The sequence below is a fragment of the Desertimonas flava genome, from assembly GCF_003426815.1.
GTDB classification, from domain to species: Bacteria; Actinomycetota; Acidimicrobiia; order Acidimicrobiales; family Ilumatobacteraceae; genus Desertimonas; species Desertimonas flava.
Genome location: NZ_QKYK01000001.1, coordinates 226,223 through 283,893, shown reverse-complemented (window position 1 = coordinate 283,893; position 57,671 = coordinate 226,223). Strand labels below are relative to the sequence as shown.

At 67.6% G+C, this 57,671-nt stretch carries 50 protein-coding genes, 1 tRNA gene and 3 pseudogenes (2 of these 54 running past the window's edge); 18 read left to right on the top strand and 36 right to left on the bottom strand.

The features are described from left to right. On the bottom strand, positions 1 to 1,122 hold the 5' portion of the coding sequence (locus DN771_RS01390) for a sulfate adenylyltransferase subunit 1 (RefSeq protein WP_116995524.1). It extends 192 nt beyond the left edge of the window; only the first 1,122 of its 1,314 coding nucleotides appear in the window; its start codon is at positions 1,120 to 1,122; its stop codon lies beyond the left edge, outside the window. Next, on the bottom strand, positions 1,122 to 2,060 hold the full coding sequence (gene cysD, locus DN771_RS01385) for a sulfate adenylyltransferase subunit CysD (protein WP_116995523.1): 939 nt from the start codon (positions 2,058 to 2,060) through the stop codon (positions 1,122 to 1,124). The genes DN771_RS01390 and cysD overlap by 1 nt, the downstream gene beginning before the upstream one ends. 206 nt (positions 2,061 to 2,266) lie before the next feature. Here cysD and DN771_RS01380 point away from each other — a divergent pair, with 206 nt between their 5' ends. Genes DN771_RS01380 through DN771_RS01360 form a run of 5 tightly spaced genes read left to right on the top strand, consistent with a single transcriptional unit; the run spans position 2,267 to position 7,534 of the window. After that, a complete protein-coding gene (locus DN771_RS01380; protein WP_116995522.1) occupies positions 2,267 to 3,463 on the top strand; it encodes an extracellular solute-binding protein in 1,197 nt (398 codons plus the stop codon). A gap of 3 nt (positions 3,464 to 3,466) precedes the next feature. Next, entirely contained in the window at positions 3,467 to 4,732 is a 1,266-nt protein-coding gene (locus DN771_RS01375) for an ABC transporter ATP-binding protein (protein WP_116995521.1), read from the top strand. Further along, entirely contained in the window at positions 4,729 to 5,655 is a 927-nt protein-coding gene (locus DN771_RS01370) for an ABC transporter permease (RefSeq protein WP_162941418.1), read from the top strand. Before DN771_RS01375 ends, DN771_RS01370 begins: the two co-directional genes overlap by 4 nt. Beyond that, positions 5,652 to 6,488, top strand: coding sequence for an ABC transporter permease (locus tag DN771_RS01365; protein ID WP_116995519.1), 837 nt, complete (start codon positions 5,652 to 5,654; stop codon positions 6,486 to 6,488). The genes DN771_RS01370 and DN771_RS01365 overlap by 4 nt, the downstream gene beginning before the upstream one ends. After that, positions 6,485 to 7,534: a pyridoxal-phosphate dependent enzyme gene (locus DN771_RS01360; protein ID WP_116995518.1), complete on the top strand. Its 1,050-nt coding sequence runs from the start codon at positions 6,485 to 6,487 to the stop codon at positions 7,532 to 7,534. The genes DN771_RS01365 and DN771_RS01360 overlap by 4 nt, the downstream gene beginning before the upstream one ends. On the opposite strand, the gene DN771_RS01355 is transcribed toward DN771_RS01360, so the two are convergent. Beyond that, entirely contained in the window at positions 7,507 to 8,241 is a 735-nt protein-coding gene (locus tag DN771_RS01355) for a GntR family transcriptional regulator (RefSeq protein ID WP_162941417.1), read from the bottom strand. The genes DN771_RS01360 and DN771_RS01355 overlap by 28 nt on opposite strands. Positions 8,242 to 8,470: 229 nt before the next feature. Between DN771_RS01355 and DN771_RS01350 the strand changes: the two genes are divergently transcribed. Next, positions 8,471 to 9,433 (top strand): LLM class flavin-dependent oxidoreductase, encoded by a 963-nt coding sequence (locus DN771_RS01350; RefSeq protein ID WP_162941416.1) that lies wholly within the window; start codon positions 8,471 to 8,473, stop codon positions 9,431 to 9,433. A 35-nt stretch (positions 9,434 to 9,468) separates the two neighbouring features. On the opposite strand, the gene DN771_RS01345 is transcribed toward DN771_RS01350, so the two are convergent. Then, on the bottom strand, positions 9,469 to 10,521 hold the full coding sequence (locus DN771_RS01345; protein WP_162941415.1) for a sialidase family protein: 1,053 nt from the start codon (positions 10,519 to 10,521) through the stop codon (positions 9,469 to 9,471). Positions 10,522 to 10,617: 96 nt separating this feature from the next. On the opposite strand from DN771_RS01345, the gene DN771_RS01340 reads away from it, so the two are divergent. After that, positions 10,618 to 11,724, top strand: coding sequence for an alpha-hydroxy acid oxidase (locus tag DN771_RS01340; protein ID WP_162941414.1), 1,107 nt, complete (start codon positions 10,618 to 10,620; stop codon positions 11,722 to 11,724). A gap of 50 nt (positions 11,725 to 11,774) precedes the next feature. Here DN771_RS01340 and DN771_RS29115 read toward each other — a convergent pair whose 3' ends face one another. Next, positions 11,775 to 11,918, bottom strand: coding sequence for a hypothetical protein (locus DN771_RS29115; RefSeq protein ID WP_162941413.1), 144 nt, complete (start codon positions 11,916 to 11,918; stop codon positions 11,775 to 11,777). Between the two features lie 76 nt (positions 11,919 to 11,994). On the opposite strand from DN771_RS29115, the gene gpmA reads away from it, so the two are divergent. The 3 genes from gpmA (at position 11,995) to DN771_RS01325 (ending at position 15,687) form a co-directional block, all read left to right on the top strand. Continuing rightward, positions 11,995 to 12,744, top strand: coding sequence for a 2,3-diphosphoglycerate-dependent phosphoglycerate mutase (gpmA, locus tag DN771_RS01335; protein ID WP_116995762.1), 750 nt, complete (start codon positions 11,995 to 11,997; stop codon positions 12,742 to 12,744). Between the two features lie 118 nt (positions 12,745 to 12,862). Further along, the gene (locus tag DN771_RS01330; protein WP_116995513.1) at positions 12,863 to 13,288 is read left to right on the top strand and encodes a Crp/Fnr family transcriptional regulator; all 426 of its coding nucleotides are present in this window, start codon (positions 12,863 to 12,865) and stop codon (positions 13,286 to 13,288) included. A 95-nt stretch (positions 13,289 to 13,383) separates the two neighbouring features. Beyond that, positions 13,384 to 15,687 (top strand): heterodisulfide reductase-related iron-sulfur binding cluster, encoded by a 2,304-nt coding sequence (locus tag DN771_RS01325; protein ID WP_116995512.1) that lies wholly within the window; start codon positions 13,384 to 13,386, stop codon positions 15,685 to 15,687. Between the two features lie 137 nt (positions 15,688 to 15,824). On the opposite strand, the gene DN771_RS01320 is transcribed toward DN771_RS01325, so the two are convergent. Then, positions 15,825 to 17,102: a TetR/AcrR family transcriptional regulator gene (locus DN771_RS01320; RefSeq protein WP_116995511.1), complete on the bottom strand. Its 1,278-nt coding sequence runs from the start codon at positions 17,100 to 17,102 to the stop codon at positions 15,825 to 15,827. Between the two features lie 165 nt (positions 17,103 to 17,267). On the opposite strand from DN771_RS01320, the pseudogene dcd reads away from it, so the two are divergent. Both dcd and DN771_RS30275 read left to right on the top strand, forming a co-directional pair. Continuing rightward, positions 17,268 to 17,594 (top strand): annotated as a pseudogene (gene dcd / locus DN771_RS30795) (dCTP deaminase); the annotation flags it as partial. A gap of 63 nt (positions 17,595 to 17,657) precedes the next feature. After that, the gene (locus DN771_RS30275; protein WP_116995761.1) at positions 17,658 to 19,334 is read left to right on the top strand and encodes a dCTP deaminase domain-containing protein; all 1,677 of its coding nucleotides are present in this window, start codon (positions 17,658 to 17,660) and stop codon (positions 19,332 to 19,334) included. Positions 19,335 to 19,337: 3 nt separating this feature from the next. On the opposite strand, the gene DN771_RS01305 is transcribed toward DN771_RS30275, so the two are convergent. Beyond that, positions 19,338 to 20,393 carry a VOC family protein gene (locus tag DN771_RS01305; protein WP_116995510.1) on the bottom strand — a complete coding sequence of 352 codons (1,056 nt, stop codon included), beginning with the start codon at positions 20,391 to 20,393 and terminating at the stop codon, positions 19,338 to 19,340. After that, positions 20,390 to 20,932, bottom strand: a complete 543-nt coding sequence (locus DN771_RS01300) for an RNA polymerase sigma factor (RefSeq protein WP_420810915.1) — start codon at positions 20,930 to 20,932, stop codon at positions 20,390 to 20,392. Before DN771_RS01300 ends, DN771_RS01305 begins: the two co-directional genes overlap by 4 nt. Before the next feature lie 90 nt (positions 20,933 to 21,022). On the opposite strand from DN771_RS01300, the gene DN771_RS01295 reads away from it, so the two are divergent. After that, positions 21,023 to 21,093, top strand: a tRNA-Gly gene (locus DN771_RS01295). Between the two features lie 124 nt (positions 21,094 to 21,217). Then, entirely contained in the window at positions 21,218 to 22,339 is a 1,122-nt protein-coding gene (locus DN771_RS01290; protein WP_116995508.1) for a tyrosine-type recombinase/integrase, read from the top strand. Positions 22,340 to 22,625: 286 nt separating this feature from the next. Here DN771_RS01290 and DN771_RS01285 read toward each other — a convergent pair whose 3' ends face one another. The 17 genes and pseudogenes from DN771_RS01285 to DN771_RS01210 form a co-directional block, all read right to left on the bottom strand. Further along, on the bottom strand, positions 22,626 to 23,786 hold the full coding sequence (locus tag DN771_RS01285) for an MFS transporter (protein WP_162941412.1): 1,161 nt from the start codon (positions 23,784 to 23,786) through the stop codon (positions 22,626 to 22,628). Beyond that, positions 23,783 to 25,288: an aldehyde dehydrogenase family protein gene (locus DN771_RS01280; protein WP_116995506.1), complete on the bottom strand. Its 1,506-nt coding sequence runs from the start codon at positions 25,286 to 25,288 to the stop codon at positions 23,783 to 23,785. The genes DN771_RS01285 and DN771_RS01280 overlap by 4 nt, the downstream gene beginning before the upstream one ends. Continuing rightward, positions 25,285 to 26,982, bottom strand: coding sequence for a thiamine pyrophosphate-binding protein (locus DN771_RS01275; RefSeq protein WP_116995505.1), 1,698 nt, complete (start codon positions 26,980 to 26,982; stop codon positions 25,285 to 25,287). Before DN771_RS01275 ends, DN771_RS01280 begins: the two co-directional genes overlap by 4 nt. A gap of 120 nt (positions 26,983 to 27,102) precedes the next feature. Further along, positions 27,103 to 28,173, bottom strand: coding sequence for an ABC transporter substrate-binding protein (locus DN771_RS01270; RefSeq protein ID WP_162941411.1), 1,071 nt, complete (start codon positions 28,171 to 28,173; stop codon positions 27,103 to 27,105). 74 nt (positions 28,174 to 28,247) lie between these two features. Then, a complete protein-coding gene (locus DN771_RS01265) occupies positions 28,248 to 29,000 on the bottom strand; it encodes an ABC transporter permease (RefSeq protein ID WP_162941410.1) in 753 nt (250 codons plus the stop codon). Beyond that, positions 28,997 to 29,848 (bottom strand): ABC transporter permease, encoded by an 852-nt coding sequence (locus tag DN771_RS01260; RefSeq protein ID WP_116995502.1) that lies wholly within the window; start codon positions 29,846 to 29,848, stop codon positions 28,997 to 28,999. The genes DN771_RS01265 and DN771_RS01260 overlap by 4 nt, the downstream gene beginning before the upstream one ends. Then, positions 29,848 to 30,687: an ABC transporter ATP-binding protein gene (locus tag DN771_RS01255; RefSeq protein ID WP_116995501.1), complete on the bottom strand. Its 840-nt coding sequence runs from the start codon at positions 30,685 to 30,687 to the stop codon at positions 29,848 to 29,850. Before DN771_RS01255 ends, DN771_RS01260 begins: the two co-directional genes overlap by 1 nt. Next, positions 30,680 to 33,013: a xanthine dehydrogenase family protein molybdopterin-binding subunit gene (locus DN771_RS01250; RefSeq protein ID WP_116995500.1), complete on the bottom strand. Its 2,334-nt coding sequence runs from the start codon at positions 33,011 to 33,013 to the stop codon at positions 30,680 to 30,682. The genes DN771_RS01255 and DN771_RS01250 overlap by 8 nt, the downstream gene beginning before the upstream one ends. Continuing rightward, on the bottom strand, positions 33,006 to 33,491 hold the full coding sequence (locus DN771_RS01245) for a (2Fe-2S)-binding protein (protein WP_116995499.1): 486 nt from the start codon (positions 33,489 to 33,491) through the stop codon (positions 33,006 to 33,008). The genes DN771_RS01250 and DN771_RS01245 overlap by 8 nt, the downstream gene beginning before the upstream one ends. Then, complete coding sequence (locus DN771_RS01240; RefSeq protein WP_162941409.1) at positions 33,488 to 34,273, bottom strand: FAD binding domain-containing protein; 786 nt, start codon at positions 34,271 to 34,273, stop codon at positions 33,488 to 33,490. Before DN771_RS01240 ends, DN771_RS01245 begins: the two co-directional genes overlap by 4 nt. Next, positions 34,270 to 34,728: an SRPBCC family protein gene (locus tag DN771_RS29105; protein WP_162941408.1), complete on the bottom strand. Its 459-nt coding sequence runs from the start codon at positions 34,726 to 34,728 to the stop codon at positions 34,270 to 34,272. Before DN771_RS29105 ends, DN771_RS01240 begins: the two co-directional genes overlap by 4 nt. Positions 34,729 to 34,730: 2 nt before the next feature. After that, the gene (locus DN771_RS01235) at positions 34,731 to 35,765 is read right to left on the bottom strand and encodes an LLM class flavin-dependent oxidoreductase (RefSeq protein WP_205528357.1); all 1,035 of its coding nucleotides are present in this window, start codon (positions 35,763 to 35,765) and stop codon (positions 34,731 to 34,733) included. Positions 35,766 to 35,789: 24 nt separating this feature from the next. Then, the gene (locus DN771_RS01230; RefSeq protein ID WP_116995497.1) at positions 35,790 to 37,244 is read right to left on the bottom strand and encodes a dihydroorotase; all 1,455 of its coding nucleotides are present in this window, start codon (positions 37,242 to 37,244) and stop codon (positions 35,790 to 35,792) included. Then, positions 37,241 to 38,200 carry an alpha/beta hydrolase gene (locus DN771_RS01225; RefSeq protein WP_116995496.1) on the bottom strand — a complete coding sequence of 320 codons (960 nt, stop codon included), beginning with the start codon at positions 38,198 to 38,200 and terminating at the stop codon, positions 37,241 to 37,243. The genes DN771_RS01230 and DN771_RS01225 overlap by 4 nt, the downstream gene beginning before the upstream one ends. A 143-nt stretch (positions 38,201 to 38,343) precedes the next feature. Further along, complete coding sequence (locus DN771_RS01220; protein ID WP_116995495.1) at positions 38,344 to 38,997, bottom strand: GntR family transcriptional regulator; 654 nt, start codon at positions 38,995 to 38,997, stop codon at positions 38,344 to 38,346. Positions 38,998 to 39,427: 430 nt separating this feature from the next. Further along, positions 39,428 to 40,695 (bottom strand): annotated as a pseudogene (locus DN771_RS01215) (IS256 family transposase). Positions 40,696 to 40,779: 84 nt separating this feature from the next. Further along, positions 40,780 to 41,967 (bottom strand): amidohydrolase family protein, encoded by a 1,188-nt coding sequence (locus DN771_RS01210; protein ID WP_205528356.1) that lies wholly within the window; start codon positions 41,965 to 41,967, stop codon positions 40,780 to 40,782. Positions 41,968 to 42,472: 505 nt separating this feature from the next. On the opposite strand from DN771_RS01210, the gene DN771_RS01200 reads away from it, so the two are divergent. From DN771_RS01200 to DN771_RS01180, 4 genes and pseudogenes are all read left to right on the top strand, one after another. Beyond that, complete coding sequence (locus tag DN771_RS01200; RefSeq protein WP_162941407.1) at positions 42,473 to 42,823, top strand: YciI family protein; 351 nt, start codon at positions 42,473 to 42,475, stop codon at positions 42,821 to 42,823. Between the two features lie 36 nt (positions 42,824 to 42,859). Next, positions 42,860 to 43,345: a pyridoxamine 5'-phosphate oxidase family protein gene (locus tag DN771_RS01195; protein WP_116995491.1), complete on the top strand. Its 486-nt coding sequence runs from the start codon at positions 42,860 to 42,862 to the stop codon at positions 43,343 to 43,345. Between the two features lie 458 nt (positions 43,346 to 43,803). Further along, positions 43,804 to 44,007: pseudogene (locus DN771_RS30790) on the top strand (fumarylacetoacetate hydrolase family protein); the annotation flags it as partial. A 120-nt stretch (positions 44,008 to 44,127) separates the two neighbouring features. Then, positions 44,128 to 44,760 (top strand): GntR family transcriptional regulator, encoded by a 633-nt coding sequence (locus tag DN771_RS01180; RefSeq protein ID WP_162941406.1) that lies wholly within the window; start codon positions 44,128 to 44,130, stop codon positions 44,758 to 44,760. Positions 44,761 to 45,221: 461 nt separating this feature from the next. Here the strand turns inward: DN771_RS01180 and DN771_RS30625 are convergent, their stop codons facing one another. The 11 genes from DN771_RS30625 to DN771_RS01120 form a co-directional block, all read right to left on the bottom strand. Beyond that, positions 45,222 to 46,457: an oligopeptide/dipeptide ABC transporter ATP-binding protein gene (locus tag DN771_RS30625; protein WP_162941405.1), complete on the bottom strand. Its 1,236-nt coding sequence runs from the start codon at positions 46,455 to 46,457 to the stop codon at positions 45,222 to 45,224. Positions 46,458 to 46,594: 137 nt separating this feature from the next. Then, positions 46,595 to 47,521, bottom strand: a complete 927-nt coding sequence (locus tag DN771_RS30620; protein WP_338032634.1) for an ABC transporter ATP-binding protein — start codon at positions 47,519 to 47,521, stop codon at positions 46,595 to 46,597. A gap of 412 nt (positions 47,522 to 47,933) precedes the next feature. After that, on the bottom strand, positions 47,934 to 48,851 hold the full coding sequence (locus tag DN771_RS01160) for an ABC transporter permease (RefSeq protein WP_116995484.1): 918 nt from the start codon (positions 48,849 to 48,851) through the stop codon (positions 47,934 to 47,936). Position 48,852: 1 nt separating this feature from the next. Continuing rightward, positions 48,853 to 49,866, bottom strand: coding sequence for an ABC transporter permease (locus DN771_RS01155; protein WP_116995483.1), 1,014 nt, complete (start codon positions 49,864 to 49,866; stop codon positions 48,853 to 48,855). A 15-nt stretch (positions 49,867 to 49,881) separates the two neighbouring features. After that, the gene (locus DN771_RS01150) at positions 49,882 to 51,555 is read right to left on the bottom strand and encodes an ABC transporter substrate-binding protein (RefSeq protein ID WP_116995482.1); all 1,674 of its coding nucleotides are present in this window, start codon (positions 51,553 to 51,555) and stop codon (positions 49,882 to 49,884) included. A 160-nt stretch (positions 51,556 to 51,715) separates the two neighbouring features. Further along, positions 51,716 to 52,660, bottom strand: coding sequence for an alpha/beta fold hydrolase (locus DN771_RS01145; protein ID WP_116995481.1), 945 nt, complete (start codon positions 52,658 to 52,660; stop codon positions 51,716 to 51,718). Between the two features lie 66 nt (positions 52,661 to 52,726). After that, positions 52,727 to 53,437 (bottom strand): SDR family NAD(P)-dependent oxidoreductase, encoded by a 711-nt coding sequence (locus DN771_RS01140; protein WP_116995480.1) that lies wholly within the window; start codon positions 53,435 to 53,437, stop codon positions 52,727 to 52,729. Further along, positions 53,434 to 53,796 (bottom strand): Dabb family protein, encoded by a 363-nt coding sequence (locus tag DN771_RS01135; protein ID WP_116995479.1) that lies wholly within the window; start codon positions 53,794 to 53,796, stop codon positions 53,434 to 53,436. Before DN771_RS01135 ends, DN771_RS01140 begins: the two co-directional genes overlap by 4 nt. A 40-nt stretch (positions 53,797 to 53,836) precedes the next feature. Further along, positions 53,837 to 55,843, bottom strand: a complete 2,007-nt coding sequence (locus DN771_RS01130; RefSeq protein WP_116995478.1) for an acetoacetate--CoA ligase — start codon at positions 55,841 to 55,843, stop codon at positions 53,837 to 53,839. 22 nt (positions 55,844 to 55,865) lie between these two features. Then, complete coding sequence (locus DN771_RS01125) at positions 55,866 to 56,789, bottom strand: VOC family protein (RefSeq protein ID WP_116995477.1); 924 nt, start codon at positions 56,787 to 56,789, stop codon at positions 55,866 to 55,868. Between the two features lie 20 nt (positions 56,790 to 56,809). Beyond that, a protein-coding gene (locus DN771_RS01120; protein ID WP_116995476.1) for a fumarylacetoacetate hydrolase family protein crosses the window boundary here: on the bottom strand, positions 56,810 to 57,671 show its 3' portion. It continues 8 nt past the right edge of the window; only the last 862 of its 870 coding nucleotides appear in the window; its start codon lies off the right edge, out of view; its stop codon occupies positions 56,810 to 56,812.

Genomic DNA, 57,671 nt, shown 5'->3' with positions numbered 1-57,671 from the left:
GAGGCGGTAGTGCAGGTCGGTCACCATCGCCCGGACGGTGCGGGTCGCCTGCTTCAGCGTGTATGGCCGGCGCAGGGCGAGCTCGGCCGAGGCGTCCATCCACGCCAACGTGGCCACGACGTCACGCTGGGTGATCGGCTGATCGTCGGCGGCGGCGATCGTGTCGCCGCGCGACACGTCCACGTCGTCGGCCAGCAGCACGGTCACGGCCTGGCCCGGCTGGGCCACCTCGACGGGACCGTCGGCCGTGTCGATGCCGGCGACCCGGGTGGTGACCCCCGACGGCAGCACGGCCACCTCGGCCCCGACCCGCAACTCGGCGGCGGCGACGGTGCCGGCGTAGCCGCGATAGTCCGGATAGTCGGCCCGGTGCGGGCGGATGACGTACTGCACCGGAACCCGCACGCCGACGTTCGCGGCCTGGTCGGCGAGCGCCGCCACGTCGACCGTCTCGAGGTGTTGCAGCAGCGTGGGCCCCTCGTACCAGGACATCGCGGTCGAGCGCTCGACGACGTTGTCGCCGCTGAGGGCCGAGATCGGGACGAACGTGAGGTGGCCGGGCGGCGTGTCGAGCAGGCCGGCCATCGCTTCGAACTCGTCGCGGATCTCGTTGAAACGCGCCTCGGAGTACTCGACGAGGTCCATCTTGTTGATGGCCACGACCAGTTCGGGCACGCGGAGCAGCGACGCCAGCAGCGTGTGGCGACGGGTCTGCTCGACGACGCCGTACCGGGCGTCGACGAGCACGATGGCGAGCTCGGCGTTGGACACGCCGGTGATCATGTTGCGCGTGTACTGAACGTGCCCCGGGCAGTCGGCGATGACGAACTCGCGGTGCGGGGTGGAGAAGTAGCGATACGCGACGTCGATCGTGATCCCCTGCTCACGCTCGGCGCGCAGGCCATCGGTGAGCAGGGCGAGGTCGACATAGTCGCTGCCGCGGCGCTTGCTGACGGCCTCGATGTGCTCGAGCTGATCCTCGAAGATCGACTTCGAATCGTGCAGCAGCCGGCCGATCAGCGTGGACTTGCCGTCGTCGACGCTGCCCACCGTGGCGAAGTGCAGGGGCGCGACCGTGCGCTGGGCCGGGGCGGCCACATCGAGCTCGACGGCACCGGCCATCAGAAGTAGCCCTGCCGCTTGCGGTCTTCCATCCCGGCCTCGGAGATCCGGTCGTCTGCCCTCGTGGCGCCCCGCTCCGTGAGCCTGGCGACGCTGGTCTCGGCGACGATGTCGGCCACGGTGGCGGCCGTCGACGAGACCGCCGCGGTGCACGTGGCGTCGCCGATGGTGCGGAACCGCACGGTCGCCTCGAACGGCACCTCGCTCTCACGCCGCGAGACGAACTCGTTGACCGCCATCAGCATGCCGTCGCGCTCGAACACGAGTCGCTCGTGGGCGAAGTAGAGCGACGGCAGCTCGACCTCACGGGCCTCGATGAACCGCCAGATGTCGAGCTCGGTCCAGTTCGACAGCGGGAAGACCCGCACGTGCTCACCGCGGTGGTGGCGCGTGTTGTAGAGGCTCCACAGCTCGGGCCGCTGGTTCTTGGGGTCCCACTGACCGAACTCGTCGCGGTGGGACACCACCCGCTCCTTCGCCCGGGCCCGTTCCTCGTCACGGCGGGCGCCGCCGAAGACCGCATCGAAGCGGTGCTCGGTGATGGCGTCGAGGAGCGTGACCGTCTGCAACGGGTTGCGTGACGCCCCGAAGGACAGGTCTTCGCGGACACGGCCGGCATCGATCGAGTCCTGCACCGACGCGACGACGAGCTCGACGCCGAACTCCTTGACCGCGCGGTCCCGGAACTCGATGACCTCGGCGAAGTTGTGCCCGGTGTCGACGTGCATCACCGGAAAGGGCAGCCGGGCCGGGGCGAACGCCCGCCGGGCGAGGTGCAGCATGACGACGGAGTCCTTGCCCCCGGAGAAGAGCAGCACCGGCCGCTCGCATTCGGCGACGACCTCCCGGAAGATGCCGATCGCCTCGTCCTCGAGCCGCGCCGTCGGCGACACGAACGGTGCCGAACCGGACGATGGAGGCGGGACGGTGAGGGTCATTCGGGGGGACGTTATCTGGGATCCGCAAACTCAGATCAGATTAGTCGGATTTCCCGGACCGCGCCCTCGACCACGGTGGCGCGCGGCCGCCGCGCGCACGTGAACGGCGCGTTGCAGATTGTCAGACATGTTGACAGAATTGCCGCCGGTGCCTAGGGTCACCCGAGCAGCGCCGACTCACGGTGCTCCACGGGGAAGGGCGACACATGGCTTCACGGAAATTCGATTCGCTGGGCGCATCCGGAGGCAGCCCGCTCGGACGGCGGCGTTTCCTCGGCTACGGCGCAGCAGCCGCGTCCGCTGCACTGCTCGCCGGCCGGGGCTCGGGATTGGCCGCGGCCGGCCGCCCGGGGCCGAGTCCCCGATCGGTGCCGCCCGGTTCGACGGGACCCGGACCCGGCCGCTACGGCGGGCCGGCCCCGACGCAGATCGGCGGCAAGCTCACGTTCGTCGCCGGCGACTCCGAGGGGCCCGTCGCCGAGGCGCGCAAGAAGTACCTCTTCGACGTGCTCGCCGAGGACTACGGCGTCGAGGTGACCGTGATCGGCACGCTCGACTATGCCCTCGTCGAGGCGCAGATCCGCACGAACCAGATCGACTGGGACATCATCGATGCCGACGCGTTCTTCGCGGCGAGGGCTGCGCAGGAGGGCTGGCTCGAGCCGATCGACTACAGCATCGTCGACCCGTCGCAACTGATCGACGGAGCGGCCAAGGAGTTCTCGGTCCTCGCCGGAGTCGGCGCCCATCACATCGCCTGGAACACCGAGCAGGCCTACGGACCGGGCGAAGGCCCGGCGACCTGGGCCGAGTTCTTCGACCCGGAGGCGTTCCCTGGACGTCGTGCCTTCCGGAGCGGAGCCCTTCAGACCCTGCCCGGCGCGGCACTGGCGGCCGGCATCGCCCCCGCCGACCTCTACCCACTCGACCTCGACGCCGCCTTCGAGTCGCTGGAACGTGTGCGCGACACCGTCGTCAAATGGGTCGACGGCGGCCAGCCGATGCAGGACCTCGCACTCGGAGGAGAGGCCGACCTGTTCAACTTCTACACGAGCCGCTGCGTCACGCTGAAGTCCCAGGGGGAGCCGATCGACTTCCGATTCGATCAGGGCACCGCCGAGGAGGCCGACTTCGTGATCATCAAGGGGTCGCCCAACACACTGCAGGCCCAGCACGCCATGGCACTGGCCTTCAACACGCCCGAGTTCCACACGGTGCTCGCCGAGGCGACCAACATCGGCTTCACCAACAAGCTCGGCATGGAGATGGTCGATCCGGCCATCCAGCCGCTGCTCAGCACGGCACCCGAGAACTACGCGCTGCTCACCCCGGCGGGCAACGACTGGTGGGCGGCCAACCAGGCCGACGCGGAGCAGCGCTTCGCCGAATGGATCCTCGGCTGATCGATGCCCCTCGACGAGTTGACGCCTGATCGCGACACCACCGGCCACGCCGACCAGGTCTCGCCGTCCGGGTCCGCCGACTCGTCGGCCTCGAGCTCGCCACCGGTGCCATCCCCTGCCCTCGCGCCGAGGCGGGGGGCACCGGTCCGGCTCGATCGTCTGTACAAGTCCTACGCCGACGTCGTCGCGGTCGACGGCATCGATCTCGACGTCGCGGCCGGGGAGTTCGTCACCCTGCTCGGCCCGAGCGGTTCAGGCAAGACGACCACGCTCATGATGCTCGCCGGGTTCCAGGAGGTGACGTCGGGCGAGATCACCGTCGGCGACCGTGCGATCTCCCGGCTGCCACCGAATCAGCGGGACATCGGCGTGGTGTTCCAGCACTACGCCTTGTTCCCCCACATGCGTGTGGCCGAGAACGTCGCCTTTCCGCTGAAGATGCGCGGGGTGGCCAGGAGCGAGATCAAGCGCCGGGTCGACGCGGCACTCGGTCTCGTCCAGCTCGGCACGCTCGGTGACCGTTACCCGCGCCAGCTCAGCGGCGGCCAGCAACAGCGTGTGGCCCTCGCCAGAGCCGTCGTGTTCGAGCCGGGACTGGCCCTGATGGACGAACCGCTCGGGGCACTCGACCGGCAGCTCCGCGAGCAGATGCAGTTCGAGATCAAGCAGCTGCACGACTCACTCGGCATCACGGTCATCTACGTCACTCACGATCAGGAGGAAGCGCTGGTGATGTCGGACCGCATCGCCGTGATGAACTCCGGCCGGATCGAGCAGTTCGCGGCTCCCGACGAGCTGTACAACCGTCCGGCGACGGCATTCGTCGCCACGTTCGTGGGCGAGTCCAATGTCCTGCCGGCCACGGTGGTGACGCCGGCGTCGACGCCCGATCGATCGACGACGATCGTCACCCGTGGCGGCGTGCGACTCACCGGGCACGCGAGCGACGAGCTGGCCGCTGGTGACGACGTGGTGGCGACGATCCGCCCCGAGAAGATCGTCACGGCCACCGACGCCGACCCATACAGCGACGGACGCGCCGGGAGCCGGCCCAACGCGCTGACCGTCACCTGCCACGAGGTCACCTACGCCGGCCAGATGAGCCGCTACGCCACCCGCACCGCGAGCGGTGACGTCGTGATCCTGCGGGTGCAGAACACTCCCGGACACGCTCGCTTCAGACAGGGCGACGCCATCGCCCTGTCGTGGGCGACCGAGGATCTGCGGATCTTCCCGGCGGGGCAGCTCGCGACGGCACCGGCGCCGTGACCACCCTCGCCGCCCTCGAAGACGGCCACGGACCCGGCGAGACCTCTCGACCGACGTCCGCGGTGGTACCCGGCGAGCGCCGGGGGGCGCCCGCCTGGCGCCGGGACTCGCGGCTGCTGCTGCTCCCCGCGCTCTTGTTCCAGACGCTCTTCTTCTTCGTCCCGCTGTTCATGGTGGCCAAAGAGAGCGTCTTCGACCCGCACTTCACGCTCGACAACTACAGGGAGGTGTTCACCAACCCGGTGTACCGCAAGGTGCTCTTCCAGACGTTGCGCCTCGCTGTCGTGGTGACCGCCGTGGCCGTGCTGCTCGGTTATCCGGTCGCCTACTTCATCGCTCGGGCCCGACCGGTCGTCGCCGGCATCACCTTGCTCGCCGTACTGGTGCCGCTGTGGACCAGCCTGCTCGCGCGCACCTACGCGTTCCAGGTCCTGCTCGGTCGCGAGGGATTCGTCAACGAGACCCTGATGTGGATGGGGATCATCGACGAACCGCTGTCGCTCATGTTCAACGCGTTCACCGCTGTCACCGGCATGGTGCACGCGCTGTTGCCGTTCGTCATCCTGCCGTGCGTGGCGGTGATGCGAGGCATCGACGGCAGTCTCACCGATGCCGCCAAGAGCCTCGGAGCGACGCCGTGGCGGGCGTTCCGGCACGTGTACTTCCCCCTCACCAAACCCGGCCTCGTCACGGCGGTGATCCTCACATTCATCCTCGCTCTCGGGTTCTTCGTGACGCCTGTCGTGCTCGGCGGCGTCGACGAGTTCACCATCGCCGGGCTGATCCAGTTACAGATGCAGCGGACACTCGACTGGGGCCTCGGGGGCGCCTTGTCGGTCACGTTGCTCTGCGTCACCGGGGTGATCGTCTACGTGTACCAGCGGCGCTACGGCCTCGACCGGCTCTACGGCGGCGGCACATGACCGCCACCGTCTCGCCACCGCGACGCCGCCGCGTCGGGTGGACGCCCGGTCGGCACGCGGCGCTCGCGCTCGTCGCCGCGCTCGTGGCGTTCTACCTCGTGTTCCCATTGCTGGTCACGATTCCGATCTCGTTCAACTCGGTGCGCCGCGTCGGCTTCCCGCCGAAGGGCTTCTCGCTGCAGTGGTACGAGGAGTTTCTCGGCATCGGTGACCCGTCGGGGAGCCGCTGGCTGTCGGCCACATGGCTCAGCGTGCGGATCGCCGTCGCGACCAGCGTGCTGTCCACGGTCCTCGGAGGACTCGCCGCGATCCCCGTCGCCCGGGCGTCGTTCTGGGGCAAGAACCTGATCCAGACGTTGCTGCTGCTCCCGCTCGTGTTGCCGGTGATCGTGCTCGCCGTCGGCATCTTCTTGTTCTACGTACCGCTCGGGCTGCTCGGCTCACCGGCCGGCATCGTGTTCGGCCACTCCGTGCTGGCGATCCCCTACGTCACCTTGATCGTGGCGGCGACGCTCAAGAACTTCGACGTTCGCCTCGAATGGGCCGCGATGAGCCTGGGCGCCAGCCGGGCCCGCACGCTCTGGTCGGTCACGATCCCGCTCGTGCGGCCAGGCATCCTTGCCGGCGCGCTGTTCGCGTTCCTGACGTCGTTCGACGAGCTCCTCATCGCCCTGTTCGTGAGTGGCACGCGAGCCGTCACCTTGCCCCGGCTCCTCTGGGACTTCCTCCGCACCGAGGCGAGCCCGGTGATCGCCGTCGTGTCGACGCTCCTCACGCTGTTCTCCGTACTCGCCGTGGCGCTCATCGCCCTCGTGCAACGTGAGCGGCGATGACGGTCGGCAACGCCCGGCCTGGCGATCGGATGCGGACCGCCCTGGCACGGTTGCCGCGTGTCGATCTCGGCGTCACCGTCACTCCGTGCGAGCACCTCTCCCGGCTGTCGGCCCACCTGGGCGGTCCGGATGTCTACATCAAGCGCGACGACCTGGCAGGTGGCCCGCTCGGCGGGAACAAGACGCGGATGCTCGAGTACGTACTGGGCAAGGCCATCGCCGACGGCGCCGACACGGTGGTCGGCGGTTCGGCGGCGCAGTCGAACTACTCGCGTCAGCTGGCTGCGGCCTGCGCCCGGCTCGGGTTGGAGTGCCACCTCGTCCTGCGGCGCATCCGCCCGTCGGACGACGTGCTCCAGGGTTCACTGCTGCTCGACCGCCTCTACGGCGCCGTCGTCGAGATGATCGGCGACGACCGGACCGGCCAGACGAGCCGCCTCGTCGAGCTCGCCGCTGAGCTCGAACGGCGAGGCCGAGTGGTGTACCGCGCGCCCCAGGCGAGCGACCGCGACAAGCCATTGCACGCCGCGGCGTACGCCAGCGGCGCTCTCGAGCTGTTGGACCAGACAGCCGCTGCCGGTGTCGACGTCACCCATGTCTACGTGTCGTCGCTCGACACGACGCACGCCGGGCTGTTGCTCGGGCTGCGCTCCGGAGGCTCAGCGGCCACGCTCCGTGCGATCTCGCCCAACGAGCGAGCGATCTTTCCCGACCGGACGATCGAGGAGGAGGTGGCCAGGCTGGCCACCGAGGCGGCTCGGCTGCTCGGAGTGAGCGACCGGATCGTGCCCATCGACGTGGACACCTCGACCGACTTCGTAGGTGAGCGCTACGGCGCGATCACCGAGGAAGCCATGGAGGCGATGCGGCTGTTCGCCAGGACCGAGGCGATCGTGCTCGACCCCGTGTACAGCGCCAAGGCCGCGGCCGCGCTCGTCGCCGACATCCGCAGCGGTCGGTTGGGTCCCGACGACACCGTGGTGTTCTGGCACACCGGTGGCCTGCCGGCCGTGTTCGCCTACGCCGACGAGCTCGTCGTCGAATGACCGGCGGCCTCGTCGCCCGCCGCGTGCCGCTCGTGCTCGTCCTCGAGCGCCGCGCGCAAGCCGGGCTGCATGTGCTCGCGGACAGCCTGCGCGCTCTTGTCCGCGTCGCCGCTGCGGAAGACGGCGAGGAGGGCGGCGTGCGACTCCACCTGACCGCGGGGGGTGCCCTCGGCCGCGCGTTCGCGCGACGCGACGAGACCCAGCCACGCCTCCGACCAGATCTGGCGGTACGCCCGCGAGAGCCGCGCGCTGCCGGCGGCATCGACCAGCGCCAGGTGGAACTCGAGATGAGCCGCCATCGTCGTGCCCCAGTCGGCGTCGTCGGTCAGGGCGCACATCCGCTCGAACGCAGCCTCGACCGGGGCCAGCGCGTGCGGGTGCTCGGCGACGAAGCGGGCCGCCTCGGCCTCGAACATCGCCCGGACCCGGTACACGTCGTCGAGCTCGTCGGCTGTGAGTCGAGGGACCCACACGCCCTTGTGCGGCTCACGCCGCAGCAGGCCCTCGTGAACCAGTTGCGCCAACCCTGCCCGCAGCGACTGACGGCTGACCCCGAACCCCTCGGCGAGCTCGACCTCACGCAACCGCGTGCCGGCTGGGATCGAGCCGTCGAGGATCTGACGTGTGAGCTCGTGGGCGACGGCATCTCCCGTCGACGGCCGATCGAGCGTCGGGAAACCCATCACCGGCCGCCGATCAGCTGCCATCGTCTGCTCCATGGTGTGACTCGTGGGTGGGCGTCGAGTCCTCTCGCCACCGGGTCCGACACCGGGACCGCGACGTGAGTGGATCGACGGATGATCGTACAACCGCTCTGGCATGCCGAGTCCCGGTGGCAGCCGGTCGCCGCGCGGCCGTCGCACCGCCCATCAGGCCGCCCGTCGCACCGCCCATCAGACCCCCCATCAGACCCCCCATCAGAAGAGGAGCACCGCCATGGAGCTGGGACTGCTGATCCCCCAGGGATACTTCGACGAGTTCAACGCGTGGGAGCCGCGCCGGGCTTGGGACCGCATGGTCGAGATCGCCGCCGCCGCCGAGAACCTCGGCTTCGGCTCGATCTGGTTGGGTGAGCACGTGGTGTCGAAGTGGAACCCGCGTGCGATCGCATTCGACGGCGTGACCGCGATGGTCGGCCTGGCGGCCATCGTCCCGCGCGTCGAACTCGGCTTCGTGGTGGTGAACTCGACGTTCCGCCACCCGACGATGACGGCGAAGATGGCCGCCACGCTCGACGTGGTGAGCGATGGGCGCCTGTTGCTCGGTCTCGGTGCTGGCTTCAAGCAGAACGAGGCCGAGTGGGTCGGCGTCGATTTCCCCCCGACACGAGACCGCCTGCGAATGCTCGGCGAGCACCTCGAGGTGATCTCGCGCCTCACACGACGCGACGCCGAGTCGGTCTCGTTCGAGGGCGAGTTCGTGTCGGTGCGCGACGCGACGAACGCCCCCGCCACCAACGGCCGAGAGCGGATCCCGCTGTTGATCGGTGGCCACGGCAAGGAGGTCACCTTCCGGCTGGCCGCACGGTACGCCGACGAGGTGAACGTCGACGTGATGCCCGACGAACTCTTCGAACACCGCGAGTGTCTCTTCGCCCGCTGCGACGAGATCGGGCGTGATCCGGCGACGATCCGGGTGGCGGTGGGGATCAACCCGTGCTGGCCCTACCGCGACCTCACCACCACCGGCAGCCAGCGCATGATGGACCAGGTCGATGTCCCATCGGTGATGAACGTGGACGTCGCCAGCGTGGGCACACGGGTCGAAGAGCTCACGGCGTGGCGCGAGCTCGGCGTCGACCGCATCGTGTGCGCAGCGCCCGGCGTCGCCGACAGCGACGAACCGCTGGACGAGCTCGTCGCCCATCTCGAAGCAGCGGGGCTCACGCTCGAGCGCTGAGCGCACGACGGCGCGACCAGGGAGGTGGATCGCCCTCACCAATCGATCCGCAGCGACGCCCAGCGCACACCGCAGGATCCGTCCTCGACCGACCAGAACGTCGCGAGCACCGACCCGTCGGGCCTGGACAGGGCCGTGGGAAACCCGAACTGGAAATCGAGCATCTCGTCGACGCCGTCGTCGTGCTCACGCCCTTCGCGCCGCCTGCGGGCGTCGTACACGAGCGTCTCGTCCTCGACGGACCACACCGATCCGTCGAAGCGCGCCGCCGCGGCGACGATCCCCTGGTCGCCGTAGCGCCGGTTGTACAGCACGGCGAATCGATCGCCGCCCACCGGTAGCGCCGAGAGCGTCTGACCCTCGATCCCCATCGAGCGTGGTTCGCTCCAGGTGACCCCTCCGTCCTCGGAGATCGAGAACGAGTTGGGCCGGTCGGCGACGTCGCTCAGTGTGACCGTCCACGCCGTGGCGAGGATGCGGCCATCGGGAAGCTCGGCGAGCTTCTGTTCGAGAAAGCCGCACTCGTTGCGGGGGTCACGCATCGCGACGGTCACCCGCGGCCAGGTGAGGCCGTCGTCGTCGGAGATCGCCACCAGCACCTCAGCGCCGAGTCGCCCCGGCTCGATCGTGGCGGCCGGAGCGAGCAGGCGCCCCGAACGCAGGGCGAGTACACCGTGCGAGATCTCCAGCGCGGCGGTGGGGAACGGCACGACCAGAGGTTCGCCCCACGTCACCGCCGAATCGTCGGAGCGGCAGACGATGGCCTCGGACATGCGATCACCGAAGCGCACGTCGTCGGGCTGCGTCGACCGGGCCCCGTAGGCGAAGACGGTGCCCGTGCCCACTGCACGCGACACCTTGAGGTAGTTGGTGCTGGCCGGATCGGTCGTCGCTGCGAGCAGGGTGCCGGCGGACGTCCATGTCCGCCCGTCGGCCGACCGGGAGAGGCCGGTGCCCCCGGTGGCCAGCTGGCCGCCGGCATCGCTGAACGAGCACAGCAGGGTGCCGTCGGCGAGTTCGACCGCCTGCGGGAACGCCGAGTCGCCGTCGTCGATGGTGCCGTGGTCGAGCAGCGTGATCGTCGTCATGAGGTCCTCTCGTCCATGCCCCTGGGTCACCATCGACGCCGGTCGCATTTTGTCAACTTGTCACACAATACCGCCGCCACGACCTACGATCGCGCCGTGGCTAACAGGCTGACCCCGCCGAGCGTTCGCCCTCGAGCGCTGTCCCGTCGACGGCGGAGCGTCGTTCCCCGGACGACGCTCACCGACGACCCATTCGGCCACCTGGACGACCACGTCCGCAGATACCTGACCGAGGGCACGGCGAACGGCGAGACCGATCGGCACAACCGGCGTGCGCTCGACGCGTTGCGGGTCGTGCCGCGCGTGCTCGAACTCGCCGCGGCGCCGGTCGTGTCGACCGCCGCGCACCTCCTCGGCCGCCCGGTCGCCGCACCGCTGGCGATCGCGCCGATGGCGGCCCAGCGGCTGGCGCACCCCGACGGCGAACTTGCCGTGGCGCGCGCCGCCGCCCGGGTCGGCGTCCCGATGGTGCTGTCGCTGAGCAGCACGACGCCGGTCGAGACGATCTGCGACGTCGCCGGGCTCGAGGTGTGGTTCCAGGTCTACCCGTTCGCAGACGCCGGCGAGACCGATGCGGTCATCTCGCGTGCGATCGCCGCCGGCGCGAGTGCCGTCGTGCTGACGGTCGATCTCCCACCCACCGGCCAGACCGTGGCGATCGGTCGGGCCATCGAGCTACCGCCGGGTGCCGGCTACGCCCACCACGGTCCGGCGCCGGCCATGGCCACGGCGTTCGGGTGGGGCGACCTCGCCCGGCTCATCGCGGCCGCCGAGGTGCCCGTGCTGGTGAAGGGGATCACGCACCCGCTCGACGCCGATCGCGCGGTGGCCGCCGGAGCGGCCGGGGTGATCGTGTCGAACCACGGTGGGCGGGTGCTCGACGGGCTGATTGCCGCCATCGACGCCCTCGACGACCTCGACCGGCACTGGCGGACGCCCGGAACCGTCGCGTGTCCCCGGCTCGTCGACGGGTCCATCCGGACGGGGGTCGACGTCATCCGTGCCCTCGCGCTCGGTGCCGAGGGCGTGTTGGTCGGACGAACCGTGCTGCAAGCCCTCGCGCGGGGCGGCGAAGAAGCGGTGTTCGATCGACTCAGCGCACTCGTGGCGGACGTGCACCACACACTCGCCGTGCTCGGCGCTCGGTCACCCGCCGCGGTGGAACGCGAGCACGTTCGGTGGGGGTCGGCAGGACGTCGCTGACATTGGCCAGCCGACAGCGGCAAGGGGCGAGTGGTCGCGATCGGAATCCGTCAGGCGCCGTCGGCCTCGTCGGCATCGTCGTCCGTGCTGTCCTCGTCGAGCACGAGATCGGGGTCGCCGTCGAGATCGACGGGGATCGAGATGGCGTCGCCGAGCTCCCAGTCGTCTCCTCGCTCGTGGTTCGTGAAACTCATGGCGACCACACTACGACCGGGCTCACGCAGGGGCTCGATGGTCTCGGCGCGGGCCGAGCGCCTACCCTGGGCGGCGATGCCCGGCACCCTCGTCATCCTCCGCCACGGCCAGAGCACGTGGAACCTCGAGAACCTCTTCACCGGCTGGCACGACGTGCCCCTGACGGCGCAAGGCGAGGCCGAAGCAGCCGCGGCCGGCACCGTGATGGCCGAGGCCGGCCTGCGGTTCGACGCGTCGCACACCTCGGTGCTCACCCGGGCCGTGGTGACCCAGCACCTCGCCCTCGCCGCGATGGGCCAGGTGTGGCTGCCGGTGCAACGGCACTGGCGGCTCAACGAACGCCACTACGGCGCCCTCCAGGGACTCGACAAGAAGCAGACCACCGAACAACACGGGGCCGAACAGACCAAGCTGTGGCGCCGGAGCTACGACGTGCCGCCGCCGCCGGTCGACCGGTCGAGCCCGGAACACCCGGCGAACGACCCGCGCTACCGGCTGCTGGCACCCGAGGTGCTGCCGGCGAGCGAATGCCTCGCCGACGTCGTCACGCGCGTGCTCCCCTACTGGCAGGAGGCGATCGCACCGCAACTGTTGGCCGGCCTCGACGTCCTCGTGACGGCCCACGGGAACTCGCTGCGGGCGTTGCTCATGCACCTCGAAGGCGTCTCCTCCCAAGAGATCGCCGAGGTCAACATCCCCACCGGCGTGCCCCGCCGCTACGAGTTCGACGACGCCCTCGCCGTCACCAGCGTCGAGTATCTCGGCGACCAGGAGGCGATCGCCGCGGCAGCCGCAGCGGTCGCCGCACAGGCCGGCACGGCGTAGCCGCCGACGGCGCGAGCCGGCGCCTCGACATCCTCGACAGATCCCATCGCCGCGACCCTCCCGAAAACCGGGTTCTACGACGCCGTACCAGGGGATTCGCACCATCTACAGTGTCGCGATGGCCAACAAGAAGGCATACGTCGACAACCTTCGCAACGTGCCCCTGTTCAACGGGTGCACCAACAAGGAACTCGACCGCATCGCTCGCTCCGGCGATGAAGTCAAGATGACCGCGGGCACGCTGCTCGCCGACCAGGGCCAGACCGGCCGGGAGGCGTTCGTCGTGCTCGAGGGCGCAGTGTCGGTACGGCGCAACGGCCGCAAGGTCGCCACGCTCGGTCCGGGCGCGATCGTCGGCGAACTGTCGCTGCTCGATCACGGCCCGCGCACCGCCACGGTCACGTGCGACACGGACGCGACGATCTTCGTCATCTCCCAGCGGCACTTCCTCGCCGTGATCGACGACGTGCCCACCATCGGGCACAAGCTTCTCGCCTCGCTGGCCGGCCGCATCCGCGAGCTCGACCGCGCCTACTACGGCTGACGCGGGCGTCGACGGCAACCGCGCCCTCGCGGACGTTCACCCGGTTGCGGTGCTCTTCGTCATGAACAGCCCGAACCACTAGCGTTCCGGGGGTCATGAGCGCTCACGAAACGCCCGCGGCCGACGAGACGAAGCGGACCGGCTTCCGTCCCCATCACCTGGCCATCGGCCTCGGTGTGGGCATGGCCGTCTTCACGTTGCTGTCAGGCATCGTCCCCCTCATCACCGACTGGCACAACACCAACGAGCGCCACCGCGAAGTGTTCGGCGGTATCCCTGGTCCGCTGAAACTGGCGTTCTACACCGTCATCCCGGTCTTCATCGCCTGGGGTGCGTTCCAGTTCGCCGACCGCATGAAGAACTGGGAGCGCGGCCGGCCGGCGCCGTCGCGCCGCACCACCCCGCAGAACGCCAAGCGCCGCTTCGGCGACTTCCGCGCCGGCGTGTACATGCGCACCCTGCTGCGCGACCCCGCCGCCGGCATCATGCACTCGCTGATCTACTTCGGCTTCCTCGTCCTGCTCGGCGTGACGACGGTCCTCGAGATCGATCACCAGCTGCCCGAGAGCATGAAGTTCCTCCAGGGCCGCACGTATCAGGCGTACGCCTTCGTCGGCGATCTCGCCGGCCTGGCGTTCGTCGGTGGCCTGCTCATCGCCATCGCCCGCCGCTACGTCACCAAGCCCTACCGCATCCGCATCAAGACCAAGCCCGAGCACGCCCTCATCCTCGGCGTGTTCCTCGCTATCGGGCTCAGCGGCTTCGGCGCCGAGATGTTCCGCATCGCCCGCCGCACGGCCGAGGGCGAGAACATGGACTACGAGCAGTGGAGCTTCATCGGGTGGCCGCTCAGCCGGCTCGTCGACGGCTGGTCACTGAATACCCTCGAGACGTGGCACCAGTGGATGTGGATCGGCCACGTGCTCGCCTTCGTCGCCTTCCTCGCCATCTTGCCCGTGACGATGCTGCGGCACATGTTCACCTCCCCGCTGAACATGTACCTCAAGGACAAGTCGCGCCCGAAGGGCGCGATGAAGCCGATGCCCAACCTCGCCGAGACCGAGCTCGAGACGTTCGGCGCCTCGGTCGTCGAGGACTTCACGTGGAAGCAGCTGCTCGACACCGACGCCTGCACGATGTGCGGCCGCTGCACGAGCGTCTGCCCCGCTCACGCCACCGGCAAGGCCCTCGACCCCCGCGAGATCGTCCTCAAGACCGGCGAGGTGATGGCGGCGTCGGGCAACCCCGTCGTGTCGCCGCCGATCGGGGTCGTCAAGGAGATCGCCGAGCAAGAGGTCACGATCGGCGCCAACTCGCTGTTCGAACGCATCACCGCCGAGGAGATCTGGGCGTGCACGAGCTGCAAGGCGTGCGACGAGATCTGCCCCGTCAACATCGAGATCCTCGACAAGATCCTCGACATGCGGCGCTACCTGTCGCTGATGGAGTCGAACTTCCCCACCGAGCTGGGCACCGCGTACCGCGGCATGGAGAACCAGGGCAACCCGTGGGGCATGAACCAGTCCGAACGGGCCGACTGGGCCAAGGACCTCGACGACGTCAAGGTGGTCGACCCGGGCGAGCCGCTCGAGGCCGAGTACCTCTACTGGGTCGGTTGCGCGGGCAGCTTCGACGACAAGAACAAGCGCGTCACCCAGGCGATGGCCAAGCTGCTGCGCCGCGCCGGCATCGCCGTGTCGATCCTCGGCCCGTCGGAGATGTGCACCGGCGACTCGGCCCGTCGCTCCGGCAACGAGTACCTGTTCCAGATGCTCGCCATGCCGAACATCGAGATGCTCAACGGCATGGGCGTGCGCAAGATCATCACGCAGTGCCCGCACTGCTTCAACACGCTCCTCAACGAGTACCCGCAGCTCGGCGGCAACTACGAGGTCGTGCATCACACCCAGCTGCTCGAGCAGCTGATCGCCGACGGCCGCCTCGACGTCAGCCAGGCGACGCTCGAGGAGCGCATCACGTACCACGACTCCTGCTACCTCGGTCGCCACAACGACGTGTACCTCGCGCCCCGCAAAGTGGTCGGGTCGATCAAGGGCATCGAGGTCGTCGAGATGAGCCGCAACGGCACCAAGGGCATGTGCTGCGGCGCCGGTGGCGCCCGCATGTGGATGGAGGAGTCGGTCGGCGTCAAGGTGAACGACGAGCGGGCGAAGGAAGCCCTTTCCACCGGCGCCAGCCGCGTCGCCACGGCCTGCCCGTTCTGCTACATCATGCTCGACGACGGCGCCAAGGCCGCCGGTGCGGCCGACTACGGCGAAGAGGGCGGCGTCAAGGTCGCCGACATCGCCATCCACTTGCTCGACGCCATCGAGGCCGGCGAGCGCAACCTGGCCCAGCTCGACGCACCGCTCGCGCCGTCGCCCGTCGTCGGCGACTGAGCTGCTGCGTTCCCCGGCCACGCAGGCCGCGTGAACGGCTCGGTCGGAGCAAGCTCCTCCCTCACCTTGACCGATCGAACCTCAGGACGCTCGCTGCGCCCGCTCCAACCCGCACGCAGGCCGCGTGAACGGCTCGGTCAGTCCGTGACGAGGACGCGCAGGGCGTAGCTGACGCTGTCGGCCACCAGGCCGGCCGGATCGAGGCGCGGATCCTCGAGCACCAGCCACGCCGCTTGCATGGCGATCGCCAGCACCCCGAAAACAACCACGGGGGTCGGCTCGGCATAGTGGAAACGCCCGGCCGCGCGTCCCTCCCGGACCAGGCCGGCGAGGGTCTCGACCATCCACCGATGCCGGTTGGCGAGCGGCGTGGCGAGGCTGGCGGGAAGGTGATCGAACTCGGCGTCGACGGCGATGGACGGCTCGGGGGCGACCACGGAGATCCCGACCAGGTCGCGCAGGAGGTCGACCACGACGTCGACGACGTCGTGGTCGCCGGATCGCGACGTCGCTCGATCGGCGGCGTCGACGCGCCATCCGACGACCAGCTCGACCACGGCGGCGAGCACATGATCCTTCGACGCGTAGTGCTCGTAGATCGACGGTGGGCGGATGCCGACCGAGTTGGCGATGTCGCGAAGCGACCCACTCGTGTACCCGCTGTTGGCGAAGTGGTCCGTGGCCGCCCGCAGGATCCGCTCGCGCGTCGAGGTGCCGGGGCGGCCCGACAAGCGCGGCAGCGGAGCCGCGTCGACGCGCGTCGACGAGACCACGATGCGCCTGGAGAACTCGCCGAGCGCGTCGGCGATCACGTCGACCGGAGCAAGCGGCCAGCGCTGCAGCCACGGCGCGGCCTGGCGCGCCGTACTGAGCAGTGTGATGGCGAGCCGGTCGGGCGGTTCGGGTGCGTGGAGCTCACGCGAGGCGTGCCCGCGGCGGATGACACCAGCGAGGAATTCGGCTGAGTCAGCTCGCATCCTGCGGGCGATCGCCGTCGACTCGGGACTCGCCCGGCGCAACTCGGCTCGGCTGAGGACCGAGCTTCCGGGATTGGTGAGGAATCGTTGGGTGGCGAAGGCGACGAGGGCCGCAACCTGGTCGGCCGGAGGCCGGGTCGCGTTCTCCAGCATCTGCGTACGCAACAGCGACGCCGCCGCCTCGTGGCTCTCGTTGAGATAGGCGACGAGCAGGGCGTCTTTGGACGGATAGTGGCTGTAGACGGACGAGGGAGCCACGCCGGCAGCAGCGGCGATGTCACGGATCGACGTGGCACCGAACCCGCGCTCGGCGAACAACGAACCGGCGATCCACGCCAACCTGATCGCCGGCCGGGCGGCGGCGATGCGCCGCTGCGTCTCGGGTCGGTAGTCGGCGAACCGGTCGGGCGACCGCTGCGCGCGAGGGCGCGACGCCATCAGGACGCACTCTCGGCCGGCGCTTGCCGAGAGGGTCCGTGTGTCGGCACGGAACCCATTCGAGGGTCGAGCCTATTCGTCGAGTACCACATGGACGATGTGCACCAACGGCCGGCGATCGACCCGTCGCCGCCACCGTGACGACCTCTCGCTAACGTCCAGGCGATGATTCTCTCGGACCGGAGCCTGCGTGAGGCGATCGCCAACGGCCAGATCGTGGTCGAGCCGTTCGATCCCGACCTCGTCCAGCCGAGCTCGATCGACGTGCGCCTCGACCACTTCTTTCGCGTGTTCCGCAACCACACGTCCGGGGTGATCGACGTCAAGCAGGACACCCGGGGCCTCACCGAGCTCGTCGAGATCGACGACGACGACGTCTTCATGCTCCACCCCGGCGAGTTCGTGCTCGGCTCCACGCTCGAGCGCGTCGCCGTGCCCGACCACCTCGTCGGCCGGGTGGAGGGCAAGAGTTCGTTGGGGCGCCTGGGCCTGCTGATCCACAGCAGCCTCCCCGCCTCGGAAGCGGTGCTCGTCCTCGACGAGAGCGGTCTGGTCATGCGCACGATCGGTGCGATCGTCAAGGAACCGCGACCCTGCTCGATCGTCGGGTTCGACCCGGCAACGCTCGAGGTGTCGTATCACGAGGTGACGAACTGGTACGAGGGCCCCGCCGACCGGATCTTCGAGGTGCGCCTGGCGTCGGGGCGCTCGGTCCGGGTGACCGCCGCCCACACCCTGTTCACGCTCGATGCCCACGGCGAGATCGTGCGAGTGCGAACGGCCGAACTCGAGCCGGGCACCCTCGTCGCCATCCCGCGGCGGATCCCGGAGCCACCGCTTGCCGCGGCCGTGATCGACGTCGTCGCCGCGGTGCCCGAAGCCGAGCTCCAGCACATGATGCTCGACGGACCAGCCGTCGCGGCAGCGCACGCCGAGCACCCCACGTTGATCGCTGCACTCCTCCACGAGGCCGGGTACGAGGCAGCCAGCTACTACCGGTCCCGCCACCGGCTTCCCTACCCCGTCGCGGCACAGGTTCCCGGCCTGCTCGATGCATTGGGAACCGACGACCGGATCGCGCGTCGGGGTGAGCGCCACCGATTGCCGCTGCAGATCAGCGTCGACGAGGACCTCGCGTGGCTCCTCGGGATGTTCATCGCCGAGGGACATCGGCGCCGCAATCAGGTGAACATCTCCAACACCGACCAGACCCGGCTCGACCGGCTCGAGGCGACGTTGGCCGGGCTCGGGTTGCCGGTGTACCGGTCCGCGGTTGCTGTCACGTGTTGCTCCGGGTTGCTGAGCGACGTGCTGGGGTGGATCGGGACCGGCGACGGGGCGCCGCAGAAGCGCGTGCCGCCGGCGGCCTTCGGTTGGCCCGACCACATCCTGCGCTCCTTCCTCGACGGCATGGTCGACGGCGACGGCAGCGTGGACGAGGTTCGGACGTCGGTGTGGACGACGTCAGAAGGCCTCGTCGCCGACCTCCTGGTCCTGTTCGCCCGTCTCGGCCTCCGTGCATCGTGTTCCGCCAAGCCGACCGGGCACCTCACGCTCTGGCAGGTGTACGCACCGCATCGTGAACACAAGCAGCTGGCCACGACACCACTGCCCGAGAAGCTCCTGCTGCGGGCCCGGGCGGCGGCCGGCCTCTCCCAGGCGGCCGCGGCGAGGGCCGCTGGGTATCGGAACCCGACCGACCTGAACAACATCGAACGCCGCCGCGGACGGGATGCCGTTCGCTTCGAGACACTCCGACGCCTGGCCGATGCGTACGCCCGCCACGGTGCCGACGCCGACAGCGTCGGTCGCCTTCACGCCCTCGCCAACGGTGACCTGGCCTGGGATCGAGTGGAGTCGGTGACGGTGACCGACCGCGTCGAGCCGATCTACGACCTCGAGGTACGTCCGGGCGGTCGCGCGATCGAGAACTTCCTGGCCGGATCGGGCGGTGTGTTCGTGTCGAACACGGCCGGGTTCATCGATGCCGGTTTCGACGGCCACGTGACGCTCGAACTGGCCAACGTGGCGAGCCTGCCGATCACGTTGTACCCGGGCATGAAGATCGGGCAGATCAGCTTCATGGAGATGACCACGCCTGCCGACCGGCCCTACGGTAAGGGAGCGACCGGTTCGAAGTACCAGGGCCAGCGGGGGCCGACCCCGAGTCGCTACTTCGAGAACTTCGCCGAGCCGGCCCCGGACGACACCGGCGACCCCGCCGACGAGTAGGCGTCAGTAGCCGGGGGCGGGCTGCCAGAGATGGAACGTCCGGCCCTGGTCGTCGGTGCATTCGATGCACGGGCCCGAGTCGTACATGGCGCGCTCGACCACCCGTCCGCCGAGCTCGCCGACGCGGGCAGCGACGGCGTCGATGTCGTCGACCCGGTAATAGAGGATGGCCGGCTCGTCAGGTGACCCCGGCGTGAGCCCGAGGGGCAGGGCCGTGTTGGCCACGTGCTGATAGCCGTCGCCGAGGGCGCCTCCCTCGGTCTCCCAACCGAACAGGGCGCCGTAGAAGGCGGCCGCCCGGGCGGTGTCCGGCGTCGACACGGTGAAGTAGCCGAGCTCCACGGGAGCCCGACCACGGCGCGAGGCCGGCTTCTCGGTGACCGTGAATCCCGGCATCGCGGCCGAGATCTCCTCGGCAGACGGCTGAGCGATGATCGTCTGGAGGAACCAGCGGTGTCCGAACGGATCGATGATGATCGCCGAGCGGGCGCCGTACGCCTCGTCGACGGGAGCGCGCTCGCCTTCGGCACCGGCGGCGACGGCCCGGGCGTACACGTCGTCGGCGTCGTCCACCTCCAGTGACAATGACACCGGGGTCCCGCCGATGCTGCGCGGGCCGCGCACGCCGTACTCCGGATACTCGTCGGCGAGATGCATGTGGGCGCCGTGGATGTCGAGCTCGGCGTGGCCGACGCGGCCGTCGTCGCCGTCGTAGCGCACGGTCTCGACGGCGCCGAACACCGAGGTGTACCAGTCGATCGCCGCCGCCGCCCCCGCGACGCAGAGATACGGCGTGATCGCAGATCGCGTTCGGGTGGTCGTGTCGGTCATCGCCGTCCTCGTGTCGTCGGGCGACCGGTCGGAACCGGTCGCGACCAGGGAGTGAGACGCAGCCGGCGCCAGCTCGATCGTGGGCAGCGCCGTGCCGTCGGCGGCGACCGCCAGCACGTCGACGAGACGTCGGCGCAGGCGGGCGACGAACGCCGGGTCGGGAGTGGCCGACTCGTTCGGTGCATGGAGGACGCCGAACGGGTCATCTTCACGGCTCAGGTCGCTCATCGTCCCTCCTTCCGTCCCGGATCGCAGGCGTCGTCGTACAGTTCGCGAAAGGCGCGCTTGGCTCGGGTGAGCAACGCCTCGGTGGCGTGCAGGGTGCGGTCGATCGCCGCGGCCACGTCGGCCACGCCCAGCCCGTCCACGTAGCGCAGCGTCAGCACGCTGCGGTGGTCGGCACCCAACCGCCCGAGCACGTCGCGGGCCACCAACACGTCGAGGGCGACATCCCAGGGGTCGTCGGTGTCTGGCCCCGGTTCGGCGGCGACGGCGTGGAGGCGACGCTGCTCTCGTTCGAGGCGGCGCCAGTGGTCGACGAGCTTGTGGCGGGCGACACCGATCAGCCAGGCGACCGTGAGGTCGGGGGGCGGCGTCCGGCGGACCGCCTCGGCCCCGGCCATGAACACCTCGGCGGTGAGGTCCTCGGCCTCCACGCGGTTGCGGCAGCGCTTGACGAGGTATCCGTAGACGTCGCCGACGGCGGTGTCGAACAGTTCGAGCAACTGCGCGCCAGCGGGTTGGTCGTCGACGCCGGACACGGTCACGATCATGTCATCGCTGTCGGGCGGGCGAATCCGTCACGATCTTTCGGTGGATGGCACCCGGCAGGTGCTCCGCTAGTCTGGGGCGCCTTCGCGGATGTAGTTCAATGGTAGAACATCAGCTTCCCAAGCTGAGAACGGGGGTTCGATTCCCCTCATCCGCTCTCTACGAACCACCTGGTAGTCGGCCAGATTCGGTGGATCGCACGTCCCGGGATCCTCGATCCGGACCCCGTCGTGCCACATTCGTGCCACAACGAAATGGCACGGCCGCACTAGCGTGGGGACATGGGCCGCAGCCGGTGGGGCAGCGTTCGGAAGCTCCCGTCGGGGCGCTACCAAGCGAGGTACAGAGTCGATGGCGCATGGCGCTCCGCACCCACGACCTTCCGCACCAAGGGTGATGCCGATTCGTTCCTGGCCGCCACGCGCGCAGATCTCGAGCGCGGCACGTGGCATGACCCCACCGCCGGCGAGATCACACTCGCCGACTACAGCCGCCGCTGGTTGAGCGACCGTCCGAACCTGCGGCCACGTACCGGCGAGCTCTACGACGGTCTGCTCCGACTCCACATCCTTCCGGCGCTCGGCGACAGGTCACTCGCCCGCCTCACGACACCTCTGGTCCGTTCGTGGCGCGCCGACCTCATCAAGGCCGGCCGACCAGGTCCGTCTACGATCGCCAAGAGCTATCGCCTGCTCCACGCGATCTGCGCGACCGCTGTCGAGGACTCACTGATTCCCAAGAACCCGTGCACCCTCAAAGGCGCCGCCGTCGAGCGCCCCGTCGAACGGCCGACCGCCACGATCGGGCAGGTTTACGCGATCGCCGACGCGATCGAGCCCCGCTACCGGGCCATGGTTCTGCTCGCGACGTTCTGTGGCCTTCGCCTTGGCGAGCTGCGAGCACTTCGCCGCCGGCACGTCGACCTCACCAACCGCAAAGTCAGTGTCATCGAGCAATACCAGCAACTCAGTGACGGCACCCTTGTGCTCGGGCCGCCGAAAACTGACGCCGGCCGCCGGACCGTGGCCATCCCCGACGCCGTCATCGCCGACCTCGAGAGCCATCTCGCCGCGTGGTGCGACCCCGGCCCCGACGCCCTCGTCTTTCCCGGAGCCACCGGCCAGCCATTCCGAGTAGCGACCGTGCAGGCCGTCTGGCGGCGCGCCCTCAAAGCCGCGTCGATCGACACGGCCCTTCGGTTCCACGACCTCCGCCACACCGGCAACACGCTTGCCGCGTCGACCGGCGCCAGCACGAAGGAGCTGATGGCCCGCATGGGACACGCCTCACCACGCGCTGCGCTGATCTACCAACACGCGACAGCCGATCGCGACGCCGAGATCGCAGCCCGCATCAGCGCCATGATCAACCGTCAGACAACGGACGGCATCACACAGGATTGAACTGAATGGACTCCACGCAACTCCACGGACAAGCGGGTAACCACCCTGTCCGTAGTCAGAGACCGGTGCGTCTGATCTGTATCAACCGATGCCTACGCGCGTCAATCTACCAGGCAATTCTTCAGCCGAGTGGCAGGCGCTGTCATCCGTCGAAATGGCTTGGAACGCCTCGTATTCATACGATCGGTATACATCTCCTCCCCCGCGCCTCGCCGTCACACGTCGCGTGTAGTGCGTACCGACCCCGCGTCCTGAACAACGCTGGACGACCACAGCGGACTGAGTGTCAAACGTCAGGCAGTCGTAGGTCCCGCTGCGCGGCGGCGACAATCACGACAACCGCGGCCAGAGAGGCAATCAGCACGAACGCAGTGCCGATGCTCATTACGGCCACGAGACCGGTCATGAGTAGCGGAGCGGCCAGCTTTCCGGCGTTTTTCACGCTGCCACTCAGCGCGACTGCCCCCGCGCGCACGGAAGGATCGACCGACTGCACGACGAAAGAATCCTGGATCACCGACACGACACCGTCGCCGATTCCAAAGAGGGTCCCGATGACGATCGCCGCCCACCACTGCGGCACAACGGCAAACAGTACCAAAGCGGTTCCCGAACAGCTCAGTGCTGCCATCGCCAGGGCGCCGAGTGAGACCCGCCTCACCAGGGCCGGCATTCGCGTGGCGATCGCCGCTGCTGCGAGTGCCGAGATGCTGAGGACAAGGCCTGCTTGTCGAGCCGACGCCCCGTGCTCACGGACGAGCAGGAGTGGCAGGTACGTCAGCGTTGTGAACTTGAACACGAACCGGACGACACCCACGCACAGAACGAACACCATGCCGCGCAGGCGCATCGCCCCGGCAAGCGTCGACCGGTAGTTCCGATCGATTCGTCGCGGGGGCGCGTCGGTCGGGAGGATGACGAATCCTGCGAGGGCGACGGGGACCATCACGAGTTGGGCCAGCAGCGGCGCCTGCCACGCCAGGCCCACGAGGAGGGCTCCAGCGACCGGCAGGGCGAAGTCACCGGCCACCATGGCGACGGCACGGCGACCCTGAGCTCGCAGGAGCCGCGCTCCGGAGAATGCGTCACCGAGAATGGTGATGGACAGGGGCAGTACCGCTGCGAAACCGAGGCCCTGCACGGCGCGTAGCGCGAGCAGCGTTGGAACGTTCGGCGCAAGTGCACACAACGCACCGGCAACGCCGAAGGTGATGCCGCCGAACAGCCATACCACCCGACGGCCCACGAGATCCCCCAACACGCCGAGCGGCAGGGCCAGGACCACTCCCGGCACGAGATACACCGTGGTGATCCATCCAACGGCGGAGTCCGACAAGGCGAACTGTTCCTGTAGCGCCGGCATCGCCGATGCCAGCCCCTGAACCCCGGAGGTTGCCGCGATGCCGCCGAGACATGACAGCACGAGCACCAGTCGGGCTTGCGTCACCGGGAAAGCGCGCCGACGGCGATATTGATGCTCTTGACCCTCGTGTACGACTCGATCTCGTGCAACAGCGCCTGTTCGGTACCGATGCCCGACTGTTTCCAGCCGCCGAATGGCACGCCGCTGAAACGGGTCTCGACGTCGTTGATCCAGACGTAGCCGGCATCGAGACGGTCGGCGGTGCTCAGTGCGGCGTCGATGTCGCTTGTCCAGACGCTCGCTGTCAGCCCGTACTCGACAGAGTTGGCGACGGCGATGGCCTCGTCGAGGTCGGTCCAGCGGAGCACGGACAGCACGGGACCGAACACCTCGGTCTGAGCGATGTGGGAGTCGGACCTCACATCGGTGAGCACCGTCGGAGCGACGAAAGCTCCGTCGTCGAGTCCGAGCGACCGATCGGGTTGGCCACCACCGCTGACCACCGTGGCCCCGTCGGCGACGGCCCGGTCGATCATCCCCAGCACCCGCTGCTGGTGCTCCCGCGATACCAGTGACCCCATCTGCGTGCTCGGGTCATCGGGAAGACCGAGGCGGAGCGCTTCGACCGTCCGTACGACGCGCTCGACCACGTGGTCGGCGATCGACTCGTGGAGGAGCACCCGAGATGTCGATCCGCAGCTCTGGCCCTGGACCCGTGTGAAGTTCATGCCCTTCACGACGGCGGCCGCCGCGACGTCGGTGTCCACGTCGGCGAGGACGAGCATGGGGTTCTTGCCGCCGAGCTCGAGCGTGACGTGCTTGATCCGGCCGCTCGCCATCGCGGTACGTTGCACGGCGAGGCCCGACGGGACGCTCCCGGTGAAGGCGATCCGCTCCACCGCGGGGTGAGCGACGAGGGCCTCGCCGGCGTCGCGCCCCCCGGGCACGACGTTGAGGACGCCGGGTGGAAGCAGATCGGCGCTGAGGGCGGCGATCGCCACGGCGGAGATCGAGGCCTGCTCGGAAGGTTTGAGCACCACCGTGTTGCCTGCGACCAGGGCGGCGCCGATCTTCTGACACGTGAACAGCGTCGGGTGGTTGTAGGCCGCGATCGCCCCGACCACGCCGAACGGCTCGTGCTTGGTCAGGTGCCACCCCGTCGCCGTCGCCGGGATCGTCGAGCCGTGCAGCTCGATCCCGACGGCTCCGTTGAGGCCGAGCTGCTGTGCACCCTTGGCGCCGCTCGCGCGCATCGCCCCGAGCGGGCTCCCCGTGTCGAGGGCGTCGATCAGGGCCAGGTCGTCGATCCGCGCGGCGATGCGCCGGGCGAGCTCCTGGATCCGTTCACCGCGCTCGACCATGCCGAGCGCTCGCCAAGCCGGTGCTGCGCCGGCGGCCGCGGCGACGGCATCGGCGACATCGTCCGGCTTCGCGAACGATCGTTCCGCGAGGAGCCGCCCGGTCGCCGGCTCGTGCGACGGTCGGCTCGACGACGCGAGGCGGGGCGAACCGTCGATCCAGAGCGGAACGACCGCCTGCCGGTCGATTCGCACCTCACCGAATCGGAGGTCGAGGCCACCACTCATCGCGCCCCCACGATCGGCACGCTGACCAGGACGGGGGTGCCGGACGCGACCGCGTCGACCGCCGCGGTGAGCGTGACCGCCAGCTCCTGCTCGTCCCCGTCGGCGCGATGGGCCTCCCAACCCATCGACCGGGCGAGGCCGGCGTAGTCGATCTTCGGCCCGGTGAATTCCAGGCCCGGCCCCACACGTCGTGCCTCCCGGCCTCGCCGCGCGGCGACGGCGTGCTGGTGCACGACGTCGCGGTAGTAGCTGCCGTTCTCCTCGACGATCACGAGCAGGGCGAGACCGTGGTGGGCCGCGGTCCACAGCGCTTCGGGCGTGTACATCAGGTCGCCGTCGCCTTGCAGATCGATCACCACGTGCCCGCTGTCGCGATGAGCCAAGGCGGCACCGATCGACGCCCCCGGCCCGTAGCCGAGACCTTCGCCTCCGGAGCGACCGAGAAACTCACCGGGCCGGTACCGCAACGATCGGCGGGCCCAGCCGCTGAGCCAGCCGTTGGCGACCGTGCGTGGCCGCGAACCGAGCGCGTCGGCCAGCGTGCGCGCGACCACGCCGGGGTGGAACGGCGCCATCGTCGAGGCGCCGTCCGGCAGCTCACGGACTCCTGAGAGGGTATCGAAGCATGCGGGCAGCGGCCGAGCCTTGAGGTCGACCGATTCCACCAGGGCGTCGAGCGCCAGTCCGGGATCGGCCACCAGCTCCCGACGGCGCGCATCGAGCGATTCGATGCGCATCCAGCCACGGGCCATCGCCGCGGCGAGTCCAACCGCGACGACCGGGCGGTCGGCGGCCCCGCCCGGCGAGATCCCAGGACCCCGCCAGGCCGGATCGCGGGCCTCGACGGTCACGATCAGATCTGCGGCATCCCACGCCTCGGCGAGGGCGTCGCTCACATCGTGCGGATGGCCCACCGGGACGTTGCCGCCGCCCATGTCGGCGAGCCCTGCGCCGACCCGTTCGGCGAGCGTCACCAACGCAGCGGCGGTGGAGGCATCGAGCGGACGGTCGGCGACGAGCAACGGCCGCGCGGCCGCCGTCAGCATCTCGGCGATCTCGTCGACCGCGGTGGGGTCGGGGCCGGGTCGGGTGGCGCGTTGCGCAACAACTCCGTCGAGGAGCGCGTCGGCGTCGGCGACGGGTGCCTCCTGCAGATGGACGTCGAGTCCCAGCACCGCCGGACCGCCCGGCCACGACCGGGCCGCCCGCCACCCGCTTGCCAGGCTCGACGCGAGGGCAGCCGGCGACGTCGGCTGATCGGTCCACACACACCAGTCCCGTACGGCGCTCGTCTGGTCGTTGACGGTGTGGATCCAGTCGATCCAGGCTCGGCGCTGCGCCGAGTCGAGCGGGCCGGTTCCGACAAGACCGACGAGAGGCGTTCGGTCGACCCAAGCGTTGAAGAGTGCCATCGAGGCGTGCAACAGCCCCACGGTGTCGTGGAGGGCGACCGCCATCGGCTCGCCGCTCGCCTTGGCGAACCCGTGGGCGATGTCCACGGCGACCTCTTCGTGGAGCGTCAGAATCATCTCCGGCGCTGGTCCGATGGGGTTCACGAGCGTGTCGTGAAGGCCGCGGAGCGATGCTCCAGGATTGATGGCCAGGTAGCGGCAGCCGAGCCGGGCGAGGGCGGCTGCGGCGAGATCGGAGCCCTCCCAGTCGGTGGGCGCGGAGATACAGGGGGATGGTGTCACGGGGGCGTCCTTGGGTGTCGATAGCGTCGAGGTGCGCTCGGCCCTCCCGCCGCGACAACGCTGGCGCGGCGAGAGGACCGTGGGAGGAGCTGGTCGGTAGGAACCGAGGGGTGCAGACCCTCAGCCTTCGCCGACCAGCTCCAGCGCCATCTCGAACGGGCGGGGGTCGACGACGTCCTCGAACGCCGGCACTTCCTCGAGGGCTCCCGACGCCACGGCGGCATCACCCATCACGGTCACGTGCTCGGCGGTGACACCTGTCTCGAGCGGCCAGAAGTCGTCGGTCGCGATGAGTTCGAACAGCTCGGTGAGCTCCGCCTCGGACGGCGGCTCGTCGACGTGGTCGTTGACCGCCGCGACGTACACGGCCGGATCGGCGGCGAGCGTGCGTGCACCCGAGATGATCGAGGCACACACCGCTGCGGCGACGTCGAGGTTCTCGTCGAGCCACTCGGCCGGCGCGGCCAGCGCCTCCTTCATGAACACCGGCACGTCCTCCCAGAGCGACGAGATGATCTGGGCGTCGGGGATGTTGGGCAGGATCTCCTCGTTGTATTGCGTGAGGTGCACCATGGTGGCGTTCACCTCGCCGCCGACGAAGGCGCTCGTTCGCAGACCGGACGACTCGATGATCTGCACGTTGGGCAGGTCGGTCGTGGAGCGATCGTCGCCGGACGCCTGGATCATGGCGTTGACGATGACGTCGCCGGCACCGCCGGGGCTGTCGACGGCGACCGTCGCGTCGCCCTCGAACAAGTCGGCGATGGTGTCGATTCCGGGCGTCGTGACGAGCACGAAGTCGTCGTTCTTGATGAACGGACAGAATGCCTTGAAGTCCTGGCCCTGCTGATTGACGAGCATCGTCGACACGAACGAGCCGCCGACGATGTCGGCTCCCCCCGACAGCACGGTCTGCGTGGCGACCGCGTGCGACTCGAAGACGAGCAGGTCGTCGGGCGTGAAGTCGAGCCCGAAGCTGGGTCCGACCTCGAGCAGGCCGTAGTCGCGTTCGACGAAGGTCGGCTGGGTCGGCGACGTCCACGCGATGGTCGGGACCTCGAGCGGTTCGGGCGCTTCCGTGGCCGGCGTGGTGGCGGCGGCCGCCGGCGCTGCCGCGCCGACGGTCACCGAGACTGCCGCCGTTGCGATCATGAGTCGCCGGCGGCCACTCGGGAGTGAGGGATGGATCATGAGCATGCTCCTTTGTTGCTGGTGTCTCGGTCGCGGCGTGGGTCACCGCTCCGAACGGGGTCCGTTCCGGGCACTCATCGCTGGTGTTGGTAACGGAGAATCCGGCGCTCGACGAGGGCGGCGAGCTTCATCAGCACGAGGCCGACCAGCATGACGAGCAAGATGAGTGCGAGCAGCCGGGGAACGTCGAACGTCGAGCTGGCGTACAGCGTGAGACGTCCGATGTTGGCGGCAGCGAGCAGGAGTTCGGCCGTGACCGCTCCGCGCAGGGCACGTCCGACACCGAGCCGGAGCCCCGACACGATGAGCGGCATGGCGCTCGGGAGCACGACCCGGCCGTACAGGGTGCGCCGGTTGGCGCAGAACGATCGAGCCAGCTCGTAGCGGCTGTCGGGCACGCCGCGCACGCCCTCGATCGTGTTCATGATGATCTCGAAGATGCACCAGAAGACGATGAAGAAGACCCGCCCGCGAAATCCCAGCCCGGTGTAGATGCCGATGATCGGGATCAGCAACGACATCGGCGTGGCGTACGCCGCGTCGACGAGCGGCTCGAGCGTGTTGCGGCCCCACGAGGTGACGGCGATGACGAACCCGATGGCGACGCCGAGGACGGCGGCGATGACGTAGCCGACGCCGGCTCCGAGCAGCGTCAGCCCGAGGGCGTTGAGCACGCCGTCCTCGCTGATCGCCTCCCACAGATCGCGTGCGACGTCGGTGAAGGGGGCGACGGCGAAGACGTCGGGCTTCGAGCCGTACCACTGCCACAGGAGCAGGACGGCGGCGACCGACAGCACGGTGACCGCCCGGAGCGCCAGGACCTTCATCGGGCCACGTCCGCCGGGTTCGCCCACGGGGTGAAGCGACGCTGCGTGTACAGCAGCAGCTGGGTGAGGACCACGCCGACGATCACCACCATCGACGCGAGGGCGAAGAACTCGCCGAGCTTGCGGGCGAGGCCGAGCGACTGCAAGCGGCGACCGGTGTCGACGGTGATCCACAGTTCGGCCACGATCATCCCCTGGATCGCCTGGCCCATGCCCAGGCGCATGCCGGCGAGGATGAACGGGAGCACGCTCGGGGTGACGATCGAGCGGACGATGCGCCAGCGCGATGCGTCGAACGACCGGGCCATCTCGCGAAGCTCGGGGTCGACGCTGCGCACGCCAGCGGCGGGATTCATGATCAGGTAGAAGCTGGCGAACAGGAAGACCACGGTCACCCGGAACGAGAAGTTCGTGCCGGCGAGCATGATGATGAACGGCAAGAGGGCGACCATCGAGGTGACGAAGAGGGCGTCGACGATCCAGCCGAGCATCGCCCTGGCGATGGACGACACGCCGATCGCCAGGCCAAGCGGGACGCCGATCACCACCGCCAGGCCGAACCCGGCGAGCATCTGGCGGTAGCTGCCGATCAACGACCCGAGCCCACCGTCCGACAGCACTTGGCCGTAGCCGGCGACGACATCGCTCAGGCGGGGCAGGAAGAAGTCTCCGACCTGGATCGCGGCGATCTCGTAGATCACGACGAGTCCGCCCCACACCACGAGCCGTTGGAACCATCGGCGGTCCCAGAGTCGGGGGCGCCGATCGGTGTGCTCGATCACTGTGGCGCTCGACGCGTCGGTGTGGGGGGCGGCCGTGACGGCCTGGGACACGGCGCCGACGGCCATCAGCCCGCTCCGTGGTTCATCGCGTCGCGAAGACGGTCCCACAGCACGCCGCGAAGGTGCGCGAACTCAGCGGAGCTGCGGATCTCCTGGTCGCGGGGACGCGGGAGGTCGACGGGCACGATGTCGACCACGCGCCCGGGCCGAGCGGACATGACCACGACGACGTCGGCGAGGAAGACCGCTTCGTCCATGTCGTGGGTGACCAGGATCGTCGTGCGGTTGTCGAGTGCGAGCAGGCGGGCGAACTCCTCCTGGAGGAACGTGCGGGTCTGCGCGTCGAGCGCGCCGAACGGCTCGTCGAGCAGCACGAGCTCGGGTTCGGTGGCGAACGCCCTGGCCAATCCGACCCGCTGTTGCATGCCACCGGACAGCTGAGCGGGGAAGTGCCGCTCGAACCCCTGCAGGCCCACCAGTTCGAGGTAGCGGGCGACGCGGGCCTTGATCTCGGACTTGGGCACGCCGAGGCACTCCATCCCGAACGCGACGTTCTTCTCGACCGTGCGCCACGGCAGGAGGTTGGCGTGCTGGAACACCATGCCGCGGTTGGCCCCGGGGCCGTCGACGACGGCGCCGTGCACGGTGACCGTGCCCCGTGTGGCGGGGATCAGTCCGTCGACGATCCGCAACAGCGTCGACTTGCCGCAGCCGCTCGGCCCGATGATGGCGCAGAACTGGCCACGCTCGAGCCCGAAGTTGATGTCCTCGAGCGCGTTGGTCGAGACGGTCTGCCGACCCCGGCGGACGGCGTAGGTCTTCGACACATGGTCGATCGAGACGAAGGAGCCGCTGGTGTCGAGCGCGGTCGGGCGCTCGGCGAGAGGCACGGACAGGTCAGGCATGAGAGGCACTCCTCGACGCGGTCGGTGGCAGGTGGATCGCCTCGTCGTCGCGAGTCCGCTGCAGGAGCGACCAGACGCGAGTCGGCGTGAGTGGAAGCGTGTCGGGCCAGACGCCGATCGCCTTGGCGACCGCCGCCACCACGGCGGCCGGGATCGGGTTCATCGCGCCCTCGCCACTCCCCTTGACGCCCGACGGCCCGACACCGTCGGCGCGCTCGGCGACGAGCGACGTGATACGGCGAGGCACGTCACGCATGCGCGGGACGCGGTACTCGATCAGGTTGGGATTGGCCAGCTGTTGGCCGTCGTAGACCAGTTCCTCCCACAGCGCACAGCCGAGGCCTTGCGTCGCCGCTCCGAGGTCCTGGCCCTTGACGAGCGCAGGGTTCACCGCGAAGCCCACGTCACCGACCATCACGAGGTGCTCGACGGTGACTTCCCCCGTGCGCTCGGCGACGGCGACCTCGACGCCGACGATGCCGACTTCCCAGAACGGCGGCAACTGGGCCGTGGCCCCGCTGCGCCTGATGACGCCGACGCCGGTCACCTCGCCGGCGTCGGCGCCGAACCACGTGCGGATCACGTCCGCAGGGTCGACGGCGCCGGGCGCCGAAGACGACTCGTCCGTGCCGACGACCACGAGCTGGCCGTCGCGCTCCACGACATCGGTCGCGTCGATCCCCATCGACTCGGCATGCATCGACCGCAGCTTCGACCAGATGTCGTCGCACGCCGCCGAGATCGCCAGACCGACGAGCGTGGTGGTGCGGCTCGCCCCGGTGGTCCACTCGTACGGGGTGAAGAGCGTGTCGGACTGGCCGACCGCCACCCGGGACACATCGATGCCCAGGCGATCGGCAACCATCTGGGCGAGTGCGGTTCGGCTCCCTTGCCCGAGCTCGGTCGAGCTGGTGAGCAGCGTGGCCGAGCCGTCGGCGTGCATTCGCACGTGCGCAGTCGAGATCGGCGACGCTCCTGCGTCGGACGCCGACAGGGCGAGTGCTCGCCCGCGCCTCACGCCGGGGGTCGGGGGCATGGCGTGTTCGTCGAGCGCAGCCCGGACGTCGTCCATGTCGGCGAGGAGGTCCGCGTCGATCGGCCGTTTGCCCGGCATCAGCTCCGTGCCGCGGGGCGCGAGGTTGATGCGACGGAGCTCGACGGGGTCCATACCGAGGCACTCGGCGGCGTACTCGAGGTTGAGCTCGCCGGCGAGGGCACCCTGCGGGGCTCCGAATCCACGGTACGAAGACGCCGGCGTGGTGTTCGTGTAGACGGCCCGGCCGACGACGCGCAGCGCCGGGACGCGGTACGGCCCGAAGCATCGGTGCGCACACTTGGTGAGGACCAGCGGACTGTTGTCCGCGTAGGCGCCGGTGTCGAGCTCGATCTCGGCGTCCCGGGCGACGATCCGCCCCTCGGCATCGAAACCGGTGCGCATCGTCACGACCGCGCCGTCGGCGCGGGTGGTGTTGATGGCAGCCTCGACGTCGGTGGTCACCTTGACCGGCCGACCGGTCACCCACGATCCCACTGCGGCGAGCGGTTCGAGTTTGGTGTACGACTTCGAGCCGTAGCCACCGCCGACATACGGCACCTCGACCCGCACCGCCGAGAGCGGCAAGCCGAAGATCGCCGCCAGCTCCTTGCGCACCATCAACGGGTGCTGAGCCGTCGAGACGACATGGAGGCGCCCGGGCTGGTATTCGGCGACGGCGTTGTACGTCTCCATCGCATAGGCGTAGACCATCGGGAACCGGACGGTGTTGGCCACCAGCGTGGCGGCACCGGCCATCGCGGCGTCGACATCTCCCCAACCGATCTGGACCTGGTGGGCCACGTTGTCGGTCTGCTCGGCCGGTTCGACCTCGAGGAACCCCGCGCCGGGGTCGAGGTACGAACCGGTGTGGATCGGGGTCGCCCCGGTAGCGAGGGCGGCGGCCGGGTCCATCGACTCCGGGAGCTCGTCGTACTCGACGCGTACGAGCGATGCCGCATCGCTGGCATCGTGGAGCGACTCGGCCACGACGAGCGCGACCGGCTCGCCGAAGTAGCGGACCCGGTCGCCGGCGAGGATCGGGTGGTCGGGGATGATGTGGCCGAATCGCGACCGGATCCCGACGAGGTCGGCGGCGGTCACGACGGCGATGACGCCGGGGGCGGCCAGGGCATCGCCGGCATCGATCTCCTGGATGCGGGCGTGGGCGCGCTCGGAGCGGACCACGGCTCCGTGGGCCTGGAACGGCATCGTGGCGTCGATGCTGTAGGCCGCCCGGCCCGTGACCTTGGCGAAGGCGTCCCGCCGTGGGACCGAACGCTGATCAGCCACGGGCTCCGCCCGACGCAGCTCGCGCCTGCCTGACCGCCGCCTCGATCGGCGCGTACCCGGTGCACCGGCAAAGGTTCCCGTCGAGCCACTCGCGGATGGTGTCGTCGTCGACGTCGGGCTGCTCGTTGAGCAGGGCTACGGCCATCAGCACGTACCCGGGTGTGCAGAAGCCGCACTGGAAGGCGTTCTGGTCGCAGAAGGCCTGCTGCACCGGATGCAGCCTGGTTCCGTCGGCCAGTCCCTCGATCGTCGTGACCGCCCGGCCGTCGAGATCGCAGGCCAGGAGCGAGCACGAGCTGGCGGGCTGACCGTCGACGAGCACCGTGCATGCCCCGCACACCTGGAGCTCGCAACTCACCTTGGTGCCGGTCAGACGGAGGTCGTCGCGCAGGAACTCGGCCGTGGTGACGCGGATCGGCACGCGCCGCTCGACGAGGCGGCCGTTCACCACGCACGTGACGTCGGTCGAGGTGCTCACGGCACGTGGTCCAATCGCTCGGCGAGGTAGCCACGCAGCACTGCACGCTTGTACTCGGCACTCCCAGCGAGGTCGTCGGACAGGCCGAGTCTCTCGGTGAACGACTCGACCGCTTCGGCGTCGCCCGGACCGAACTCGCCGGCGACTGGGCGCTCGGTTGCGGCGCCGACGACGACGCGACGGCGGTCGCCCACGGGCACGACGGCGACGCCGATCGTCGGCCGTTCGTAGCTCTGCAGCTTCCAGTACGTGGTCCCGGCGGGCTCGAAGGGCACCCGGATGCCGACGAGCAGCTCGTCCGGGCCGAGTCTCGTCTCGAACGCCCCGACGATGAAGTCGTCCACCGACATCGTCAGGGAACCCGACGGACCGGCGATGTCCACGGTCGCGCCGAGCGCAACGAGCAGCGTCGCGAGGTCCGACCGGGGCTCGGCGAAGCAGAGGTTGCCGCCGATCGTGCCGGTGCTGCGCACTCTGGCGTTGCCGACCCGACCGGCCGCGGCCGCCAGCGTCGGAGCCTTGTCCCGGACAATGTCGCTGCTCGCCAACTCCCGGTGCGTGGTGACCGCTCCGAGACGCAGCTGGTCGGCCTCTGCCGTGATCCCCCCGAGGTCATCGATGCGCTTGAGATCGACGATCGCGATGGGGAACCGCACGCCCAGCCTGAGCGCCGGGACGAGCTCCGTCGCTCCCGCGTACGGAGCGTGGTTCTCGTCGATCACGGCCAATGCCTCGTCGATCGACGTCGGACGAACCAGCTCGAGCTCGGGCAGCACGCTCACGCGACGAGCCCCACGCTTGCCGCCGAGCAGAACTCGTCGACAAGTTTGCGCGCCTTCGTCCGGATGGTGCCGGCACCGAGCGTCGCCACCTTGCCGGTGATCTCGTATGTGCCGCTCGCCGTCACTTGTGTCGAGGAGTCGTCGACGGGCACGAGATCGACGGCGGCGTCGATGACGATGCGGGACCGTACCTGCCGGTCCTCGCCGGTCGCCCTGACCGCGATGCGCCGTCCTTCGACCACGTCGACCACGTCGATCGCGAGATCGGCCTTGAGCGAAAAGGGGCCGACCTTGTCCTGCAGCACGGCGTCGTAGTGACTGAGCGGCGCCCGTTCGGTCACGTGGTGGAGGATCGGGAGCCACGACGCCACCGTGGTGACGTCGATGAGTCGCGGCCAGATCGCTTCCGTCGGCGCCGCCACGATCAGGTCCTGGCTCAGCGTCTCGCGGGCCATCGCTACGCGCTCCGGAGGGCCGGCAGCACTTCGCGGCCGAGCAGTTCCATCGACGCGAACCAGCGCTCGTACGTCAGCCGGAAGTCGAAGACGAGATGCCGAACACCGACCTCGGCGAACCGGTGGACCTGCTGCACGACCTCGTCGGGTGTGCCGGCGATGAGCGATCCCTCGATGTCGGCCGCGGTCTTGAACTCGCCGGACTCCGGCTTGGCCCACCACTTGCCACGCTTGTTGGCCCAGGCGATGAGCCCGTCGATGTTCAGTCCCTCGAATGCCGCGTCATGCATCGGAGCGATCGATGTCGGCGGGATGACGCCGATGGTCGGCATCGGCCGCCCGTTCTCGTCGGTGATCTGGCGCATCGTGGCGGCGCGCTGCTCGATCGTCCGCAGGGTTGTGCGACCCGGCATCCAGCCGTCGGCGTACTCCGCGGCGAGGCGGGCGGACTTGGGGGTCGCGCCGCAGTACCAGAACGGAATGGGCGACGCCGGCTTCGGCGCGACGGTGACGTTGGTGAAGTTGTAGTACTCGTCCTTGTAGGTGACGTCGTCCTGGGTGGCCAACAGGCGGAGGATCTCGGCGTTCGACCGCACGAGGTCGACGCGGTTCGCGTCGCCCATGCCGACGACGTCGAATTCGTGGTCGAACGTGCCTGCGCCGAAGCCGATGACGAGCCGGTCCTCACCGATGAGCTTGTCGATCGTCCCGAGCGTCAAGGCGGTGTGGACGGGGTGGCGGAACGGGATCAACGACCCCGTCCCGAGCTGGATCCGCTCGGTGACGGCCCCGACGGCGGTCAGCGTCGTGAGTGCTTCGTAGAACGTCGGGTCGGGCGTCTCCATCTCACCGTGCGGTTCGAAGACGAGATGGTCGCGGACCCACAGCGAGTCGAACCCGTAGCTCTCGGCGAGGACGGCTCCGTCGAGCAGCTTGCTGCGATCAGCGTGCTCTCCGAAGTGCGGCAGCAACAGGCCGTACTTGATGCTGGCTGCGCCGGTCGGGGCGACCGGGCTGGTGGTGGTGGTGTCAGTCATGTCATGTTCCTTCGTGGCGGATGATCAAAGGGCGGGGCGGGCGAGACGGCCCCAGCCCGGCTTGCCGACGACGGCGCCGTCCGCGAACACGTCGGTCCCGCGAACCATGGTCCGCGTGATCGCGCCCTGGCTGGTCCGGCCGTCGTAGGGCGTCCAACCGCTTCGCGACAGCACGGCGTCGTTGGAGTAGGTCGTCGTCCGGCGCGGATCGAACAGCACCAGATCGGCGTGGTAGCCGGGACGGATGAACCCCTTGTCGGCGACCTTGAACTCGGTGGCCGGCTCTTCGGCCACGACCTCCGCGACGCGCGGCAGCGAGATCTTGCCGTCAGCGGCCGAGTCGAGCAGGAGGGCGTACTGATCCTGGATCCCCGGCGTTCCGGTGTGGCACGCCCAGCAGTCCTCCCACCCAACTTCCTTCTCCGCCCGGGTGTGGGGCGCGTGGTCCGACGCGAGCATGTCGATCGTGCCGTCGTTGAGCGCCTCCCACACCGCTTCGCGGTGGTGGTCGGGGACCCAGTACGACAGGGCGTAGGGACCGAGCTCGTTGACGTCGCGCCACGTCGACAGGAAGAGCGCCCAGTGGTTCACCTCGCAGCTCACCTGCACGCCGCGTTCGCGCGCCCGGCGGACGAGCTCGATCGAGCCGGCGGTCTGCATGTGGACGATATGGAGCTTGGTGCCGGTGGCCTCGGCCATCTGCAACAGCACGGCGATCGCGGTGTCCCAGATGAGGCCGTTGTGGGTGGCCAGCGTCTGGGCGTAGGCCTGCGGGCTGCGGTCACCCTTTGCCCAGTACGACTGCTCGGTGACATCCATGATCGCCTGGTCGTGGGGGTGCACCATGAACGGAAGCCCGGTGGGCTTGATCGCCTCGAACATGCGGAGCAGATGCCCGTGGTCGTGGATGCCGCTTCCGCTGGGGTGCGGGTAATCACGCCCGGTGTCGACGACCATGTAAATCTTGAAGGCGGCAACGCCGGCCTCGGCCATCGCCTTCACCTCGTCGAGCTGCGACGGCACGGGATTGTGGTTCCAGTCGACGAGGCTCTTCGAGTCGTACAGCTCGAACAGGTCGTCGAGGATCTCGCGCGTCTTGGTGACGGGATTGAGGTTGGGCATCCCGAAGACCGTCGTGACACCGCCGGCGGCGGCGGCCGTGGTGCACGTCGAGATGTCCTCCTTGTGTACGTATCCGGGCTCGCGGAGATGGACGTGGACGTCGATCATCCCCGGCAGCACGTACTGGCCGGAGGCGTCGACGCGTTCGACGTCCTCGTGGAGCGGTACGGCTCCCGGCGACGCGACGGCGACGATGCGCTCGCCGGCGATCAGCACGTCAGCCGGCTGCACCCCGGCGCCCGTGACGACGGTGCCGCCGGCGATGACGCGATCGATTCGCGGCTGCGGGAGCGTGATCCGGTGGCTCGCGGTGGTGGGGGTCGTGGACGTGGTGGGTTCGGTCGTGTCGCCGTTCATGAGGACGTCGCCTTCAGGTTCAGGGTCTCGTATGTGTCGGTGTCTCGGATCTGGGTGCGCATGTCGATGGCCCCGCCGTCGAAGCCGGCGCGATACCAGCCGACGATCTCGGGGATCACCTCGGCGCCGTACTGCTGGTAGGCCGCGTAGTGGGTGGTGTGGCGTTGCATGATCAACCGCTTCGGAGCACCGGCCTGCTCGTACAGTGCAACGGCGTGATCGGTCGGCGTCACGGCGTCGTCGGCGACACCGATGATCAGCAGCGGCGTCGGGGCGACGAGGCCAACCACATCGATCGGCCGGTAGCGCATGATCGCCTCGGCGCAACGCAGCGGGACCGAGGTCGGGATCCGCGAGTCGACGTCGCCTTTGACGTTGATCGCCTTGCGCTCGGGGGTCGCCACCATGATCTCCTCACGGGGATGGACCAGTTCGCCGGTGCCGCTCAGCACCCGTTGCTTGCGGTCGGCGTCGAGGCGTGCGAGGAATTCCTGCCACTCGTACTCGCGACGCATGCGGTGCAGCCAGTCCTCCCCGTCGGCGACGGGGACCTGGGAGACAGCGACGCGAACGCGGCGGTCGGCGGCTGCGAGCAGGACGGCGTTACCGCCACCGGTGCCGCCCGACCCGAACACTCCGAGGTTGTCGGCGTCGACGTTGTCGCGGGTGGTGAGGTAGGTGACGGCATTCTGCAGGTCCTCAAGCTGCATCTGGGGCAGCAAGATCCCGCGGTCACCGTCGCTGTCCCCGAAGCCGCGGTAGTCGAAGATGAGGACGTGGAACCCGGCCGCGGTCAACGCCTCGTGGTAGGGCAGGTAGAGCTTGGCGTCCTTGAGGCCGAGCCACCCCGGACCCTGCACGATGGCCGGCGCCGAGCCCGACATCTCGTCGGGGGATCTCAGGATGCCGCGCAGGCGAACGCCCTCGCTGTAGAAGTCGACTGATGCTTGTCTCATGATCGGTGTGATGTGTCCTTTCGGGGGCGCGCGCGATGAAGCGGCGGTCACTCGGCGTGGTGGTCGGGCCGCCTGGCCCTGGATTCCGCCGGGCTCGGTCGGAGCCGGGTTGGGTGAACTGGTGCCGGGAGTCCGGCGCTACGTCACGTGTGCCGTTCGAGCCACGCGATGAGGTCGTCGCGGGACACCTCGAGGTGTTCGGCGACGATCCTGGCCGCCGCGTCGGCCGCCCGATCGACGATCGCGCGCCGCAACGCGAGGTGAGCACCCTCGGCGTGACGGTGCGTGTTGAGGTGGTAGCGGGTCACCTCGTCGCGCATGCGCATGATGACGCCGTGGATGCGCGGTGAGCCGCTCAGCCGGTACAGCTCGTCGTAGAACGCTCGACGGCTGCGCTGGCCCACCACCGGGTCGTCGGCGAAGTGGTCCATCGTCTCGCCGAGTTGGGCGAGATGCAGCGCCTGTCCGTCGTCGATCCGCTCGACCGCCCGCTTGGCGGCCATCGGCTCGAGGGCCATGCGCACGTCGTAGATCTCGCGGACGTCGTCGACGTTGAGCTTCGTCACGCGGGCGTTGCGACGCTGGTCGATCTCCACCAAACCGTCGCCAGCCAGTCGAATCAGTGCGTCGCGCAGCGGGATTCGGCTGACGCCGTACCGCTGAGCGAGCTGGGCCTGGTGCAGGTGCTCCCCCGGCGCGAACTCCCCGGTCAGGATGGCCGCCCGCAGGTCGTCGACGAGGGCGTCCGTCATCGTGGCCGGACGCTGCAACGCCACGACGTCGCGCTGTTCGCTCATCCGACCTCCTGAAGTCGCGAGTTGGTACCGAATGCACACCGCTGGTACGGAGGACCGTCCGGGTGCACGTGGAGTCTGCCATCCCCATGCGTGCCTATACAAGCATCCATGTATACATGAATGCAAGCGCCGGAACCCCTGTTCACGCAATGGACACGCACGACGGGTCCCCGCCGCAACCTCGAGCCACACGCTTGACCTCTCATCCGTCGGGTAGATAACCCCGACGGATGACGGGTGGGCGATCCAGGCGTCGCCAAGCGCGATGCGGGTGAGTCAGCCCCCCCCGGCGCAGGCGCTCGCGCACTGCGATCGCAGTACACCGCGGGTCATGTTGGCGATCAACGAAAGTCGCGTTCTGCGATCGGGTCTGTCAGGAACTTGGTGTAACTGGTCTGGCTGGTGTTGGTTGTTGGGATCGTAGGGCTCTCTAGAAGAGGCGGCCCTCGAAGGTGATCGCGAAGGCGTTGAGGGCTGGCTTCCAGCGGTTCATCCAGCGTTCCTGACCGGTGCCTTTCGGGTCGAGCGACCGCACCACAAGGTAGAGGCACTTGAGTGCGGCCTGCTCGTCCGGGAAGTGACCCCGCGCTCGGGTCGCCCTTCGGAACCTGGCGTTCAGCGACTCGATGGCGTTTGTCGAGTAGATCACCCTGCGGATCTCTGGGCTGTAGTCCAAGAACGGTATGAACTCGGCCCACGCATTCGTCCAGAGCGTCTTGATGGCCGGGTAGCGGTTCCCCCAGATCGTGTGGAACTCGTCGAGACACCGAGCGGCGTCGGCCTCGTTGACCGCCGTGTACACGGGCCGCAGGTCGCGGGCCATCTTGTCCCAGTCCGCACGCGAGGCGAGCCGGAACGTGTTACGGATCAGGTGCAGCACACACGTCTGAACCAGCGCCAGCGGCCACGTCGCCTCGATCGCTTCGGGCAGGCCTTTCAACCCGTCGCACACGACGATGCACACGTCATCGACGCCACGGTTCTTGATCTCGGTGAGCACCTGCAACCAGTACTTGGCGCCCTCGCCGCCGGTGCCGACCCAGAGCCCGAGGATGTCGCGTTTGCCGTCGACGGTGACCCCGATCGCCGCATACACGGGCGGTTGGCGACTTGGCCGTCGCGGATCTTCACCACGATCGCGTCGATGAACACCACCGGATACACCCGCTCGAGCGGTCGGTTCTGCCACTCGGCGAGCTCGCCCAGCACCCGGTCGGTGATCTTCGAAATCGTCTCACGCGAGATCGTCGTCGAGTACACCTCAGCGAGATGGGCTTCGACCTCACCGGTCGTCAACCCTTTCGCGGTGAGCGAGATGACCATCGAGTCGACCCCATCGAGCCGCCGCTGACCCTTACGCACCGTCTCAGGCGCGAACGTGCTATCACGGTCCCGCGGCACGTCCAGCCGGATCGGGCCGATCTCGGTGATCACCGTCTTCGGGCGAGTGCCGTTCCGAGAGTTGCCACCGTTGCGGCCCTCGACAGCGTGCTTCTGATAGCCGAGATGCTCATCCATCTCGACCTCCAGCCCGGTCTCGAGGACCTGCTTGGTGAGATCGGCCAGCAAGCCGCCCGGCCCGACGAGACTGCGCCCATCGGCCTTCGCTTGGTCGACCAGCCGCTCCGCCAGCGACCGATCCGGCCGCGCCGCCACGGTCTCCTCCGACGGTGTCTCCACCGCCACATCATCATGCATCATCGTTGTCTGTCCTTCCCGCCGAGCAGCCGCTCAGCGTGTCAGGCCAGACCAGTTACACCGGGGATCTGACAGTCCCATGCGTTAGACCTCGATACCGAATAGCTGCTCGGCATTGCGGAAAGCGATCTTCTCCTTGTCTTCACGCGGAAGATCGACTGCTCGGAACCAATCGGTGCCCTGCTTAACACTGTCGATGAATGGGTAGTCGGTTGCGAACATCACCCGGTCCACATTGATGTACTTCAGCAGTTGGTCGAGGAGGTTGTCCTGGAAGAACGCACTGGTGGTGAACCAGAAGTTGTCCTGGAAGTACCGCTCGAAGGGCTTCTCGAGTGAGTTCTCAGTCGGCTCGCCCATGTCGTTGATGATCCGCTCGTAATAGAATGGAAGCCCTTCGCCCATGTGACCCATGATGACCTGCAGCTTGGGGAATCGGTCAAACACTCCGTACGCAATCATCCGGACAGCCTGGATCAGCACCTCCTGGTGCCAGCCGAGACCAGACCCGCTGAAGATGTAGTCCTGGTACTCTTTCGTGTATTCCGTCCGTGTCGTGGCGTAGTAGATCTGGTAGATCTCGTCAGCCGGATAGCCGGGATGCAGGTAGATTGGCACATCGAGAGCCTCGGCACGCGCCAGCACGGGGTCGAAGTCGGGGTGATCGAGGTACCTCCCCCCGATGTGTCCGTTGGTCAGTGCGCCGAGGAAGCCATCGTCTCGAACCGATCGTTCCAGTTCGTCCGCCGCAGCCTCCGGGCTCTGCAATGGCAGAGTTGCGAAGGCCTCGAAGCGGCCAGGGTGGTTGGCGATTGGACCTTCGACGAGCAGCCGGTTGAGACGGTAGGCAAAGTCGATGCCCTCCTGCCCCGGGACGAGCTGTACAGACGGGGTGTGGGCGGAGAGGATCTGAACGTTGAGCCCTCCCTCGTCCATGTCGCCGATGCGGCGCTCACCGAGATCTGAAAGGCCAATCTCCTCGAGGAAATCGATGTGGTCCTGGTTGATGGAGTTCAGCTCCAACAGCTCGGGAGTGGTGAACGTTTCTTCGACACCGATGAACTTCAGATCTTGGTCACGAAGCGAGATTTCGTCATCACCAATCGAGTCGGTCGGCGTCTCAGGCGACCTGTCTGAAGCCTTGTTGGCGTCCGCGCTCGAGGCGAGTGACGTCGCGGATAATCCTACGCCGGCGCCGAGCGCAGCTGCGCGACTGACGAAACTGCGGCGTCCCATCAGCGGTTGCGCTGGGCCTTGTTCGATCGGGTTCATGCTGTGTGTACTCCTGCGTCGAGTGGGTATTGCACACCTCATCATCCGCATCTCGCCGGCGCATGTCGTCGTCTCTGCGCGGGCGATCGCGTCTACTGCACTTGCAGTAGACGCGAGCTCGGCAACGACGGTCAGCGGTGACTTCGCGAGAGAGTTCTTCGTCGGGCTGAACGACACGATGGAGTCCGCTCATACCGACGGTGTAGAGACCACCACCCGAGCACGACGCTGACTCGACTTCTGGACGGTCGTGATCGGCACCAACACACGGCTCGCCCACGAGCCGAGCACCTTCGTCGACGCATTCCTCATCGACAGCGATTCGACGACTGCAGCAGAGGGCACTGGCTCGTTGCGTCGCTCGGGCTCGGCGTCGTGGAGCGAGTCGAGAACGTCGCCGGCGCCATCCACGCCTGAGACACCGAAGTGACGTGGTTGATCGGCCATCCCTCTCTCTGGGTAGAGGGATTGCACGCGCAATCAAGAATGTATAGATTCTAACATCGTGCCGGAGGGGGCAGTAGATCACGCAGTGTTCGTCGTTCACTCGACGCCTACCGACCTGTGGCCGCCGTCGGATGACGAGCTGGCCGCTCACATCGAGTTCATCCAGCAGCTCAACTCCAGTCGTACGACGTTCTTGTCGGGACCGTTGCTCGGTAAGGACGACGCATGGGACGGCAATGGGGTGACGGCGATTCGGGCGGAGTCTCTGGACGACGCGATCCGGATCATGACGGACGAGCCGTTGGCGCTCGCTGGTCGACGGCAACAGACCATCCATCGCTGGGCGATCACGTCAGGCTGCCTGACGATCAGCCTTTCGGTGTCCGATGCGGGAACCCGGACCGCTTGACGAGCAACGATCAACCAGCAACAGGAGAGGCAGTGCATGGACCAGGCAGAACGACGAGAGTTTCTCGTATCGCATCGCACTGCGGTGTTCGGCTTCGGCCGGAAGGCGGACGGGCCAGCGATGTCGATCGTCTACTACGTCATGGATGGTGAAGACGTACTGGTGTCGACGATGTCAGCGCGGGGCAAAGCGAAGGCGGTGCACCGCAACCCGAAGGTCTCGCTGATGATCCTCGACGAGAAGTGGCCTCCGACGTACCTGCTCGTTTACGGCGATGCCAAGGTCGAACGTGACCTCGATGCCGTCACCGATCTCAACATGCGCATCCTCGGCCTGATGGCGGGCGAGCCGACTCCCGAGGAACGCCGGGCACAGGTGCGCCAGTCGGCAATCGACGAGGACCGTGTGGTACTTCGCATCCGTCCGTACGCGAGTTTCGAGACCCCGCCCCGTCATGTCCACAAACCCGAGGATCTCGACGGTCTGACGCACTGGGCGAGCACCGTCTTGGCCTGGGCGTGATCGGCGCCCGGCGATGCGAGTAGCGAACCACGACAACACCCCCGCTTCTCGTCACCGACGGCGGCGGCATCGATCTCGTTGTTGCGTCGGAGGCGAGGTGGCAGACGATGACCGACCTAAACGACGATTGGGCGGCATTCCGCGCCTGGATCGACGCCGGGGTGGATGGACCGGACCGCCCATCGATCCAGATCTGCTCCGGGCCGCCGTCGCATCGGCCTCGGCAAGTCTTTGCGATCGGCCTCAACTACGCTTCGCACGCGGCGGAGGCCGGGCACCACGGGCGCCCGCTGTTCCGCCGAGCCGTCACGAAGTCCCTGTCGCGTCCCTGACCAGGCCCCGCGGCGACATCGTAGTTCCACCGCACACCGTCGATTGGGAAGTGGAGCTGGTGGTGGTCATTGGCGACACCGGCGGGCGGTGTTCCCGCCGAGGATGCTTAGGGGCACGTCGCTGGCGTCACCGTAGGCCAAGTCCTGTCCAATCGCGTCGTGCACCTGCAGCCCCCAGTTCCACGGATGAGCCTCGGAAGGTCCTTTCCAGAATTCGGACCGATCGGGCCGGAGCTGGTCACCGTCGACGAGGTCGACAATCCAGATGACCCGGAATTGCGATGTGAGCTGAACGGCGAGGTGATTCAACACGCGCAACGTCCGACATGATCTTCTCGCATAGGGCCCCGAAGAGCCACCGACCTTCCGGGCACCAACGGATCTCGACGAACTGATTGCAGGAGCAACATGACGAACGCCCGACCCGGGCCGATAACCCGCTACGACTGGGTGGACGCCCGCCTGCAGGCCGAGATCGTGCTCGGCAACCTCCCTGCCGGGTCGCGAGTCAAGGTGAACGATCTTGCTCGCGACTGGACGCTAAGTCCGGCACCGCTGCGCGAAGCGGTGCAGCGATTAGCCGCCCGCGGGGTCCTCGAAATGTCACCGCAACGCGGGGCTCGAGTCGCCCCCGTCTCGCTTCGCGAGGCTCACGAACTATATGAGCTCCGCATGCAACTCGAGCCACAGGCCTTGCGGTTGTCGATGTTGAACGCCGACGAGTCCTACAACGCGGACGTCATCGATGCCCACCGCTCGTTCATGGCGCTCGGCCGGCGACCGCGTTCCAACCCAGCGAGCGCCTCTGACATCTATCTCGCCCACCGGACGTTCCATGACGCGACGATGTCGCGCTGCACGGTTCTCTGGCTGCTGCGCCTCGTGGGTGTGCTCATGGATCAGACGATGCGGTACATCAGATTCACCTTCGCGAAAGAGGCGCCGAGGCGCGGCGAACACGACGAGTTGGTGGAGTTGATCGTTTCCGGCGACGTCAACGCTGCGCCGAGGGCGCTGCTCGAACACCTCGAGCGTTCGAGCATTTATCTCGAGTCGGCTCTGGCAAAGGCAGGACTCGACTGAAGTGCTCGCCACCTGGCCCGGTGAGACGCGCCGCGCGGCCGAACGGCGTCGGCTTCCCCTCGAGGTCTTCGAGCTGGAGCTCTCCTTGCTGGGCCGCCGCGGCGGCATCGTTCGCCCGCTCGCGCGCTGCCGCGATCTCCGCTGCCCAGCGGGCTGCAGCATCTTGCTCGGCGGCCACGGTTGCCGTCCGCCTGACGATGGAGACGGTCACGGTCAACGGGAGGGTGTCGACGCGACGAGTGCGGCGCGCTAGCGGCCGCTCCGGTGGGGAAGTCGCAGCAAACCGTCCATGACCGGAGAACCTACGTCATGTTCAGTTCGATGACGATCATGACGACGAGACGTCAGTTCAGTCGTCGGCGGCCCGGTGCGGGGCCAGACATCGCCTCTCCTTGCCTGCCACGGGCTTCGCCGCGTCACGCGGCGCGACGAAGCCCGTCCCCATTGACCGCTCCTCCGGTTCAGTGCAGGTCTTGCCGGGACAGGCTGGTCGACGGCGGCTGTTCAGCGGCGAGGAGGCAACTGGTGCTGTGCGCTGGCTTGATCTCGACGAGGTGCACCCGATCCCGTCCTCGAAAGCGCACCTTCAGATGTGCACCGTCGACGCTCGCGAGTTCGAGTGCTTCGCGCAAGGCTGCAGGTGCGTTCTCTTGCAGGAGCTGCTCCGACTGCGATGCCAGCTCCTCGCCCGCGAGCAGGATGTCACCCTCGAACGCCGTCTTGGCCTTCACACCCTTGACGCCCGAGCCCACGGCTGGATGCCTCGACAGCCACTCGGCCGCGTCCTGGAGCGCCCATCCGCAGCGGCTCGTCGCCACCGGGCAGCGCGAGTGGAACCGGCATCCCTGAGGCGGCCTCGCGGGATCAGGAATCGTGCCGACAAGCGACCTCAGCGCTCGGGTGTGTTGGTCGACCAAAGCAGGGTTCGCCTCGATCAATGCCCGGGTATACGGGTGCTGTGGCGACTCGAACACCTCTGCTGTCGATCCGAGTTCGACGATCTCACCGAGGTACATCACCACGATGCGATCACTGACGTGCTGGATGACTCCGAGGTCGTGCGACACGAAGACGTAAGTGAGCTTGAAGGCCTCTTGAAGTTCGTGAAGGAGATTGAGGATCTGTGCCTGGACGGAAACGTCGAGCGCACTCGTCGGCTCGTCGAGCACGATGACTTGTGGATCCAGTGCAAGGGCACGTGCGATCGAGATGCGCTGCTGCTGACCGCCGGAGAACTCGTGAGGGTAGCGATTGAGATGCTGGGGCCCCAGCCCGACCGCATCGAGCAGCTCCATCACCCGCTTGGTCCTGCCCTTGCCGGACACCGTTCCGTGGATCTGGAGCGGCCTCCCCACGATGTCGATCACCCGATGGCGTGGATTCAAGGATGCGAAGGCGTCCTGGAACACGATCTGGCAGTTCTTGCGGAACTCGCGCTGTGCCGCGTTCGACAGCAGGTCGACGCGGTGCGCCCTGTCCAGAGCCGTCAGCTCCGCCCGCTCTTCGGCGCTGAGCTGCCCGGCTGATCGACCGTGCAGTGTCGTCAACGTGTCCTTCTCCTGCGGGCGGAGCGCGAAGTACACGCCGCCTTCGCTCGGACTCATCAGGGCCGTCAGACAGCGGCCGAGTGTGGTCTTGCCGCAACCGCTCTCTCCTACGATGCCGAGCGTCTCGCCTTTCAGCACGTCGAATGACACGCCGTCCAACGCTCGAACGTGCCCGACCACTCTCTGCAGGACGCCGCCTTTGATCGGGTAGTGCTTCTTCAAGGCGATCGCGGACAGAATCGGTTCGCCCAGCTCGGGGGCCGCCGAGTCCGCGTTCCTTCGCGCCCTCATACTCCCACCGGGCCCTTCTCGACAACCGGTATCTGTACGTGAGGAAGGTCGTCGCCTCCCGTGGCGGGCAGCCCATGCGCCTCTGCAGTGCCGTAACCGAAACACGCCACCGAGTGGCCGGGCGCCACCTGCACGTCTCGTGGCCGTGAGGACCTGCACGCGTCCACCGCGTAGGAGCATCGATCGTGGAACCGGCACAGCGGCGAGTCCAAGCTGAACTCAGGGACCAGACCCTTGATGGCGGCCAGGTGGCCTCGCTCCTGACCAGCGGACGGGACGGCCCCGAGCAGTGCGCGCGTGTAGGGATGATGGGGCGATCGGAACACGCGCTCTGCGGAGCCGATCTCGGCGATCGTGCCGGCGTACATGACCCCTACTCTGTCGCAGACCATCTTGACGACTGACAGGTCGTGGCTGATGTACAGCACCGCCGTGCGCGACCGTTGCCGCATCTCGAGGATGAGTTCGAGGATGCGCGCCTGAACTGTCGTGTCGAGGGCAGTGGTGGGCTCGTCGGCGATGAGGACGTCCGGGTCGCACGCCATCGCCTGGGCGATCATCGCTCGTTGTTTCATGCCGCCCGACAGCTGATGGGGATGGCTCTCCATCACCTTGCGGGGATTCGCGATCTGCACGTCCGCCAGTGCCTGCGCCACCAGGTCGTCCAACATCTTGCGCAGCCGTCGCGATTGTGAGCGGAACGGCGGAAACAGCAGCAGCTGCCGCTCGAGGTATCCCGCCTCTTGCCGTATCGCCCGACGGACCGGTGGCAGGACGGGCCCGTCGAGTCCCGCCAACAGATCGTGACTGCGATGCTGCAGGAAGACCTCGGCCACCTGGTCTCTGATGCTCAGAACGGGGTTGAGCGCCTTGGACGCGTCCTGGAAGATCATGGCGATCCGACGTCCCCGCAGCTGTCGCATCGACTCGACGCTCGCGTTGAGCAGGTCGATTCCCGAACGGCCGGTGCCCTCGCATTCTGGACAACCGGGGCCACCGCACGAAGGGCAAGTGGCGGCGCCGGTGCCGCCGCAACTGCTGCAGCACGCTCCTTCGCAGAAGGGACACAAGCCGCTCGGGCGATACGTCACAGATCCGCCTGCCACGACGGCCGGCGGAATGGGGAGTAGCCCCATCATGCTCCGACCGGTGACGCTCTTGCCGCTCCCGGTCTCACCGACGATGCCGAGGATCTCGTTCTCGAAGAGGTCGAAGCTCACCCCTTCGACTGCTCGGGAGACCCGATTCTTCACCCGGAAGTGGATCTGCAGGTCACGGACCTGGATGACCGGCGTGCCGGTGGAGCGAGGCAGGGTTCAGGTTGCGGGATCGCCATCAGTCCTGGGTCCTCGGGTCGAGAACGTCACGTAGACCGTCACCCACCAGGTTGAAGGCGAGCGCCCACAAGAAGATCAGCAGGCCGGGGAACGTCGCGGTCCACCAGTGCCCAGCGGCGATTCCGTCTCGCCCTTGGCTCACGAGCGTTCCCCATTCGGCGAGGCCGGCCTCTGCGAGCCCGATGAAGCTCAGCGTCGCGCCCATGAGGACCACGCGCCCCATGTCAAGCGTCGACTGCACGGTCAGGGGTGTCAACGAGTTGGGCAGGATGTCTCTCCGGAAGATCGAGAACCGCGTGTCCCCGAGTGCCGTCGCCGCTTCCACGTACGTGCTCTCCCGGACTCGTAGGATCTCGGCGCGGACGATCCGCGCATATTTGGTCCACAGCACGCACGCGAGAGCGATGGTGATGTTGGTGAGCGACGGACCGAGCGCGGCAGCGATCGCCAGAGGAAAGAGCAGCTCTGGTACGGCCATGAAGATGTCCACCAGACGCATGACCAGCTCGTCGACCTTGCCCCCCAGGACTCCCGCGAGGCTTCCCACAACGACCCCGATCGCCACCGACAGCCCGACGACGATCAATGACAGTCGGACGGACATCCGCGCACCCCACACGACGCCGTAGAGAACGTCCGCGCCGGTGGATGTCGTACCGAGCAGATGTCCTGATGTGCCCGGCGGTGCGTTGACGAGACCCCAGTCTCGGGGCATCTGATAGGCGTCGGGCGTATTGGGCGCAACGAGGAGCGGCGCGAGGATGGCCATCCCCAAGATCAGGGCAATGACGACGACACCTGCAGCGGCGGTTGGATTGAACAGCAGTCGCACCATCAGCGAACCCGCGCGACGGGCTCGCACGGCCAAGTTCGAGCTCTCATAGCTGGACGCGCCTGCGACGTCCATCGTGTCCATATCAGTCTCCCAGCTCGACACGTCGGTCGAAGTGCGCGTACATCACGTCGACGACGAGATTGAGAACGAGGAAGAGCACAGCGGCGAACAACACGAACGCCATCGTCGATGCCTGATCACCGTTGAGCACAGCTTCCGCCAACCAGCTGCCCAGACCGGGCCACTGGAAGATGATCTCCACGACCACTGCGCCCTCGATCAAGGTCCCGAAGAGCAGCCCGATCACGGTGATGGTGGGGATGAGCGCGTTACGGCGCACGTGGCTCCGAACCACCACCCGCTCAGGCAAGCCCTTCGCGCGCGCCGCGTCGACATAGTCGCGCTTCAGCTCCTCCACCATGGCGGTCCGCATCATGCGCGCGATGATGGCGGTGGCGGTGTAGCCCAAGACCAGCGCAGGCAGGATGACATGCCAGATGGCATCTCGGAACGCAGTCCAGCTGCCCGCGAGCAGGGCGTCGACCGTGTAGAACCCGGTCGGGTGGTTCATTGTCGACCAGATCGTCGGATCTGATCGTCCCACCGGAAACCAGTTGAGGCCTGCCCAGAAGATGGTGAGCACCATCAGGCCGAACCAGAACGTCGGCATGCTGGCTCCACTCACCGCCAGGACGCGGGTCAGGTGGTCTGGCCAACGGTTTCGGTGGCGGGCGGCGAACGTGCCCGCTGCGATGCCTGCTGCGACAGCCAATACAGCCGCCAGGATGGCCAGTTCGAAGGTCGCGGTCGCCTTTTTCAAGAAGACGTCGGCGACCGGTGCGTTCGACGTCGACGACCATCCCAGATCCCCGTGCAGTACTCCGTTCACCCACGCGAAGTACTGCACAGGGAGTGGCTTGTCTGCCCCCAACCTCTCCTCGACGCGCTGCACCTCTTCTGGAGACATTCCGGGCTCGATGTAGGAAGCGATCGGTGATCCGCCCACGCGAATGAGGGAGAAGACCACGATCGTCGCGACCACAATGAGCAGCGGCAATACCAGAAATCGGCGCAGTACATAGTCGCGGAGTTTCATCTACTGTCGCTGTCGTCAGCTCTTGCTGTAGAGGTTGATACGGAGGTTGAGCCGAGGCCACATGGGGTTAGAGACGACGTTCTGCAGCGACTCGCGGTAAATCACGATGTTGTTCCACTGAGCCGTCAGAATCGCCGGCGCCTCGTCGTACATGATGCGCTGCAACTCAGCGTAGAGCTCGGCTCTCACCTCTGAATCAGGCTCGACCCTCGCCGCTTCGATCTTCGCGGCGATGTCCTCCGGGTCGCTGTATCCAGCGCCGAGGTTCGACGGCAGCCTCGTGTCGGTCGGATGTACGGAGTCCCTGAAGTAGCCGTCTGGATCGGTGAAGTCGGGCATCGCCCAGGACCACATCGCGGCCTGGATCGGTTGCGCCGTCGCGAGCTCGTCGAATCGCGCCTCTGGCAGGGCGAGAACGTTGATGTGGAAGTTCGGGTTCAACGCCTCGATGCCGTCCTTCAGGAGCAGGGCCTGCACCTCGAAGCTGTTGCCTGCCTCAGCGATGATCGAAAGGGTGAAACCCTTGTCCCACCACCCGGTTTCGCGGAACAACCGCTCTGCCTCTGCGGGGTCGTAGTCGTAGATCGGCGCGTCAGGGTCGTACCCGAAGAGGCTCTGAGGAATGATGAAGCTCGGCCTCATGGCGGCGCCACCTAGCTGCCCTTCTCGGAAGGCGTCGTAGTCAAACGAGTAGTTGAAGGCCTGTCGAACCCGCTTGTCGTGGAAGAAGTCAGCGGGAATATCGTCACCGTCCGGAAGGTCATCCAGCGGGATGTCAAGGTTGAACCCGATCAGCGAGATGGTCAGACCTGGAACGTCGTCCTCGATGACCACGCCTTCAGTACCCCTCAATGCCTCCGCGGTCGCGGGGCTCGCCGTGATGATGTCATAGTCGCCCGAACGCAGACCCAGTTGCGTCACGGAGAGGTCGGTCGAGATCTCCCAACGGGTCGGGTTCGTTGCGACACTGCCCCAGTACTCCTCGTTGATGTCGAACGTGAGGCGCTCCCCGCGTTCCCAACTCGCAAGGCTGTACGGTCCGCTCCCGGCCTCGTTCTGCGCCATGTACTCATTGGGCGTGTCCGCCGCCACCCCGCCGTTCACCTCGACGACATCGGCGTTGACGATGCTGGCTGCTTCGGTCAGGACCACGTTGTAGAGGAACGTGCCGTCCCTCTCCTTGAGCGTGACCTGCACGGTGCGGTCATCCAGTGCGCTGACCTCGTCGATCCCCTGGAAGGTCTCGGCCATCGATCCCGGCAGGTTCATCGTCATCACTCGTTCCCACGAATAGACGACATCATCAGCCGTGACGTCCGAGCCGTCGTGGAACTTCGCATCGTCGCGCAGGTTGAAGGTGTACGTCAGGCCGTCCTCGGAGACTCCGCCGTTCTCGACCGTCGGAACCTCGGTCGCCAGGGCCGGGAGGAGTTCGGGACCGGAGGGCCCCACCTCGATCAAGCGATCGTAGACGTGGAACACCACGGCAGCACTGATCGATCCAGCCTCCACTGCGGCTGGATCGAGTGACGTCGCGTCCTCACCGATACCCACGACGATCGGTTCGTCGGAGTTCGGCGTACGTACGTTCGCGGCGGCGGAACCGGTCCATGCCGCGGCCCCGAGTCCCACGACGAGGACCGCAGCGATACGTGCTGCGACCGACGCCGACAATCTTCTCATCTTCATGTTGTTTGATCCTCACTGTTGTTGGTCGTCTGTACCGCCGCGACCGGTGGGAGTCCATGCCGCGAGCCGGATAACTAGTTCCGTCCTAGATGTCATTTGTAACTTGGGTATCCTGCATCCATTCCCTCCCTTGAGCCGTTCCGGACCAGCAACACGCCGGTCACCCGATGTCTTTCTCCGTGAGATACCAACGCACCAAAGCGTTGAAGACGTGGGGTTGGTCCAGCCAGAGAAAGTGGTTCGCTTCGTCGAGAATGTGCATCTGCGCGCGGGGGATCTTCTTGTACAGCTCGAGTCCATGCTCGAGATCCTTGTTGGACTGCTTTCCCCAGAGGACAAGAGTCGGACGGGAAATGGTGTGTGCCAGCTCGCTGATGTGAGTGCCATCGATGGAATACATCGCTTGGATCCGTGCGCGGGCATGCTCGGCGTCGGACCAGAACTCCTCGATCATCGTCATGTACATCTCGTTCCATCGCTTGGACAACCGCTCCAGTCGGTCCAGCCAGGGATCGATGATCATCGACGGGTCGAACATGAACGGGGCGATCTGACTGCGGATGCCGTCGCGAGTGGTCAGGTCGAACTTGGGGATCATCGTTCCGGGCTTGAAGACCCGCTTGAAATAGTCGGGGTTCCCGCGGTCTCCGCCCAGAGATGCGCCGGCCATGCTGGCGCTGTCGACCAGAATGAGGCGTTCGACCAATTCGGGTCGCTGAATGGCGATGTAACCCGCGATCCAGCCTCCTTGCGATTGGCCGACAAGATGCACGGGCCCGACGTCCAGCTGCTCGATGAATGCCGCAACGTGGTCCGCACGCTCGCGTACCATCGCCAGCAGCGAACGGTCCAGGGGCGCATCGGTATCACCATGTCCAAGCTCGTCGATCGCGTGGACTCTGAAGGTCTCGGACAACGGAATGATGTTGGGGTACCAGCGGTCCGCTCCCATGCCGATTTGACCCGCTGCGCCGTGCACGAGCACGAGATGGGAGCCACTCGGCGCACCCGCCTCCCACACGTGTGTCCGGTACCCGTCAACGTCGTAGAAGTTGCTCTCAACTCGATCGGGCGAATTGAAGATCGTGGGAAGTTCATCTCTCATGGGGCGAGGCCGTTCTCTTCTCTTTGCTTGCGTGATGGCAGATCCAACACCACAATGCGATCGAACCTAGATCACACTCATTCCACCGTCGACTACTAGGTTTTCGGCATTGATGCCGGGGTTGTCCATCAACATGAAGGCAGCCATGACGACATCATCCACGTGCGGGAGACGCTGGCCCGGGAGCTTGCTCCGAAGCTGCTCGAACACCGCACGACGGATCTCGTCCGCATCATCTGTTGCAGGGGTGCCCCGGACAAGGCCCGGCGTGATGGCGTTGACTCGGGTCGGCGCGGCCTCGATCGCGAGGGTGCGTGTCATGCCCAGGACAGCAGCATTCGCCATCGTGATCGTGGTCGATCCGGGGACTGGCCGCCACGCCGACGCTCCGCCGAAGAGCAGGACCGACGACGCGTCGGTGAGCGCGGGCATTGCGTGATGGACGGCGGCGACGTAGCCGACGGTCTTCATGAGGAGGGTCTCAGAACTGGTGTCCGGTTGATATCCGGCCAAGGTGTTGAAGTCGCGTTTGAGCGCCGTGAGGACCAGGTGATCGATGCTGGCGATCTCGGAGAAGAACTGTTGGATGGAGGCGGGATCGCAGAGATCGCAGCGCCCACTTCGTGCCTCCGGGCCGAGCGCGCGGGCCACCTGGCGCGCCTTGTCCTCGTTCGCGCCGGCAATCGTGACTGTCGAGCCTCGTCGAAGGCCCTCACGAGCGATCTCCTTCCCGATCCCACTGGTCCCTCCGATGATTACGATGTGCTGAGACGTCACTGCGCCCGCCCTTCTTGTTGTTCATCCACGGTGGATTGGCTCTCGGACTGCACGGCATCGACATCGTCGATCTCGAACTGGACCGCAGACCTGGCAGCGACCGCCGGCTTGAGGCGGGCGACCACAGCAACGTGCTCCGGATCGGACTGGTAGGCGCTCAGGGCGTCGGTGGAGGCAAAGATCGCGACGATCGCGAAGTCCGCCGTACCAGGCGCGAGCGCGAGGTCGCGGCCGCAGTGGTACAGGAGAACGCCCTCGTGCCGGCCGGCGATCGTTCGGAGCTCGCGCGCCGCGGTGTCGACGTCATGTTCCTCCACTTCCGGAGTGAACGAAAAGGTGACGACATAGGCAATCGTCATCGGGGTGCTCCCTTGTCCGAGGGTGGCCGGATGGCTGCTGTCATCGGCTCGTCCGAGCGGTATTCGTCATGGCGCCTCGTGCCTCCTGTTCGTCCCAGGAGGCGGCCAAGGTCCGGAACTGATCGAGCAATGCCGGGTCGTCCACGGCGTCGGGGCTGAGTACTGAATCGGCAGGAGCTCCCTGCATGACCCGCTTCAGCGGCACCTCCAGCTTCTTGCCGGTTCGGGTGTGCGGAATGCCCGAGACCACATGGAACTCGTCCGGGACATGACGAGGTGACACCTCGCGCAGCCGCTCCCGCAAGCGTGCGATGACGGCATCGTCGATGCGCCCGCCGAGCGTTGGCACCAGGAACATCGGCATCCGGTAGGAGCCGTCCGGCCGCTCCACACCCAGCACCAGGGCCTCGGCAACGGCTTCGTCGGATTCGACGACGTCGTAGAGATCGGCGGATCCCAGTCGCACGCCGTGACGGTTCAATGTCGAGTCCGACCGGCCGTGCACCGTCCACCCACCGTCCGAGTGTCGGGTGACCCAGTCGCCGTGGCGCCAGACCCCTGGGAACGTGGCGAAGTATGCGGCCGCGTAGTCGGATCCGTCGGCGTCGTTCAGGAAGCCGATCGGCATGGACGGCATGGGACGGGTGATCACCAGCTCGCCGACCTCGTCGATGACGGCACGCCCAGAGTCGTCCCACGCCTCAGCGGCAACTCCGAGAACGGCAGCGGCGAGACGGCCCGGCGCGGCATCGACTCCCGGCGCCCCGCCCAGGAAGGCTCCGACAACGTCAGTGCCACCCGAGATCGAGTCGAGCGGCGCTGTCGTGGAGACGGCTTCGCTGACCCACTGGAAGATGCTGGGTGCGGCGGGCGCTCCCGTGACGGCGATGCGACGGAGGTGAAGCAGCTCGAAGTCGCGCCCCGGCTTGATGCCCTCATCGCGGCAGAGCTGAAGGTGTCCCGGGCTCGTGCCGAACACCGTCACTCGCTCGGACTCAACCAGTTGCCAGAGCCTTTCAGGACCCGGATGGACCGGACTGCCCTCGTAGGTCACCGTGGTCGCGCCGGTCAACAGCGCGCCGACCACGACGTTCCACAGCATCCAGTTCGTGGTCGTATGCCAGAACAAGTTCTCGCCAACGCCCAGGTCCTGGTGCAGGCCGAGCAGGGCAAGATGGGTGACGACAACGCCGGCGTGGCCATGCACTATTCCCTTGGGCTTCCCCGTCGTCCCGGAAGTGAACAGCACCCAGAGCGGGTGGTCGCTCGGAACCTGCACGGTGGTGAACGAGTCAATGGGGGCAGTTGCTGTGATGTCCTCCCAAGCGAACAACGGGGCCGTCAGGTCGGTTTGGGCGAGCCGAAGACCGTCTCGTTCGACACCGACGACTGCGCGAACGCCCAGCAGCCCGGCAAGCTCAGAGACCTCCTTGCGTCGATCGTGAACGCGACCTCCGAATCGGTAGCTCGCCACTGCAACGAGCACTGTCGGCTCCAGCTGGGCAAGCCTGTCACGTGCTGCCCTGGCGCCATAGTCGGGTGCGCAGCAAGCCCACGTGGCACCGACGGCGGCAGTGGCGAGGAAGGCAATGATGGTCTCGGCAGAGTTGGTCACATAGCCGACCACACGGTCGCCTGACGCTACTCCCTGTGTCCGGAGCCACACGGCAACCGCCACGACTTGGTCCGCGAGCTGCTCCCAGGAGACCTCAGCGCGCGAGCCGTCCTCACTGACGGAGATCACTGCCGGCCCGGGCTTGTCGCGATGCGCGAGAACGGTGTCGACGTAGTTCAGCCGAGCTCCCTCGAACCAGCGCGCGCCGGGCATCGCGTGACTGTCCAGCACCGTGTCGGGGGGCCGTGAGCATCGAACGCCGCCGAACTCCCACACCGACTCCCAGAAGTGGTCGGGATGCTCAACCGACCACGAATGCAGTTCGTCGTAGCTGGACACCGAGACGCGGTGTCGGCGCGCAACGAACTGACGGAAGTCTTCCAGCCGCGTCACGGCTGGCACGCCTTCATCGATGCGGATCGGAAGCAGCACCCGCTCGCCATCGGTGGCCCAGTCACTTCGAGTGCGCTCCTGTCATGAGCGCCGCGAGGTCTTGAGGTGCCAGGAATGACGGTGGCGGAGGTGGGCCCCAGTTGTAGAGGCCCTTGGCGCCTTCCCAGGCTCCGGGCGTCCAAAGGTCGTCCTCGACGATGCAGTCCAGGTCTGAGTAGTACTCGGAGAAGTTGCCTGCCGGGTCCTTCAAGTACCAGAAGAAGTTGGACCCGATGTGGTGTCGACCGAGGCCCCAGACATGCCGATCGGGGTCAACCTCCAGCATCGCGCTGGCCCCTCGGCCGACCTCGTCGACGTCGTCGACCTGCCATGAGGTGTGATGCAGGAACGACACGGGTGCCTGCTGCACGAGCACGTTGTGGTGATCTGTCGAGCAACGCATGAAGGCAGCCAGCCCCGGAACCGTGTCACTGACCTTGAATCCGATGCCCTCGATGAAGAATCGCTGGGAAGCCTCCTGATCGGTGGAGCCAAGTACGACGTGCCCGAGCTTTCGCGGCTTCACGGGCGACTTCCGGAGAATCCCCGGCGCGCGCACGTTGACGCGGACCGAGTCTCCCGGCGCGTTGTACCCGGGTGCCGGTGTCGGGTTCGAGACGAGCCGCGGTGCGATCTCAATCGTCACGCGGACTTCGGTGCCCGGGTCGAATGTGACGAGCGACGACGCACGACGCTCCGGTGCCAGGTCGAGCTTCGCCAACGACGACGCGATGCGGTCGAGATCATCAGTGTCGTCGACCCCGATTCGGAGGTCGAGGAGGCGGCGGCGATCGCTGGTCGCGAGCGTCAACTGTTCTCCGCCGTCGACTGTCGAAAAGCTGCGCGATCCATCACGGGGCGTGAGACCGAACTCGGTGTAGTAGGCAGCTGTGGTTTCCACGTTCGGTACGCCGAGCGTGATGCCCGTCAGTCGGTGAAGCGGCATAGCGAGAGGCCTTTCGATGCTCAGGTGGCAGCAGAACAGAACTGGCGCAGGGTCCCGATACCGCTGATGGTGCTCTCCACGACGTCTCCGTCTCGCAGGAACTTGGGGGGTGTGCGTCCAGAACCGACCCCCGCCGGGGTTCCCGTGAAGATCACGTCACCTGGCAGGAGGGTCGTCACGTGCGAGAGGCGAGACACCAGTTCGTTCACCGGGAAGATCAAGTCACGAGTGGATCCCTGCTGCATGACCTCACCGTTGACCGTGCACGTGATGTCGAGGTCGTCAACCTCCGCGCCCAGATCATCTGCCGTCACCAGCCAGGGGCCCTGGGGCGCGAAGCCTGGCCACGACTTGCCCAGCGAGAACTGTGGTGCCGGACCGGCCAGTTGGAGTGCACGATCGGAGAAGTCCTGCCCGACCGTGAACCCGGCGATGTGAGACGGGGCCTCGTCGGGTGACACCCGGGACGCAGTGCAACCGATCACGACGACGAGTTCAGCCTCCCAGTCCACTGTGTCGCTGGGAAGGACGAGGTTGCCCACCGGCCCTGCGAAACTGGTCACGAACTTCGTGAACACCATGGGGGATTCGGGATAGGCCAACCTCGACTCGTCCGCATGGTCGCGATAGTTGAGTCCGATGGCGAAGACTTGCCGCGCGTCGGGAGAGGGCGGGCCGAGCGCGTGGGGGTCGGCGGAGAGCCCGTGGCTGTCGATGTCAGGAGCGGTGGCCTCGTACCACTTCTGGATGGCCGTCCAGTCGTCGAAGACCGATCGCGGATCCGGACCGAACTGCCCGTCGCTCACCGCGGCCAGGTCGAGCACCGTCGCGCCGGCGGAACCGACTGTAGCGACCAGATGGGAACGGCCGTGATAGGTCGCG

What these genes read in the sequence shown, in the direction of transcription:
- DN771_RS01355 (WP_162941417.1), bottom strand. Translation starts at nt 8,241, where the DNA reads ATGGCAGCTGATCGGCGGCCGGTGATGGGTTTCCCGACGCTCGATCGG.
- DN771_RS01305 (WP_116995510.1), bottom strand. Translation starts at nt 20,393, where the DNA reads ATGAGCGACCTGAGCCGTGAAGATGACCCGTTCGGCGTCCTCCATGCA.
- DN771_RS01125 (WP_116995477.1), bottom strand. Translation starts at nt 56,789, where the DNA reads ATGCCGCTTCACCGACTGACGGGCATCACGCTCGGCGTACCGAACGTG.
- DN771_RS30275 (WP_116995761.1), top strand. Translation starts at nt 17,658, where the DNA reads ATGCGCACGATCGGTGCGATCGTCAAGGAACCGCGACCCTGCTCGATC.
- DN771_RS01150 (WP_116995482.1), bottom strand. Translation starts at nt 51,555, where the DNA reads ATGAAGATGAGAAGATTGTCGGCGTCGGTCGCAGCACGTATCGCTGCG.
- DN771_RS01210 (WP_205528356.1), bottom strand. Translation starts at nt 41,967, where the DNA reads ATGAACCCGATCGAACAAGGCCCAGCGCAACCGCTGATGGGACGCCGC.
- DN771_RS01260 (WP_116995502.1), bottom strand. Translation starts at nt 29,848, where the DNA reads ATGGCCGTCGGCGCCGTGTCCCAGGCCGTCACGGCCGCCCCCCACACC.
- DN771_RS01290 (WP_116995508.1), top strand. Translation starts at nt 21,218, where the DNA reads ATGGGCCGCAGCCGGTGGGGCAGCGTTCGGAAGCTCCCGTCGGGGCGC.
- cysD (WP_116995523.1), bottom strand. Translation starts at nt 2,060, where the DNA reads ATGACCCTCACCGTCCCGCCTCCATCGTCCGGTTCGGCACCGTTCGTG.
- DN771_RS01135 (WP_116995479.1), bottom strand. Translation starts at nt 53,796, where the DNA reads ATGACGATTGCCTATGTCGTCACCTTTTCGTTCACTCCGGAAGTGGAG.
- DN771_RS30620 (WP_338032634.1), bottom strand. Translation starts at nt 47,521, where the DNA reads ATGCGACAGCTGCGGGGACGTCGGATCGCCATGATCTTCCAGGACGCG.
- DN771_RS01350 (WP_162941416.1), top strand. Translation starts at nt 8,471, where the DNA reads ATGGAGCTGGGACTGCTGATCCCCCAGGGATACTTCGACGAGTTCAAC.
- DN771_RS01155 (WP_116995483.1), bottom strand. Translation starts at nt 49,866, where the DNA reads ATGAAACTCCGCGACTATGTACTGCGCCGATTTCTGGTATTGCCGCTG.
- DN771_RS01270 (WP_162941411.1), bottom strand. Translation starts at nt 28,173, where the DNA reads ATGATCCATCCCTCACTCCCGAGTGGCCGCCGGCGACTCATGATCGCA.
- DN771_RS01255 (WP_116995501.1), bottom strand. Translation starts at nt 30,687, where the DNA reads ATGCCTGACCTGTCCGTGCCTCTCGCCGAGCGCCCGACCGCGCTCGAC.
- DN771_RS29105 (WP_162941408.1), bottom strand. Translation starts at nt 34,728, where the DNA reads ATGGCCCGCGAGACGCTGAGCCAGGACCTGATCGTGGCGGCGCCGACG.
- DN771_RS01195 (WP_116995491.1), top strand. Translation starts at nt 42,860, where the DNA reads ATGGACCAGGCAGAACGACGAGAGTTTCTCGTATCGCATCGCACTGCG.
- DN771_RS01360 (WP_116995518.1), top strand. Translation starts at nt 6,485, where the DNA reads ATGACGGTCGGCAACGCCCGGCCTGGCGATCGGATGCGGACCGCCCTG.
- DN771_RS01375 (WP_116995521.1), top strand. Translation starts at nt 3,467, where the DNA reads ATGCCCCTCGACGAGTTGACGCCTGATCGCGACACCACCGGCCACGCC.
- DN771_RS01380 (WP_116995522.1), top strand. Translation starts at nt 2,267, where the DNA reads ATGGCTTCACGGAAATTCGATTCGCTGGGCGCATCCGGAGGCAGCCCG.
- DN771_RS01345 (WP_162941415.1), bottom strand. Translation starts at nt 10,521, where the DNA reads ATGACGACGATCACGCTGCTCGACCACGGCACCATCGACGACGGCGAC.
- gpmA (WP_116995762.1), top strand. Translation starts at nt 11,995, where the DNA reads ATGCCCGGCACCCTCGTCATCCTCCGCCACGGCCAGAGCACGTGGAAC.
- DN771_RS01235 (WP_205528357.1), bottom strand. Translation starts at nt 35,765, where the DNA reads ATGACTGACACCACCACCACCAGCCCGGTCGCCCCGACCGGCGCAGCC.
- DN771_RS01265 (WP_162941410.1), bottom strand. Translation starts at nt 29,000, where the DNA reads ATGAAGGTCCTGGCGCTCCGGGCGGTCACCGTGCTGTCGGTCGCCGCC.
- DN771_RS01325 (WP_116995512.1), top strand. Translation starts at nt 13,384, where the DNA reads ATGAGCGCTCACGAAACGCCCGCGGCCGACGAGACGAAGCGGACCGGC.
- DN771_RS01330 (WP_116995513.1), top strand. Translation starts at nt 12,863, where the DNA reads ATGGCCAACAAGAAGGCATACGTCGACAACCTTCGCAACGTGCCCCTG.
- DN771_RS01365 (WP_116995519.1), top strand. Translation starts at nt 5,652, where the DNA reads ATGACCGCCACCGTCTCGCCACCGCGACGCCGCCGCGTCGGGTGGACG.
- DN771_RS01320 (WP_116995511.1), bottom strand. Translation starts at nt 17,102, where the DNA reads ATGGCGTCGCGCCCTCGCGCGCAGCGGTCGCCCGACCGGTTCGCCGAC.
- DN771_RS01230 (WP_116995497.1), bottom strand. Translation starts at nt 37,244, where the DNA reads ATGAACGGCGACACGACCGAACCCACCACGTCCACGACCCCCACCACC.
- DN771_RS01220 (WP_116995495.1), bottom strand. Translation starts at nt 38,997, where the DNA reads ATGAGCGAACAGCGCGACGTCGTGGCGTTGCAGCGTCCGGCCACGATG.
- DN771_RS29115 (WP_162941413.1), bottom strand. Translation starts at nt 11,918, where the DNA reads ATGAGTTTCACGAACCACGAGCGAGGAGACGACTGGGAGCTCGGCGAC.
- DN771_RS01225 (WP_116995496.1), bottom strand. Translation starts at nt 38,200, where the DNA reads ATGAGACAAGCATCAGTCGACTTCTACAGCGAGGGCGTTCGCCTGCGC.
- DN771_RS01280 (WP_116995506.1), bottom strand. Translation starts at nt 25,288, where the DNA reads ATGAGTGGTGGCCTCGACCTCCGATTCGGTGAGGTGCGAATCGACCGG.
- DN771_RS01145 (WP_116995481.1), bottom strand. Translation starts at nt 52,660, where the DNA reads ATGAGAGATGAACTTCCCACGATCTTCAATTCGCCCGATCGAGTTGAG.
- DN771_RS01160 (WP_116995484.1), bottom strand. Translation starts at nt 48,851, where the DNA reads ATGGACACGATGGACGTCGCAGGCGCGTCCAGCTATGAGAGCTCGAAC.